The organism is Arthrobacter sp. C152, assembly GCF_054890965.1.
Genome location: NZ_JBTZSU010000007.1, coordinates 57,672 through 110,846, shown reverse-complemented (window position 1 = coordinate 110,846; position 53,175 = coordinate 57,672). Strand labels below are relative to the sequence as shown.

Genomic DNA, 53,175 nt, shown 5'->3' with positions numbered 1-53,175 from the left:
CGGTTCTGCGGGCTTCCTCGACGGCGGCACGGACCCCCACTCGGGTTCCGCCGCGGCCCAGGGCGCCGTAACCTTCCTGCTTGCCGCGCAGCACCCCTTGTGGCTGCTGGCCGCCCGGCAGGATGTACCCGTTGCGCTCCAGGAGCTTCAGGGTCTCCTCCCGGGACAGGCCCTGTGAGTAGATGCCTTCCGGGGTGAGCCGCGGGGGCCTGCCGCGCCCGAAGTTCCCGGCACGCGACGTGCCTTCCTTAGTGACCAGGCCGCCGGGCTGCAGCCCGCGCCGGGAGTTGACGACCTGGAAGACGTCGGCGCCGTCGCGGATCGCGTTGGCGCCGGCCTTGGTGAAGATCCGGTCCTGGTCCTCGCCGGACAGGCTGCGGAAGTACTCGTAGGGGTCGGTGGTATGGTCCCCGGCGGTGTTCTCCCTCGAGGGGATGTGCCGGCAGTCGCAGCGTGGATGGCGTTGGAAGCCGGTGTTCCAGCGGAAGAACTTCCCCGCCAGCACCACGCAGCGGGCGCAGGACGGCGGCGTGAGCATCCGGACGTACCCGATGCGCGGCCGCGCGACGATGTCCACGGAAGCAGCTGCCCGGCCGGTGTCGGCGACCATGGTCTGGACGTTGCGGTCCAGCACGGCACGGCCAACAGCCAGGGCCCGTGCCGGCGGGTGGCCGGCACCCAGTGCTGACTTGACCTGCGTGACCGGGGAGTACAGCAGCCCAGACAGCGACCTGCCGTCGGGCGCCGAGCCAACGAACCCTACAGGGTTCAGGAAGGACTTCGGCGCCTCGTACAGGCCCTGCTCAGCCAGCGTGGAAGCGCCATAATCGCCGCCGAGTACGGCAGCCTGGAACTGGATCTGCTCCATGGCCGGCTGCAGCCCCGCGAGGGAACGCACCCAGGACCCGGACAGGTCCGCCGGGTTCAGCTTCCGCCAGAACCGGCGTCCAATGCCAAGGGCGAGGACTTCGAGCTCGCGCATTGCCTGGTCATAGGCTGCGACTGCTTCAGGTGGTGATGTCACCGCTTCCGCCGATCTTGGCTGCCAGCGCGTTCACGCCAGCGTCAGCCTTCTCTATGTCGCTGTCGGAGTTCTCCACCCAGGACTGCACCTTCGGCGGCGTCGCCCCCGGCAGCATCGACCAAGCATCCTGCCGGGCCATGCCCGATGCGATGAGCTTCTGCGCCGCGTCGACAATCTGCGCGAAGGACCGGATCTCCGGGTCCGCCCAGATCACTTCGGAGGCAACATCCGCGTTCGCGTCGCCGCGGGCCCGGTTCGCGAGCCGCATCACGGACTCGATGGACTCGCCTGCCGCCATCTGCAGATCCTTGATGAGCGACTGGAAGGTCGACTCAGCGCCGGCCATGGCATCACCGGAGGTGTTGGCCATCTTGGTCAGCGCATACTGCGGCGGGATCTGCCCTGTGGAGAAGAACGTGTTCAGGAACGTGTCGTAGACCTTGATGTAGTTGTCCAGGTTCGACTCCGGCAGGTCAAAGACCTTCGTGTCGATTCCTGGGAACACCAAGGCCCGGTCCACGCCGATCCTGCCCGGAGTGTTGAGCACCGGCATCGGCTGGCCGTTGAGGTCCAGCAGCGGCTTACCGTTGGAGTCCGTGCGGACGATGATCTCGCCCTTCGCGTTCCTGGCGACGGGGTCGAAGCCGGTGAACACGCGTTGCCGGAAGGCCGAGAACTGCATGGCCAGCAGCGTGTTGAACCGGATCGTGTTGATCGCGTCCTGCTGCGCCATGAGCTTCTCAATCGGCGCGTGCGGGACACCGTCCGCGTCGACGTTGAAGTCGAACGTGACGAACGGCAGGCCGCCGAGGTTGTGCCGGCCCACGGCCGTCATGCCCCAGTCCTTCTCGCCCTTCGCCTGGGTGAACTGCACCCACTCGGTATCGGTGTAGACGTACGCGTTGAGTGTGCCGTCCACCTGGGCGATGCTCTTGACCGCGAACAGACCCTCGAATGGATCATTGGGGTTCGGTTCGATCCAGACCCGCTTGCCGTTCTCCGGCCGGATCTTCGGTGTCTTCGGGGTTGCCTTCACCGGTGACACGGACATGATGCCGCGCCCGTGCACGTGCATCTGCTGGTAGACGATCTTCTGCCGGGAATCCAGCTTGTTCGGTTGCCAAATCTCGTTCCACGTGGTCAGGTCCGCCCCGCCGTCGCGGCCCGTCCGGAAACCGTCAGCCTGCATCCGCTGGACCGGAGCTCCCATGGCCAGACCGAGGAAGTTCGCGATCGCCTGCTCCTGCAGCGCCGTGTACTCCGTGTTCACACCCTCCGGAGCGAACGGCAGATCCTGCTTCCCTTCGAAGTAGGCCTGCCGGCGGTCCCAGCTTTGCGCCTGCGCGGAAAGCCCGGTCAGGCCACGTTCCAGGTAGTTACGTGCAAGCTTGGCGTCCACGCCACCACCCCTTCAGATGCTGTCTAGTTGAAGCCGTAAACGGCGTTGGAAATACGTGTGTTTGGCTGGTACCCGGCGGTCCATCCCTCGGTAAGGGCGTCCGCCCGGGCCTCGTACGCCAGGGCGGCGCCGATGATGGAGTCGATCTTCCGGTCGGACTTGTCGTGCTCCTTGCGGACCAGCCGGTGGATGCCGCGCTTCCGGACGTAGCCGTTGGAGAAGTGCTCCATCATTTCCTTGTCCCCGGAGTGGAACAGGACGCCGGTCCGCTTCCCCGTTTCGTCCTCCGGGTCCTCGCCGCCGCTGATCAGGTCCGTGCGGAGCCTGTCCAGCGCTGCGCCCATGGCCACATCCCGCGACGTCGCCCAGGGGAACACGCGCTCGCCGAACTTCTCCGCGAGATCGTCGATGTCGGTCCGCCACTCGTGCGGGTCGGCATAGAGCCGGGTCACGTCGTAATCCTCGAACGCGAGCTCGATGGCCTTGATGACGTCGCGGCGGGGCACTTCCCAGAAGTTCCCGGCCGGCCCCATCGGCTTGGACCAGATGCCCAGCGGCTGAATGAAGCCATCAGACATGCGGGACGCGAACAGCACGGTCGAGTCGTCGTTCAGTGAGCCGTCGAAGCCGAGCGCGACCGCTTCGCCCTTGGCGATGTAGTCGTCCGGGCGGGCCTGCCGCTTCACGACGTCGTCCGGGATCCACGCATCCTTCGACGACATGGGCCGGTTCAGGAAGTAGCGGGCCGCGGTCTCGTCGTCGGCGCAGATCCGAGGGTCGCGCATGTCCCGGTACTTCCGGTCCAGGTCGATCCACTCGGCGGCCGGCCCGTACACTTCGCGCAGCTGGCGTTTGGTGCGTTCTTTGTCGTCGAGGTCGATCTTGCCTGTGGCCTCGCGGTGGTTCATGAACACCGATTCGGGCAGCAGGCCCTTCCGCCACATCGTCAGGGTCGTCTCGAACACCGAGTTCTCACCCGGCCGGTACGCCGTGGAGGTCTGGTGCAACCAGGCGTCGGCGTCGTACCGCTTGCCGAGGTTACGCGAGATCGTGCCGTACATGTTCCGCAGCTCGGGCAGCACGTACAGGTGGGTTTCGTCGGCGACGACGTGGGTTTCCAGGCCGCCGTCCTTCGACGCCGCACCGGAGGTCGAGGCGCGGATCTCGCCGCCCTTCGGCAGGTAGATCGCGGAAGCGGACTGGTACCGGCGGACGCCGCCGGCGCCGCCGTAGATCTCGGGGTACTCGTCCTGGCCCCACTCGCCGGCGATGAAGGCGATGTTCGCGAACGTGTTGCCGGCCTGCCCTTCCTCGGTGGCAAGGCACTTGATCAGCGGGGACCGGACAGCCTTCCCTGCTGGCTGGCCGTGCGCGTCCCAGCCGTCGAAGCGGACGACGTCGGCGAAGGCTTCAGCGGTGGCGATGATGCCGGCAATTTCGGACTTCGCGCGGCCCTTGGGCCGGGACAGCACCGCTTCGTTGAACACGCGCCGCCCGGTGAGCGGGTCGAGCTCGTAGCAGCGGATGACGTGCTCGCGGATCTCGTCGTCCAGGTCGTACTGGCCCACGAACCGCTCGCCCTGGATGTCGCCGATGCCGTGGCAGGTGTACTCGGTGATCCAGTCGAGGACGGCGTACCCCAAGGAGCAAATGTGACCTTCGAACAGCGGCCCAGCCCAGCGGGAGTGCCTGGCCATCATGCCCCGTTTCTGGCGGCCCTTGCCCTGTCAAGGGACGAGACCTTGGAGGTCTTCTTCGGTGTCGCCGAGTAGGATCCACGGGCCCCGCCCCGCGCCTGCGGCTTCTTGCCTTCAGCATCGGGGATTCGGAGCGATGCGTGGAGCTGCTTGAAGATGTTCGCCTGCTGCCGGGACTCGGAGAGGACCCCGTCCACGGTCATGGTGACGCTGCGCTCGTCGGAATCGTCGGCGTCGACCAGGGAGCGGAAGTGCATGAGCTCGAGGACGCCCTTCCCGGCGATGATGTCGTTGAGCTGGTCCAGCCGGTCCTTGATCCGGCACATTTCCTCGACAGTGACCCGCTCAGCCGGCCCGAAGTCCTGCAGCTTGTTCAGCTCGTTCCACAGCTTCTTGCCGGCGGCGCCGAGGCCGAGTGGTGCGCGGGGGATCGCCATGGCTGCCTCCTGCGGATTCGCAACATTTCAGCTGCTCTGGACTGCGAGTCACCTCACCGGCGGTGGTTTGGCCGGCCCCCTTGGAGGGGGTACCCCCCACCCCTCGGGGCGGTGCATCGACTCTCTCGTCTCACTATGTGGTTACTGGTGGGCGGCGCGACCACCTGCTGCACGGTTGCACCGGCCGGCGTGCTCGGGCCCGTTGTACTGGGTGCGGTCGTTGTCTTGGTGGCCGAGGTCCCAGCGTTCGCCGGGTTGGATGGGTTCGCCGCAGCGGGCGCAGTGCACGGATCCGGTCGCGACTTTGGGTGCCCATTGTTTGCGGAGCTGGCGGTGTGCGTGGCCGTAGCCTCGTTGCTCGCGGCTGCCGCGTCTGGCTTCTGCTTCTGCGCGGTGGGTGGGGCATAGGCTGTCGTGTGTTGGGGTGGGGCAGCCTGGTTTGCCGCAGATGCGTTTAGCCCGGGGCAAGGGACAGTGCTTCGTACTCGATGTAGAAGTGTGTGCCGAAGTCCAGGGTGTTGGCGCAGTGGCCGCACACGTAGAGGATGCCGTTGCTTGGGAGGGTGACCTTGGCTTGTGCTAGGGCGCTGGGGTGCCGGTCGCAGGTCTGCCCGTCCATTACTCTTCGCCTTCCAGCATCTCCAGTCCGCGGTACAGCAGGCCGAGCCTGCTGTGGTACGGGGAGTTGGTGCCGACGTTGAAGTACAGGGTGGTGCCGGTGTCGCGGGCTGCGGCTGCGGTCAGCTGCCAGTCGGTGAGGTAGACGGTGTCGCCGTCGGCTTCGTCGGCGATGTGCGCGGCGATGGCTTCGTGCACCGCTTGGAGTGTGGTCGCGCTCATGGCTGCCTCCGTGAGATGTCTGCACTGTTCTGGCAAACACTGAAGCCCACGCCATATGGGGGTTTGGCGTGGGCTTCAGTGAATGTCTATTCAGTTGTCGTCGGTCCGGGCAGGAGTCCCGGCGTCCCTGTTTTTGGCAAGGCTCGACGTGCTTCCAGCGTACCACCTGTGGATAACTTTGGTGGACGACACGCGGGCCGGTCAGCTTGCTTCGGCGAGCTGCTGGTTGGCGCGTCGTTCGTCTGCTGCTCGGATGCTGGCGGCGAGCCATTCCCATTCGTGCTGTGGCCAGACGGGCATGGACCGGTGCCAGGCTCCGCAGCCTTCCTGGTCTGGTTCGCAGATGCCTGATTCGCAGCGGATGACGGGGTGGGGGTTGTCTTCGGGTCCGATGGTGCGGACGTGCAGGCTTCGCTGGTCGCACCAGGGGCAGTCTGCTTTGAGGTGCTGGCCGTCTACTACTTCGCTGAAGTGGTGGGCGAGGCTGGCCCTGATGCGGCTGGCCTCCTCGTCGATGTCCATGACTATGTCCGGGTCCGTGTCGTCGAGGTGCTGGCGGATGTAGTTGATGAGCAGGAGCGGGTCGTCGTACTTGTGGGTGGCGGTGCGGATGAGCAGTGCCTGGTGCTTGCGGTCGGTGGCGACGCGGCGGGCGAGCTTGGCCATGGAGGTGGTGAGTTCGACGGTCTTGTCGAGGGTGTCGAGGTGGATGGGTGCGGGTGATTCACCGAGGGTGAAGGCGCCGCGCTCCAGCTTCTCGAGGCGGGCCTCGGCGTCCAGGCGGCCGCGTTGTTCGGGGGTGAGGGTGGGTTCGCGCCAGGGGCGGGCGGTGCCGCGTTGGAGTGCGGCGCGGAGGTCGGACCAGCGGGCGTAGATCCAGTCCAGGTTCTCTTCAACGGTGATCATCTGGGCTTCCTTCCGTTGCGAATGAGTGGCTTCTTGTGGGGGACGTAGTTCTTGTTCCGACCCCAGTAGTAGACGTAGCCGCGGCCAACAATCTCGCCATTGGCGTAGACGAACCCGTAGGCACCTAAGCCCTTTTGGGGCTTGACCCTGATCTTGGGAACAGTGGGAATCAGCTCTGTGACGTCGGCGCTCATGCTGCTTGCTCCTTGGTGGTTTCGTAGTGGTCGCGGGTGCCGGTGAGGAGGGCGACGAGTTCGCCGAGGGTGAGGGTGACCCATTGGTCTTCGGGCCGGCCTTTGCCGACGCGTTTGTGGACGATGATGCCGGCGAGGGCGTCGTCGTTCCCGCGCTCGGTCTCGGCTTCGTTGGCCCAGCCGCCGAGGGCGATCTTGGCGGTGTTCTTGCATTCGATGACGACTCGGTGGCCCATGTGGCGGAGGCCGGCGATGTCGCCGCGGTCTTTGGTGCCGTTCTTCACGCGGCGATCGATGCGGTCGTCGATGTGGGTGGCGAGGTAGTCGGCGATGAGGCGTTCGAAGCTGGATCCGGCTTTCTTGGCGCTGGCCCTGGTGCGGGTCACTTCGTGGTCTCCTTTGCGTCGTGGCAGGTACAGGGGCAGGGCATTGGTTCGTCGTGGCGCCAGTCCCATCCGTCTCCGGAGCAGGAGGCGTGTTTGCCGTCTCGGCAGTCCGGGTTCATTTGGCCACCTTCGTCCCACAGAGAGCGCAATAGCCGGCCTTGATCATCCGCTCATGATGACGCTTCGCACAGGCCCGGCGGTCCGCCCTGCTGGCCAGCGGCGGCGGCCAAACTGACCATTCCACGGGGGCTTGGTCGAGCTGTTCAGAAGTCTGGTTCATTGGTGGTCTCCTGGTTGTTTGGTCGTGGGATGAAGCCTGGGAAGCGGGCTCCGCATTGGTGGGCGGGGACGATGGTCTTGGATCCGTGGTCGGGTGGTCTTGGTCCGTAGAGGTAGGCGCCGCTTCGGTCGGAGAGCTCGTAGCCTTTCTCGCGGGGTTTGAGGACGTAGGTGTCGCGTCCGACGATGAAGCAGGCGAGCTCTTGGAGCGGGGACAGTGGGGTGGGGTCGACGGTGGCCATGCCGGCCGCGATGTCGGCGTCCATGCCGTGGAGGGTGATCTGGTCGCAGGTGGGGCAGCGTTGCCATCGGGCGGCTCGGAAACCACCTGTTTTGGTCTCCAGCAGCTGCTTGAGCCAGTCGTCCTGCCCTGGCTTTTTGGGGGCCTTTTTCGGGGCTTTGAAGAGTGCTGGTTGGGTCATGGCCGGGGCCTCTGGACACAAGGGTCACAACATTCGTTTGGTTCCACCGCGTGTGCGTGTGCGCGCACGAATATTTGATAATTCAAAAGTTGTGACCCTTGTGACCCTAAACGGGGGAAAATCGTTGAGTTTCCGGGGTTTTTGGCAGGGTCACAACTTTTCATGGTTTGGTGAAGTTGTGACCCTGACCGGGTGCGGGCAGCCCAAATGGGCATGCAGGTGTGCGTGTTGTTACCAGCCGCCACGGTCGCCTCCGTGGTCGTCGCGGGAGTCCTCGACGGCGCGCAGACCGACGCCGGCGTAGTAGCGGATGCCGTTGATCTTGGGTGCGTCGCGGCCTGCCTTGATGCCGTGTCGTGAGAGCTGTGTGGGGAAGGCGCGTCCCTGGACGGCTTTCTCGCCGTTGGCGCCGCACCACTTGTCGTAGGCGGTGCGGAGGTCGGCGATCTTGACGCGCATGTGGTCGGCGTCGGGGCCGATGATGCATTCCTCGTCGAGGAACCTGCCGACGGTGTCGACGCTGGCGGCGTACTCCTTGGTGGCTTCCTTGACGTCCTCTGGCTCCCGCAGACCGCCTTGGGCGTAGTCGGCCGCGCCCCTCGCGATCCATGCCAGGACGGCCGGGCCGTGGTCCCTGGCGAGGATCCCTTGGAGGTCCTCGACGCGTTTCTCGGGCGGGACGGTGTGGAGGAAGGGGATGGATCTGAAGCGGCGCCAGAAGCCGTCCCCGCCGGATTCGACCGCGGGCCGGAAGTTCCCGGCCAGCCAGAGGTGGTGGGTGGGGGTGAAGGTGAAGTCGTCCTGCCTCATGAACCGGGCGGTGAGGGTGTCGCCGCCGGTGAGGAGTTTGACCTTGGCTTCGTCGAACCGGTCGGTTTCGTTGACTTCGGAGCAGAGGACCATGCGGGCCCCACTGAGCCGGGCGATTTCCTGGGTGTGTTGGGCGTAGGAGGAGGCCATGAGGAAGCCGTTGCCGGCGGCTGTGGCGTAGTCGCCGAGGACGGCGCGGACGGTTTCGAGGAACACGCCTTTGCCGTTGCCGCCGGACCCGAACGCGAACGGGAGGATGTGTTCGCGGACGTGGCCGATGGAGGAGTAGCCGACGAGGCGTTGCATGTAGGAGGTGAGTTCGGGGTTGCCGGGGAAGGTGTCGGCGAGGAACCGTTCCCACATGGAGGTGTCGGCGTCGAAGTCGGGGGCGCAGGAGGTCATGCGGGTGTGCAGGTGGGTGGGGTCTGGTGGGAGGAGGACGCCGGTGCGGAGGTCGATGATCCCGTTGGGGGTGTTGAGTTCCCAGCCGTTGGCGTCGAGGGCGTCGATGGGTACCCGGACGTGGGGGTCGGTCTGGGCCATGGCGAGCATGTTGGACGTGCCCAGGGCGGACAGGGTTTTGCGTTTGTGGTTCAGCGCCTGGGTGTCGGTTTCGGGCAGGGCCCGGCCGATGCGTTTGGCGTACTCGCGGGCGCGGCCGCCGTCCTTGTCCTGCCACTGCCAGCGGTGCCCGTCCCAGGCGAGCCACCGGCCGCGTTCGGGGTTGAAGCGGAGCACGTCGCCGTACTGGTCGATGAGGGCCGCGGCGTTGCCGTCCTCGGAGCGGAGCAGGGTCCCGTCGGCGTCGCGGTGGTCGTCGAGCTGGTGCACGACGGCGAGCGCTGACGTCCCGGCCGTTTCGGTGGCCGGCGTTGCGGGTGGTACGGAGTGCAGCTGCCGCGGCGCGCTGCTGGTGCCGGTGGCTTGGGACCAGGCGGCTGGTAGTTCGGTGACGGGCCGTTTGGGTTCGGCGCCGTGCCCTGCCTTCCGGAGGGCGGAGGCGGCGGCTGCGTGGTCCCCGCCGTGGTGCAGGACCGCGTAGGCGCCGAACTTCGTGTACGGGGTTTCCTGCTCGAACTCGGTCGAGCTGGTGAAGACGTAGAGCCGGTCGCGGTCTTCGGCGTTGCCGGTGGTCGCGGACAGGCCGAGGTTCTTCCCTGGGCGGCGCCAGTACCGGGTGCGGCCGTGCGCGTAGACGAGGGTCCAGCCGGTGAGGATGTCGGCCCAGTCGGTCTTGTTTTCGTAGTCGTCGCCGGGGGTGATGCCCTCGAGGGGGTCGCGCTCGGTGGTGACGTTGAAGGCTTGCTGGGTGGTTTCGGGGGTGTATTCGTTGAGGGTGGCGAGGAGGGAGTGGAAGGCTTCGCGTTCGTCGGGGGTGATGGTGGGGATGGTGGCGGGGCCGCCGGCGACGCGAACCCATCCTTTGCCGGTGGGGTGGACGGGCCCGGCGGAGGGTGCGACGACGACGAATCCGCCCTGGGAGCGGGTCTCGGCGAGGGTTTCTTTGTTCGCGGCTTTGGCGAGTTTGGTGTTGCCGGGGAACTTGTACCCTTCGGGGTAGTCGATCTTGTAGAACCAGTGCCAGCCGCCGGAGGGGGACTGTTCGAGCCAGCCGGAGCACAGCCTCGCCCAGAGGTCGCCCATGCCGGAGTCGGCGGCGAGCTGGGCGATTTCGGGGAGCCGGTCCGCGCCCCGGCCCTCGACTTCGGCCATCTCGATGTTGCCGCTGATGGTGCCGGTGATGATGCCGACGCCGAGGTTGCCGGTGCCGAACCATTCGGCGAGCTTGGTGCGGCTGGCCCGGATGGTCTGGTATTCCTTCCACTGCCCCGATGGGCGTTTCGTCCCGTCGGTCATGACGGGGACCACGCTCAGCCCGGCAGCTTCGAATTCGAGGGCTGCGTCCAGGGTCGTCATCATGCTGCTTGTGTCCTTCAGGTAGCTGTGGGTGGTGTTTCTTGGTGGGTGCATCCGCATTTGCGGATGCCTGGGCCGGGGTCGGAGTATTTGACGGCTCCGCAGGGCGGCCACTGGTCGTCTGGTTCGCCGTGGTGGTGGCCGCATTGGTAGCAGTAGAACCTCGTCATCGAGGGCTCCTTGGGGTCGTTGGCTTCGGGGAGGTTGATGGGTCGGGTGGCGGTGCGGACGGTCATCATGGGATGGGTCCGGTGAGGGCGGTGATGACGGCGCGGGCTTGTTCGCGGTATTGGTCTTTGACCCATTCGGGGAGGATGGTCCACCATTCGGGTTTGGCCAGGGCGGCGGCGGCCCGGTCTATGGCCTCGTCGTCGGTGCGGATCTGGACGGTCGCGGGGAGCGGGCGCCTGTAGTCGGGGTCGCGTACTGAACGGCTCATGCTGCCTCGATTGGCTGGTCGGTGATGGGGTCGCGTTCGGTGATCGCGGTGTACAGGGCCGGGTCGCTGCTACGGAGTGCGGCGATCTTCGCGGTGAGGACCGGGTGCGGGTCCGTATCGTCGGTCATGCCGCCGCCCCCGCCGCGAGGATGAGCAGGTGTTTGTCGAAGGCCTTGCGGATCGCTTCCTGCGTGGCTGGCTGGTCCAGGGGCGTGTAGGTCTCGACGGTCCAGGTGCAGCCGGTGCAGGTGTGCTTGGCCGGCGTCGCGTACTGCGGGTCGATCACGAGCTGGTGGTTGTGCTCGTGCTCGGGGACCTCGGCCAGGGGCGCGTCGGTTTCGAAGGCCCGGCCGCAGGGGCAGCCGGTCAGGTAGCGGCGGAGGTTCCCGGTGCTGATCTCGATGCTCATGCGGCCAGCGCCTTCCGGACGGCTTCTGCCTTATCAGGATCGGCGGGCGGAACTTTGGCGATAAGGTCGTGTCGTCCACGCCGATACAGGGCGCGGGCGATTGTCTCCCACGGCAAACCGATGCGTTCCGAGATCTCATCCCGGCCAGCCCCGGTACCTGCCAGGAACTCAACATCCTCGACGACGGTCTCGCCATTGGCGTGCTTCTTCTTGGTCTCATGTTCCCGCTTCTGCGTCTGGCAGCAGGACTGGCAGAGGTCGTCGCGCTGCCGGAGCGTGGTTCCTGGGTAGTCTGCTGCCTTGGAACCGGCCGGGCGCATGGGCCGCCCGCACGGCTTGCAGATGCCGTAGTCTTTCGTGGCGCGAGGCTTCGGTGCAGGCTTGGGTGGCAGGACCTCGGCGGGGACAGCACGGACCGGTGCCGGGGCGGCGGGTGTGGTGGCCGGCACGGGGATGCCGAGCTTTACGTGGGCGGCGCGGTGTGCCCAGGCGATGCTGGCGTAGGTCGCGGCGACGCGCTTGGGCTTGGCGGTTTCGCGCTGGATGAGGTCGATCACCCATCCGTCGAGGGTGGCGTGCCGGCTGACCTTGGCCCGCGGGAACTTCTTGACGAACGTGCTCATGCTGCTTTCCCTTCTGGTGTCTTTTCGTCTTTGCTGGCAGCGTCTTTCCATGAGTCGCCGCAGCTGCAGCCGTGGAACTTGAGTCCGGCTGCAAGGTGCCAGCTCGCGCTGGTGCAGATGCATAGGTGTCCGGTGTCTGATGGGTTGCCGGTTGCTCCGCAGAGCTTCACCTTCACTGCTGCAGTCATGCCGGGATACCCGTCTGGAACTGGATCTCGGAGAGGTGGCCGGCGTAGATGCGGATGTACCGGTTGGATTTGACGACGACGTCGGACTGGAGCTTGACCAGCTGGGTGGGCTTGGCGTGCCGCTTGATCTGGTCGGCGAGGGTGGCGGCCGCGGCGGCGGCTTCGGCGCGTGCTTCGAGGACGGCGCCCAGGGTGTGCTTGACGGCCTGGGCTTCGATGTTGCGGGCTTCGTCGGCAGTGGCCCAGCGGTTGGTGTAGCCGTCGCCGCCGACCTTGGACAGGTGGAGGGTGCCGTCTGCCTGGACGCGGATGATTTCCCAGCGGGTCTTGCCGGTGCCGACGGTGCAGGTTGCTCCCTGGACGGGTGCGGGGGTGGTGGTTTCGGTGGTCATTGGTTACTCCTGGTCGATCAGTGCTTGCGCGGTTTCATCGAGGATGTCGGCGATCATGTTGCGGACTCCGGAACCGCCGGCCTCGTAGCCGTGCCGGAGTTTGTCGGCGGCCCTCAGCAGGTACTCGTATTCCTTGCTGCCCTCTGCCTTGGTAGGGAGTGTGGGCGCCGAGATGGTGACAGTCTTTGGCCGAGGAGCAGGCGCCGGGATGGCCGCGAGCCCAACGCGCTGCAGCACCTCCTGCTGGATCTCCGCGCACTTTTCGATGGTCAGGCCTACCCCTTTGCCATCGGGCATGACGACGGGTTGCATGAGCGCGATGAGGTTGGCGGTGCGCTGCTCGTAAGCGAGCGCCAGGCTGGCCTGCGCGACGACGAACGCTTCTGCTTCGACTTCGGCGTAGTTGGCGTCCCGGTGGTGCGGGTTGCCGGGGAGTGGAAGGGCCATTGCTGTGGCTTCCTTTCGGTCGGTGAGGTTTGGTTTTGCTTTCGCGGGGGACTGCCCGGATTCGAACCGGGCCCCGGTGCCTACTTCCGCAGGGGGAAATTGGTTTCAGCGGTGGGTTGCCTACCAGTCCCAGGTGCTGCCGCGTCCCCCAGGCGCAAAAGGCCAGGTGACGAGGGCGCGGCAGTCAGGGGTGCGCTAGCTGATAGCGCGGATAGCAGCGACCGCCGCGGCGGGGGCACCGGTCGTCTGCTGGATCGTGGCGTCGTCCATGCCCTGGGCGATCAGCGCCTGGATCTGGACCGCGTCCACGCCGCCCTGCTGCGGCGCGGCAGCCGGGGCCGGGGCCTGCTGGGCGGCGATCTCACCGGTGGTGGTGTTGACCTGCACCGGCGGCTGGTAGGCCTGTGCCTGCTGCTGCGCGGGGGCCTGAGCCCACGACGGCGGCGCTGCCTGCTGCTGGGCAGGGGGCGCAGGGTTCCACTCGTTGTACTGCTGCGCCGCCGGCTGCTGTACGGCCGGCGCCTGCTGGGCCTGTGCCTGGAACGCGCCGCCGCCCGGGGCCGGGGCCTGGTACTTCGCCGCGTACAGCTTGCGGGGGTTCTGCGGGTTCTTCGACTCCGGGTCGAACTGGGTGAAGGTCAGGGCGAGGAACCCGCCCGGCAGTGGCGACTCCACACCAGCCTGCTCGCACGCGTCGATGATGGCCGCCAGCGGGCCGCCGGCCTTCTGGTTCACCGTGACCACGATGGTCCGTTGGCCGGTGTCCTCGGGGTCCTGCGGGTCCCGGTCCTGCGTCTGCACGGTGATCCAGACCTCCATGACGGGGTCGCCGGAGGGCCAGAAGTCCAGTTCCCTGGGGGCCTTGGGGTCCGGGTTCCACTTGGTGGCCTGCTTCTGGTCGCTGATCTCGGTGATCGTGCCGGCCACGGTCGCGCCGGGGGTAGCGAACTTGGCGAACTTGCCGCTGCTGCGCTTCTTGAATACTGAGGTGTCCATGCTGTTCTCCTGTTACTTGATGGGTGTTAGCGCCGAGCGAATGCGTTCGACTGTTGTGCTTCGGCGACTTTGTTTGCCGGGGCGCACCACGGGCAAAACCGGTCGTCGCATGCTGGGTACAGGCTGAGTGCCTGTTCAAGCCCGATGGCCTGCAGGAGGCCGTCGAGCTGGTTCATGCGCGCCAGGGCGTTCAGCGCGATGTTCTCGTTGTACGGCTCGGACCAGACGTAGGAGTCGGTGAGTTCGCCGTCGCGGGGGATGAAGAAGATCATGACGAGGTCCACGGGCCAGCCCTCCATGGCCCAGCCGCGCCCGTAGAGGTGCGCCTGGGTGCGGTACTGCGCGGACGGGCCTTTGGACCGGTAGTGCTTCAGCCGGGACGGGCCGACGAACTTCCAGTCGCCGACGGCGTGGCCCCAGGCGTCGAAGAGGTCGGTGGATCCGGTGTGGTCCTCGCCGCCGATCTGCCCGACTACGACGGACTGTTCGCACAGCCACCGGTTCTCCTCGGACGAGCCTGCGGCGGCGGCCTTGGTGAACCAGCGTTCCTGCTGGTCGTGCAGGGCTGTGCCGACCTGGGGTTTCCATGCGGGCCCGCGGTCCGGTTCGGGGATGCGGGCGAGCTTGTGGAGGATCCGGCGGTTGCATTCGATGCCCATCTCGGACGGGCCGATGCGCTTCTGCAGGGAGCGGGGCTGGTTGACCATGGCCTCGATCATGATGTCGAACGCCTGGTCGGCGATGCCCTTGGCCCGGTCCTTCAGGTCGTGCTCGGCGTCGAGGTAGTAGGAGTGCTTGTGCCGCACCCCTTCGGAATTAACGAGGGTCATGCCTTGCTCCTGCCAGCTGCCCACAGCTCGTAAAGGCGGTGACCCAGGCCGAGGATCTGCCAGGCCGCCATGAACCGCATGTAACCGGCCCACCCGGGCTGCCGGTTGGCCTGCCGCAGCTGGATGACGAAGGCGACCAGAGGGAGCACGACCCACATGGCCACGCGCACCGCGCCCAGGACGCGGCTGTCCTGCTGCTTGTCTTTCGCTTCGGCCGCGCTCACTTGACGGTGACCTTCGGGTCGCCGGTGCCGGCCGCCATGAACTGGTCCTTCAGCTTCGGCGGCAGCGCCGCGGTGTCGATAACGGCCTTGTACAGGGCGGGGTTCATCTCGACCGGATACGAGGCCATGAATGCCTTGGAGTCGAAGGACCGGGCCGGGTTGCTGATGGTGACCTTGATGTTCCCGAAGGTGTGCGTGCCGACGGGAAGGAGCTGGCGGACCTTGGCCTTGAGAGAGTCGATCTCCGCGGCATGCTTCTTGGCCTCCGCTGCCAGCGCCGCCATGTCAGCTTCGTGGCCGGCGATCAACGAGGCAATCCAGGTGACCTGTTCTTCGACCGTGCCCGCGGGGATCTCGGGGAGGATGTTGACTTCGATGACGTTCTCGGTGCTCATGCGGTGATGGTCCTGTTCTGGTTCGTGGTGATGCGGGCTTCGATGGTTTTGCTGAGGTTGACCAGGGCCGTCTCGGCTGCCTGCTGCGCGGCGGCGACGCGGTCCCATTCGGCCTGGAAGGCGTTCACCGGAGGATCTCGGCGAACCGTGGGGCCTTGGTGATGTTGTCCCGGTAGAAGGCCCGGCCTTCGGGGCTGAGGACGTTCCACTCGGCGAGGGTGAGTTCCCAGGCGTAGATGGTGTCGGCCTCCATGGTGGGGAGGTCCGGCCCGGGTTCGGGCTGTGGTTCCTCGCCGGGCCCGTAGGTGATGGCCAGGGCTGCTGCTGCGGCGAAGAGGACGAGGGCGCCGGCGGCCTGGAAGAAGCCGGGGACTTCCCAGAATGCGGTGATCACTTGCGGGCCTTCTTTCCGGGGAGCGGGTCGCGGTGCGCCCGGTGCTTCGCGAAGCCCTTGCGGAGGCGGTTGCGTTCGATGGCTTCCTGCGAGCGCCAGTACCGTTCGGCCCAGGTCTCCATGTAGGGGGTGCCGGTCTCGGCGTGCCGGCCCTGCTTCGTGCTGCTGGTGTCGGCGCGGAAAGCCTCCAGCGCTTCCCTGCCGATCTCGCGCAGCTCGGTGATGGACATGACAGGCGGGCTGCTGGCCAGTGCGTTGCTGATCAAGGTAAACTCCTGGGTGAGGTTGGTTTTATCTCGGTCCCTCGCCTAGTTGCTGCTAGGCGGGGGATTTTTTATTTGAAGGGGTCTGGCTGTTCTTCCTGGGCGGCGTCCGCTTTGTTCCGGTCGCGGACCCAGGCGACGAGCTTGGCGATGTCGTCGTCGTGGAGCATGATGCGGTTCTTGCTGAGTCGGGTGCAGATCCCGGAGGCCCGGACGTACCGGCGAAGTTCTGTGGGTTTCATCCCGAGTTCGGGGGCCACCTGCTCCGGGGTTCGGAATACTTGGGTGGTCATTGTTCAGGCCGCGTCCCGGGCGATGAGTTCGGCGGGGAGGATGTCGGCCAGCTGGAGATCCAACGCTTCGGCTATCTTGCCGAGTTCACTGAGTGTGAAGTCTCCGGTGTTGTTGATCTTGCGGTTGAAGGTGCTGATCGGGATGCCGGCCTTGGTGGCTGTGGCGTTTTTGGAAGTTCCTTTAGAAAGGATCCCCAGCAGGATGTTCCGGTTTGTCGCTGTAGTAACAGCGGTGTAGTTCGTTGCCATGTGAACAAGTTACATCCCATATGGGAAGGATGCAAGTAGTTCGGGATGGGAAATGCGAGTACAGGTACGTAGTCGGATGCGTTGTCATTCGGGTACAAACGTGCAAGATTGGCGCAGGATTTCCCATACTGACTTGTTAAGTGCCCAAACGGCACATAAAGTTGCCGTTATGGGAAATTATGGATCGGATATCCAGGCGGCCATCGCCACACAGATCAAAGCCGAGATGGCAGCCAAGGACTGGAAGCAAGCGGACCTGTCCAAGGCCACGGGAATAGTCGGCAGCACGCTCTCGCGCTACCTGGCCGGCGGCCGCGACATCCCGCTTCCCGTATTCGCTGAGATCGCCCAGGCGCTGGGCCTGTCGATGATCGAGCTGGCCCAGCGCGCAGAGCGCCGGCTAAAGGCGAAGGACGTCCTCTAGCTTCAGTCCATGCAGCTCCGCCAGGGACCCCGCTTCACGAATCGTGAGCGGGGTCCCTGCATTTTTCCTGGCGTCCACGTCCTCGGGAGCCAGCTGCCACGCATCACAAAGCGTGGCGGTTGGCGTAGCGGAGGCGAGCTGAATGACGCGCTGAAAGTGCATGTGTGTATCCCCAGTTATTCGAATAGATATTCTAATGACGACACCATAAAGCATGATGGCGACAACATGGGGGCGAGGCCGGCTGCGTGAACTTCCCCCTGGTCCAATTATGACCCATATGGGTCACTACTCTCGGGTAGCTACTAGTCAGCGGCTCATGGGCCGAGTAGGTTTGAATCGCGGCAGTAGTGACCCATATGGGTCACCGTCCCATATGGGTCGGTGCCGCGCCGTTCAGCACGTTCGCAGCCTACGGACGGATAGCATCATGAGCATGCCCTCAGGTAAACAGCCGGCCCCCGGCCCTCTCGCGCGCGCCTTTTCCGCGCACGTACGGGAGGTTATGGAGGACGCCCGGGTCACCACCCAGGCGCTGGCGAAGGAGTCGGGCCTGTCCCGGACCTACCTAGGCAAGCGGCTCCGCGACGAAGTCCCGTTCACGCTCAATGACGTGGAGGCGATCTGCCGGGCGCTGCGGATCGACGTCCCGAAGCTCTGACCGGCCATCAAATTTCCCTGACATAGGGGCCCCTGACGATAAGGTCTAGGGGCCTTTTTCATGCCCCCGAAATTGTTGGCGCGGCCAACAAGGGACCGCACAGGTCCGCTATGGGTCGTGCAACTTCCGCATGATTCCGGGGATTACAGAAAGAACAGGCCCGAAAAAATGGCCTGTAGGGGTTTTCAATTCCCCCCATCTCCACATTTGTGGTGAGTCGGGACATCCTTCACGGATGAGTCGAGTCATCGGTAACACCCCGGTCTTTGGACCGGGGTGTTTTTCTTTGCCGCGCGCCCTGCAGGCCTAAGTGCCCTGGAAATGCCCCTTCGGACTGCTGTAGCTTCGACGCCATGCACAACGATCCGCCGCAAACGCCCACCGAAGTACTCGATGCCCCGGCGTGCTGGGACCTCCTCCGCGGCGTCCCGGTGGGCCACCTCGCAGTGCTCGTCGACGGGTACCCCGAGGTCTTCCCGGTCAACTACAAGGTGGATCACGAATCCGTGGTCTTGCGCACGGGCGAAGGAACAAAGCTTCGCGCCGCGGCCGGCCCGCTGGCCGTCGCGCTTGAGGCGGACGGCCTGGACGACGCCACCCATAAAGCCTGGAGCGTCCTCATCAAAGGCAAGGCCACCATCCTGGAACCAACAGAGCAGCTCCTGGCCGGCGTCGGCCTCACCCTTTTTCCCTGGCAGGCGGGAGACAAGGACTACTTCGTGCGCGTTGTCCCCACCTCCGTTACGGGACGGCGCTTCACGGTGACGTCGCCGCTGACGTGGTGGAACCACGTACGGCAGGCAGGCCCTTAAAGGACAGGGTGCCGGACGGCGGCAAGGCGGGCAGGCCCTACGGCCCTGTCCAAAACCCCTGCCGTGCTGGTAGCACTGACCTATGATCGGGTCGCCCACCGCAGTTGCCGCCAGGCCGCCATTCGATGCCGTGATTTTCGACCTGGACGGAGTGGTCACCAACACTGCGCTGGTCCACCAGGCCGCATGGAAGGATGCCTTCGACCGGATCCTGCAGGACCCGCGGGTACCGGCCGGCGCCAACCGCGCACCGCTCACCAGGGACGACTACCTCACCTTCATCGATGGTCTGCCGCGCGAGCAAGGGGTGGTGAATTTCCTCGCTGCCAGGGGAGTGCAGGTGGAACGGGGCTCGGAGCAGGATGAACCCGGGGCATGGACCGGGTTTGGCCTGGGCGCCCTGAAGAACGAGCTCTTCCTCAAGCACCTGAAGCAGGACGGCGTCCAGACCTACCCGGGGACGCTGCGGCTGCTCGAGCGGCTGTCAGCGGCAGGCGTCCCCACAGCGGTGGTGACGTCGAGCCGGAACGCCGGACGTGTCCTGGACGCCGCGGGAGTCACGCAGCTCTTCACGGACGTGGTGGACGGTACGACGGCGGCCGGGCTGGGTTTGCAGGGCAAACCGGCACCGGATGTGTTCCTCGCGGCAGCGTCACGGCTGGGTGTGCCACCGGCGCACACCGTGGTGATCGAGGACTCCGCCGCCGGTGTCGAGGCCGGACGGCGCGGGGGCTTCGGCCTCGTCGTTGGAATCGACCGCAGCGGCAGCCGCCGCCAGTTGGAGGCCGCCGGGGCCGGGACCGTACTGAACGATGTGGGCGAGCTCGACCTCGGGCTGGTCATCGGCAATGCCTGGCACCTCGTCTATGAAGGGTTCGATGCCGGGCACGAAGGCCACCGGGAAGCGCTGACGACGCTGGGCAACGGCTACATGGCCGTCAGGGGAGCCGCCCCGGAAGGGGGTTCGTTCAGCTACGCGGGAATGTACCTGGCCGGCGTCTACAACCGGGTCACGGTGCAGGCGGCCGGCGAGATCCTGATGGAAGAACACATGGTCAACGCCCCGGACTGCCTGTCCCTGGATGTGCGTCTGGCCGGCCAGCCATGGTGGTCCGAGGGTGGCCTGACTGCGGTGCGGGAGCGGCGCGTCCTCGACCTGAAGAAGGCCGTCCTGGAGCGGCGCCTGCTGCTGGAAAGCGCGGACCGGCGGCGCATGGAAGTGGTGCAGACCAGATTTGTGTCCATGGCCGAAGCACACCTGCTGGCCTTGGAAACCACCGTCACAGCCCGCGGCTGGAGCGGCACCCTTGAGGTCCGCAGCGGCATCAATGCCGGTGTCCGCAACGCGAACCTGCCCGAGCGGGCGCGGGGCTCGGACGTCCATCTGGCTGACAGGACCCCCGACGGTCCGGGGCACGGACATGATGCCACGTTCGTCGTCGAGGCGGAAACCACCCAAAGCCTGATCCGCATCGCGGCGGCATCACGCACCTGTATTTCCACGGAACCGGGCCCCGGGGAGGGCGGGAGGAAGAAGGCGCTCCATTTCCAGTCCTTCAGGATTCCGCTCACCGACGGGGCGCCGGTGCGGATCACCAAGACGGTAGCTGTCGTGACGTCGCGCGACCGTGCCATCTCGTCCCCGGAATCAGCGTCGCGGGCTGTCCTGGCCCGCACGGGGGACGACTTCGACAACCTCCTTTCCGCCCACCACGAGGCATGGCGGCGGGAACTGGAACCCTTCCTGGTGGACATCGACGCACCGGTCCAGGTACGCCTGGTGCTGAACCTGCACATCTTCCACCTCCTGCAGACCCTGACGCGCCACACGGCTGAACTTGACGCCGGGGTCACAGCCCGCGGCCTTCACGGCGAGGGCTACCGCGGCCACGTCTTCTGGGATGAACTGTTCGTGCTGCCGTTGCTGACTTCCCGGACCCCCGGCGTCGCCCGCTCGCTGATCGAGTACCGGTGGCGCAGGCTCCCCGCGGCCCGCTACGCCGCCGCGCAACGGGGGCATGCCGGAGCCATGTTTCCCTGGCAAAGCGGCAGCGACGGCACCGAGGAAACACCGAAATGGCTGTATAACGAGCGGTCCGGACGTTGGGTGAAGGACCACTCGCACCTCCAGGTGCACTCCGGCCTGGCAGTTGCCTTCAACGCCTGGCAGTACTTCCAGGCCACCGGAGACAAGATCTGGCTCCTGCAAAAAGGTGCTGAACTGGTGATCGACGTGGCCCGGTTCTTCGTTTCCCTCGCAGAATACGATCCCCAGGCCGACCGGTACCACGTGCGCGGCGTTGTGGGACCGGACGAATACCACACAGGCTATCCAGGCAGCGACACGCCTGGCCTGGACGACAACGCCTACACGAACGTCATGTCCGCCTGGGCATGTGACCAGGCGTCAGGCATCATGTCCTTCTTCAACGGAAGCGAGCGTGCCGGGCTCATGGAGCGGCTGGGCGTGACCGAAGCAGAGGTGGTCGGGTGGGACCGCATGGGCGCCAGGATGTACGTCCCCATCCATGCCGACGGGGTCATCAGCCAGTTCGACGGCTACGAGCAGCTGCGGGAACTCGATTGGGAACGCTACCGCAATACCTACGACAGCATTGAACGGCTGGACCTGATCCTGGAAGCCGAGGGGGACGGGACCAACAGCTATAAGCTCGCCAAACAGGCCGATGTCCTGATGCTTCCCTACCTGCTGGGCCACGAAGGCCTGGTCGGCATCATGCAGCGGCTCGGTTACGCGTTCTCGCAGGAACAGCTCAACCGGACCATCGAGTACTACCTGGCGCGCACGGCGCACGGTTCCACCCTGAGCCGGGTTGCGCACGCTTCCGTCCTCGCCGCGCTGGACGCCGACCGGGCGTGGGACAGCTTCCGCGAAGCGCTCGACGCCGACCTCGACGACACCCAGCACGGCACCACACGGGCGGGGATCCATCTGGGCGCAATGGCCGGCACCATCGACGTGGTGCAGCGCAGCTTCGCGGGCCTGCGCTTCAGCGGGGACACGATCCTGTTCGCACCCAACCTGCCCACCGGTCTGCGCGCCGTCGGATTTGAAGTCCTGTACCGGGGACACAGGCTGAAGATCCATCTGACGGAGGGGCGTGTGAGCATTGCGTCTGCGCCGGGCAACGCCGGCCCCATCACTGTGCGCGTGCACGGCAGCAGCCTGGTCCTGCCCCCGGGCCAGGCCCGGCACGTCGCGCTGAACGCCCGGGCGCCGGGGGCGGCGGCGTCATGAGGCAGCTGGGAATCCTGACCAGCGGAGGCGACTGCCCGGGCGTGAACGCGGTGATCCGCGGCGCCGTCCTGGGCGGAGCAGTGGCGCACGGATACGGGTTCGTGGGTTTCCTCGACGGATGGCGGGGCGTCCTGGAGCAGGACGTCGTCCCCCTGCCCAGGACCGCCGTCCGCGGCATCTCACGCCTTGGCGGCACCATCCTGGGGACGTCGCGGACCAACCCCCTGGCCGGGGACGGGGCCGGCGCGGTCCGTGCGGGCCTCCGCCGCAACCAGCTCGAGGGCCTGATTGCCATCGGCGGTGAAGGGACCCTCGCAGCCGCCCGGGAGCTGAACAACCAGGGCATCAACGTCGTGGGGGTTCCCAAGACCATCGATAACGACCTGGGCGCCACGGACTACACCTTCGGCTTCGACTCGGCGGTGCAAACCGCCACGGAGGCCATCGACCGGCTGCGGACCACCGGGGAGTCGCACCACCGGTGCATGATCGCCGAGGTCATGGGCCGGAACGCCGGCTGGATAGCGCTGCACGCCGGCATGGCTTCCGGGGCGCACGCCATCCTGATCCCGGAACATCCCGTCTCCCTGGACCAGGTCTGCGGCTGGGTATTGTCGGCGCGTGACCGCGGACGGGCACCGATGGTAGTGGTGGCTGAAGCGTTCGCACCCGTGGGCCACGACGCACCCTACGCACCGCGCGGGCTCGATACCTTCGGCAGGCCACGCCTCGGCGGCATTGGCCTCTTCCTGGAGGAGGAGCTGCAGAAACGGACGGGGATCGAAACGCGGGCCACCATCCTGGGCCATATCCAGCGCGGCGGTGAGCCCACTGCCTTCGACCGGGTCCTCGCCACCAGGCTGGGCCTGGCCGCTGTCGAAGCAGCAGCAGCGGGCAAGTGGGGCACCATGGTGGCACTCCGCGGCACCGACATCGTCAACGTCGGGCTGGAAGAGGCGCTCGGAGCCTTGAAGACGGTGCCGGAGTCCCGGTACCAGGAAGCCGCCGTCCTTTTTGGGTGAGAAGCCCGTCGGGTGGGCTGGTTCAGCGGTCCCGGTGTTACCGGGGTTGCTGGGCCGGACGGACCCGCAGCACCGCCGATCCGGTGATCCGGTCCGCTGCCAGGTCCTCCAGCGCCGTGTCCGCGGCGTCGAAAGGGTAAACGGTGGTGGTCAGGGAAACGGGAATCCGCGCGGCGAGTTCCAGGAATTCGTGCCCGTCGGCCCGCGTATTGGCCGTCACGCTCCGCACCTGGCGTTCGAAGAAGAGCTCGGAGGCGTAGTCCAGCGCCGGGATGGCACTGAGGTGGATCCCGGCGATGGCCAACGTGCCGCCCCGGTCGAGGGCGCGCAAGGCAACCGGCACAAGGTCACCTGCCGGAGCGAACAGGATGGCCGAGTCCAGCGGGGCCGGCGGAACGTCGTAGGCGTCGCCGACGTACGTTGCGCCCAGTGCCCGGGCCAGCGAACGTGCCTTCTCGGAGCGGGTCATGACAAAGACCGAAGCGCCTTGGTGGATCGCCAGCTGCGCGGTGATGTGCGCCGAACTGCCAAAGCCGTAGACACCCAGCCGCCCGCCCGCCGGCAATGCGGCGCGCTTCAGGGCGCGGTAGCCGATGATGCCTGAGCACAGCAACGGGGCGGCTTGCTCATCTGTGAAGGACGGGGGCACCGGGTAGGCGAAATCCTCCAGGACCGTGAGCTGCTCGGCGTAGCCGCCGTCCCGGTCCCAGCCGGTGAAGACCGGCAGGGAACAGAGGTTCTCATCGCCGCGGCGGCAGTATTCGCACCGGCCGCAGACTCCGCCGAGCCAGGCCACGCCCACCCTGTCACCGGGACGGAAACGGCTGCAGTCCGCCCCCATGCCGATGACGACGCCTACCGCTTCATGTCCGGGTACCACGTGCGGGTGATGCGGTGCCAGGTCCCCTTCCGCCAGATGCAGGTCGGTGCGGCAGATACCGCAGACACTCACTTCCACCAGCAGCTCGCGGGGACCCGGTTCCGGAGTGCCGCGCTGCCCCCGCACCAGTGGACGGCCGGCTACCGGGCCGGGTTCGCCTACCCACCAGGCAAGCACGCCGCCACCCGCGTGGGTTATTCGAAGCCTGCGCGGGTGGCATCATCCAGGGATGAGCGCCACAGCAGGGGGGCATTCATGGTGAAGCGCCTCCCGGTGATGGACTCCGGAACGATCCGGATGAAGTGCTCCTGCCCCACGCCCTGCCACGGAAACATCGCTCGGCGGATGGTGTCCAGGTCGGGGCCGGTGGGCGTTGTTTCGGCGGCTTTGCCCTTGACCACGACGCTCCAGGCAAGGCCAAACTCCGAGCTGACGGCGTCTGCCTCCAGAGCCACGGTCGCATCAGACCGGATGGCCTGTTCCTTGGTGCCGCCGCCCGTCCGGAAAACCAGGCTCTGCCCGTCAACCTTGTAGTTCACCGGAAACACGTCGGGATGGCCGTCCACCATGACAGCCAGCCGCCCCACTCCGGTTTGGGAGAGGAGCGTCCAGCACTCTTCGGGATCGAGGATCTCTGGCTCGGGAATGTTGTTCGTGTCGCTCATAGGCCACAGCGTAGGCGGACCGCATCCGGGCAGGAAGGGCATAAAGGCCCGGCCCTTGCATCCGGGCCGTGATGGTTACAGCCAGTCAGCGGAGAAATCGACCGGCGGCCACCACCTGGTGCGTGGCTTTACCGCGAACCTTCGGCCGCTGATCTCGGTGGGGGTGATGGTGACGAGGTGTTCCTTGTTCCCTGGCGCCCAGGGTTCGCGGTCGGCGTCGGAGGCCGGAAGCTGCATCCGGGTTTCATCAAAGGGCTCCGGCCTGCCCTTGGCCACCACGCTCCAGGCCTCCGTGGCGTAGGGATTGAGCCCGTCAACCTCAAAGGCGGCCACCGCCCCGGTGAGCAGCGCACGCAGCTTGGTGCCCGGGGCCGTGCGGAACAGCAGCATCCGGCCGGCAACCATGAAATTCACGGGGAAGATCTCCGGCACGCTGCCGTTGATGACCGCCAGCCGACCGACGTAGGAGGACTGAAGGTACCGCCAGCATTGTTCGGCGTCCAGGACTTCCGTCGGCGGCCCGGTGTGGGAATCACTCATGCTACCGATCCTAGGGGCTGGGCAACCGGCGCGCACCGGACCTTCGGCGTTCACCCATGGCGTAGCGGCATCGGGACTTGTCCGCCCGCTTCCGGCGTTCTTTTGCTTAAGGACCCGGTCCGGGCAGGAAGCCCGGCTCCGGGAGCGGCAGAAAGCTGGAGGTGCGCCATGGAGCAGGCGCGGGAACCCATCCCCGGAAATGATGAAGTCCTCGACGCGTACTCGCAGACGGTAATGCGGGTCGCTGCGGCCGTGACGCCGCACGTGGCAGCCATCGAAATGACCGCGGGCCGGCGCAACGGCCGGATGCGGGTGGGAGCCGGTTCGGCGGTGCTCTTCACCGAGGACGGCTACCTGCTCACGAACTCCCACGTTGTGGCAGGAACCAGGGAGGGGCACGCGGTCTTTGCCGACGGCAGCAGGATGGAACTTGAGCTCGTGGGCGCCGACCCCTTGTCGGATCTCGCGGTGGTCCACGGCTCGCGGCCCAAGGTTGCGCCGGCCGAATTCGGCGCGGCGGAGACCCTGCGTGTCGGCCAGCTGGTGGTCGCCGTCGGAAACCCGCTCGGCCTGGCCGGGTCCGTGACCGCGGGCGTGGTGAGCGGGCTGGGCCGCGCCATTCCCGTCTGGTCAGGCGGCAACCGGCGCGTCATTGAAGACGTGATCCAGACGGACGCTGCGTTGAACCCGGGGAACTCCGGCGGAGCGCTGGCGGACACCCATGCCAGGATCGTAGGCATCAACACGGCCGTGGCCGGTGCCGGGCTGGGACTGGCCATCCCGATCAATGCCACCACCCGCAGGATCATCTCGGCGTTGCTGTCCGATGGCAGGGTCCGCCGGGCCTACCTGGGCCTGGTCAGCACGCCCATGCAGCTCAATGCCAGCGCCGTGGTGCGCACCGGACACCGGGAAGGCCTGCGGGTGGTGGAAGTGCTGCCCGGTTCGCCGGCCGGCAAGGCGGGCCTGTCCCCGGGGGATATCCTGCTGGCAGCCGGAGGCCAGTCCGTCAGCAACGCCGAGAGCCTGCAGCGGCTGCTGTTCGCCGATGCCATCGGACGCCCGCTCGATATCGCCATCCTGCGCGACGGTGCAGAGATCCACTTGACCGCGGTTCCGGAGGAAATGACCGGCAACGGGGGATGAGCGCAGGGGGCGCGGAACACCACGCGGCGGCAGACGCCGGACTCAGGAGGCGGGCGCCTCAACGTCCGCGATGCCCACGAAACGCGTGCCCACGCCGTCGTACTCGCTGCGGACGAAACCGGGGCGGACGGGCGGAACCTCGGAGGGGGAGTGGTGCGAGCAGACTACGTAGGTGAAGTCCGGCCACCACTTCTTGGGGCGCGCTGCCTCCTCGTACCCGCAGACCGCGCATTCGAGATGCACCCACACCGGCCGCTTCCCCGTCCGGTTGGCCCGGGACTGCACCAGCCACGGCGGGGGATCGTCCAGGATGCCGCGCAGCTCCGCTTCGGTCATCCACTTCGGCAGGCCATGGCGCTGTGCCATCTCCAGGGGAACGTCCAGGGCTATTGCGGCGTCACGTCTGCTGATCATCAGAGTCCACGATACGGGAGCCGGCCAAATCAACCGTCCCGTACCCCGGGATCAGGGGGTGCCCAGGACGCAGCCGGGATGCGGGGTGCTGCTGGAAACCCACAGGGCCGCGGCGATCTCGTCCGCGAGGTCAAAGTCCCGGGCACCGCCGGGCCCGCCGATCCGCACCACCAGCGCTCCGCCGAACGGCCTGCGCCCCACGACCTCCACGTCCGCGTCGAGGTCGATGTCCTCCGCGGCAAGGTAGCGCAGCAGTTCCGGGTTGTCGTCGCTGATCCGGATGATACGTCCCGTATGGCCCTCGTCCAGTTCCGCCAGCAGGTGGGCGCGAGGCATCAGGACCTGCCCGTCCGCGCTGGGGATGGGGTCCCCGTGCGGATCCCGGCTGGGGTTCCCAAGTTTGGCCGCGACGCGTTCGATGAACGTATCCGAGACGGCGTGCTCCAGCAGCTCGGCCTCGTCGTGGACCTCGTCCCAGCTGTAGCCCAGCTGCTGGACGAGGTAGGTTTCGATCAGCCGGTGGCGGCGCACCATGGCCAGGGCGAGGCGCAGTCCGGGCGCGGTGAGCGTGACGGCGCTGTACGGCTTGTGGTCCACCAGGCCCTGGTCCTTGAGTTTGCGGACCATCTCGGACACCGAGGAGTTGGCCACGCCCAGCCGCTGCGCCAGCTGGGAGGACGTGATGGGCTTGTCCTGCCATTCGGTGAATGAGTAGATGACCTTGACGTAGTCCTCGATCGAGGAGGAGGGCGCACTGGTCTTCACAGGTCCAAGCCTACCGGCTTCCGGCGAAGGGGCGTGGCCCGGCGGCCACCGGTGACGATCCGCTCACGCCTTGATGGCCCGCCATGCGAGGGTGAGGTAGGGGAGTTCGAGTTCCTGGGCTTCGGCGTGGCCGAGATGCTCATGCAGGTACCAGTCCAGGTTCGCCAGGACCTTGGCCCGGGTGGCTTCGCCGGCCCGCAGGTAGTAGCTGCGCGATTTGGTGAGCTCCATCAGGTCCGTCGTGGTCACGGTGTCGCGCCAGTGCGTCACGTGCCCTTCGAGCCGGTGGAATTCCGGTCCGACCACAGGCTTGTGGCCGGGGCGGTACACATCCCCGGCGTGCATGATGCGGGACAGTCGGTGGACCCAGGGTACCGAGGTGTCCAGCTGGTTCCAGACCAGGCCGAGTGTCCCCTGCGGGCGCAGGACCCGGGCGAGTTCGGTGCTCGCGGCCAGCGGGTCGCACCAGTGCCAGGCCTGGGCAACGGTGACGACGTCGAAGGCCGCCGCGGGCAGGCCGGTCGCCTCGGCAGTCCCCACCACGGCCGTGGCGGCGGGGCAGTGGGCCTTCAGTTGGGCGAGCATGTCCGCGGAAGGGTCGAGGGCCGTTACCTCCAGCCCCATGGCCAGCAGCAAGGCGGTGAACTTTCCGGTGCCCGCGCCTGCGTCCAGGGCCTGGCGGGCGGTGGCGGGCACCAGCCATTCGGCTGATTCGGCAGGGTATCCCGGCCGGACCCGCTGGTAGTGCCTGCCGCCGTCCTGGAAGCTCTGCCCGAGCTCCTGCCGCCGCCCGTGATCGAGTTTGGGACCACCCCGGACCACGCGTGGCCTCCTTCACCTGCTGCCAGTGGATACATTTCGAATCTACCGCATGGCGGGCAAGGGCGTGGGGCCACCCCCAACCGGGCTTAGTCCTCGGTGCAGGGTGCGGCGCCGGCCGTGCCGGGAGTGTTGGGTGCCCAGTGCGGGTAGGTGCGGAAGTCGTTGGCCGGAACCCAGCGGCCCGCATCCACCACGTAGTCCCAGCCCAGCCCCGTGCTGCGCAGGGTGCGGATGCCGGCGAGGAGGCGCTCGGCGTCCTCCAGCCGTGACCCGACGCCGAAGCTGGCGCGCAGGGAGCCGGACGGCAGCCCCAGCCGCTTCAGCAGTGGGTGCGCGCAGAAGCGCCCGTCGCGCAGGCCCACGCCGTGTTCGGCCGAGAGGTAGGCGGCGACGAGGCCGGCGTCGTAGCCCTCCACGGAGAAGTTGACCACGCCGATGGTGTCCGTGTCCGGGTTGGTGTCCTTGAAGATCTGGTGGACCGTGACGCCCTCGATGTCCTGCAGGCCCTCCACCAGGAAGGACCGGATGGCGGATTCGTGGGCGTGCCAGCGGTCCTGGTCCAGTCCGGCGATGACCCGGGTGGCGCGGGCAAGGGTGGCGGCACCGAGCACGTTCGGTGAGCCCCCCTCGTGGCGGGCCGGGCCGGTGGCCCAGCTGACGCCGTCGAGCCTTGCTTCCTTGACCGCACCGCCGCCGGCGAGGTGCGGGGTGCCGGCGTCGAGCCAGTCGGGGCGTCCCACCAGGACACCGGCGCCGAAGGGCGCGTACAGCTTGTGGCCGGAGAAGGCGAGGTAGTCGATGTCGTCGGCGCTGATGTCGACCCGGCGGTGCGGGGCGAGCTGGGCCGCGTCCACCACGATCCGTGCGCCGTGCTCGTGGGCCAGCGCGGCCAGGGCCCTGATGGGCAGGATTTCGCCGGTGACGTTGGAGGCGCCGGTGACCGCCAGGAGGCTGACGCCGCCCTGTTCAAGCTCGGCGCGTACGGCCTCGACGGTGCCCGCGATGGTGTCGGCGGCGACGATACTGCGGTGCGGCACGCCCTGCCACGGCAGCAGGTTCGCGTGGTGCTCGATGTCCAGGTAGAGAACCTCACCTGCGGGACGGCCGTCGGTGACGGGCAGGCAGCCTGCCAGCAGGTTGAGGGAATCGGTGGTGTTGCGGGTGAAGATGACGGAGTCGCCGGGGCGGCCGCCCACAAAGTCGCGGACGATGCTGCGTGCGTTCTCGTACACCGACGTGCTGATCTGGGAGGCGTAGCCGGCCCCGCGGTGGACGCTCGCGTAGTAGGGCAGGACTTCGTTCAGGTACGCGGAGACCAGGGACAGGGCCGGGGCGGATGCGCCGTAGTCGAGGTTGGCGTACCTGACATGCCCGCCGGTAATCAGGGGAGCCTGGATTTCGGCGCCGGTGACCGCGGCGAGCGGGTGGCCGGCAGCGGCCTGGCGGGCATCGAAGGCGGCCGCAGTGTCGGCGGTGGCAGTGCTGGGGGAGACGGTGGCAGTTGTCACAGAGACCTCACTTGAATCAGGACCCTGACATCACAGGAATCCGCGCTTGCCGCATCCGCTCCGGACCGGCCTGGTCGTCACCCGGGGCACCCCACCGCGAATGGAGGGTTGCCGGCCAGCAAACCGGGGTTTTGCGCTGGCACTCGTGACCTGGATAAAAGCGTAGAACATCGGGCGGCCCGGACTGAAGCCGGGGCAATTGTTAAGGCTTTTGTTACGCAAGCCGAAGAAAACGATGCCGGCCGCCCCAAAAGGAGGCGCCCGGCGTCGTAATCTTCGGCCGCGCTGCGTGCGCGGGCTTTGTCAGAGGAGGTCGTCCAGGCCCGGGTTCAGCCGCCGCAGGACTTCGGAATGCAGGATGGAGTTCGTGGCCAGGGCGTTGCCGCCGAACGGGCCGTCCTCCCCTTCCAGGGAGGTGAAACGGCCGCCCGCCTCCACGACGATGGGCACCAGCGCCGCCATGTCGTAAAGGTTCAGCTCCGGTTCGCAGGCAATGTCCACGGAGCCTTCGGCCACCATGCAGTAGGACCAGAAGTCGCCGTAGGCGCGGGTGCGCCACACGTCCTCGGTCAGGCCGAGGAAGTCATCGAGGTTTCCCCGTTCCTTCCAGCCGCTGAGGCTGGAATAGGACAGCGAAGCGTCAGCGAGGCGGGACACGTCGGAGACACGCAGCCGGGTGGCGGCCGCCAGGGAGCGGCCCATGTAGGCCCCCATTCCCTTCGCAGCCCACCAGCGCTTGCCGAGTGCCGGCGCGCTGACCACGCCTACCACCGGTTCGCCCTCGTCCACCAGCGCAATGAGGGTGGCCCACACCGGGACGCCGCGGACAAAGTTCTTGGTTCCATCGATGGGGTCGATGATCCACCGCCGCGAGCCGTGGCCGGTGCTGCCGAACTCCTCGCCGAGGACGGCGTCGCGCGGGCGTGAACGGGACAGCTGGCCGCGGATGGCTTCCTCTGCGGCCTTGTCCGCGTCGGTGACCGGCGTCAGGTCCGGCTTGGTCTCGACGTGGAGGTCCAGGGCCTTGAAGCGGCTCATGGTCTGGTCGTCCACGGAGTCGGCCAGGACGTGGGCCAGGCGCAGGTCGTCGTTGTAGGTGGAGGCGGGTTGGATCATGGTTCCAAACTACCGTCTGTCCCGGCATCTGCCGGGACCTTCGGCTGCGTCAGTTGACGCTGCCGAGTTCCTTGGTTTCCTGTGCTTCCATTCTCGGGTCCGTGCCGAGCAGCCGGCGCAGGGACGCCAGCCGTGCGGGGCCGGTGGGGCCGGCGTGGCCGCCGCCCACCCATTCATCCAATCCGCAGTCCACGGCCGTGGCGGTGTGCTTGCAGCCGCGCTCGCAGTTTTCAATGCCGGGGGAGAGGTCCGGAAAGGACCGCAGGATCCGGTCCGGGTCCACGTGCGCCAGGCCGAAGGAGCGGATGCCTGGGGTGTCGATGATCCAGCTGCCGGCCGGGGCGTCGGCCAGCCGGAGGGCCAGGGCGGACGACGACGTGTGCCGCCCGCGTCCGGTGACGGCGTTGACACCGCCGGTGGCCCGTTCGGCTCCGGTCAGTGCGTTCACCATGGTGGACTTGCCGACGCCGGAGTGCCCCAGCATGACGGTGACCCTGCCGTCGAGGTGGGCCCGCAGCTCCGCCACCGCGGTGCGGTCCAGCCGGGCCGAGAGGCCGTCGTCGGAGCGGGCGTCGATGCCGGAGGCCTGCGCGTCCGCGGTGCGGCTGATGATTACCGGGAGGTCCAGGTGCGTGTAGTTGGAAAGCAGCTCCGCGGGGTCGCGGACGTCCGCCTTGGTCACGAGCAGGATTGGCTCGATCCCGGCGTCGTAGGCTGCCACCAGGGCCCGGTCGATGAATCCGGTGCGGGGCTCCGGGTTGGCGGCCGCCACCACGATGACCAGTTGGTCCGCGTTGGCTACCACGGCCCGCTCCACGGGGTCGGTGTCATCGGCGCTCCGGCGCAGGAGGGTGCGCCGGTCCTGGATCTTCACCAGCCGGGCCAGGGTGTCGGGGGCGCCTGAAACGTCCCCCACGAGCGAGACGAAGTCGCCGGCCACCACGGGGGAGCGCCGAAGCTCACGTGCCCGCGCGGCGATGACCACGCGTTCGTTGTCCGAATCCTCGCCCACCACGGCCGTGTACCTGCCCCGGTCCACGGTGATGATGCGGCCGGTGACGGCGTCGTCATGGCTGGGCCGGTCTTTGGTGCGTGGCCGGGAGCCCTTTTTATTGGGCCGGATCCGGACGTCGGATTCGTCCCAGGAATCAGTGCGCCGGGCCACCGCTGGGCTCCTCCGGTCCGGCGGTGTCCTGGGCAAGCATCGCCGCCCAGAGCTGCGGGAAGTCCGGCATGGTCTTCGACGTGGTGGCGATGTCCTCCACCTGGACGCCCTCCACGGCCAGGCCCAGGATCGCCCCGGCGGTGGCCATGCGGTGGTCCGCGTAGCTGCGGACGACGCCGGCGTGCAGCCGGGCGGGCCGGATCACCAGGCCGTCGCTGGTTTCCTCGGCGTCGCCGCCGAGCCTGTTGATTTCAGCCACCAGTGCTGCGAGCCGGTCCGTTTCGTGGCCCCGCAGGTGCGCAATGCCGCTCAGCCGGGAGGGTCCGGCCGCCAAGGCGCACAGCGCCGCCACGGTGGGGGCAAGTTCGCTGGTATCGGCGAAGTCGCCGCCCTTGATTTCCGGGCCGCCGGTGACGGTCAGGACTCCGTCCGCGAGGGTGACGGTGGCTCCCATCGTGGCCAGGATGCTGCGCCACAAATCTCCCACCTGCTGGGTTTCCTGCGGCCAGTTCGGGATCCGGACCGTGCCACGGGACGCCAGGGCTGCGGCGAGGAAGGGGCCCGCATTGGACAGGTCCTGTTCGATCCGCTGGTCGAAGGCGCGGATGGGCCCGGGCGCCACCACCCAGTGGTTGGGGACGGAATCGTCAACGGAGACGCCGGCGCCCCGGAGGACGGCGACTGTCATGGTGATGTGGTCCAGGCTCGGCACGGGCTTGCCAACATGCTCAAGGTGCAGGCCCTCTTCGAAGCGGGCACCCACCAGGAGGAGCGCCGAGACGAACTGGGAGGAAGCGCTGGCATCGATCACCAAGTGGCCGCCGCGCACCGTGCCGGTGCCCTCCACGACGAACGGCAGCGACGCCGGCGTGCTGCCGTCCTCGGCGGAGACGCCGACACCGAGGGCCTTGAGCGCTTCGATGATGGTTCCCATGGGACGCTTGCGGGCGTGCGGGTCGCCGTCGAACACGCTGGCGCCGCTGCGGAGCGCCGCCAGCGGCGGCACGAACCGCATTACCGTTCCCGCGAGCCCGCAGTCGATCCGGGCCAGTGATTCTTCCGCTGCCGCAGGCAGCGGGACAACCTCCAGGTCCGGGCCGAACGCGCCATCGCCGGGCACCTCCGTGATGGTGGCACCCAACCGCCGGAGCGCGTCGATCATCAGGGCCGAGTCCCTGGAGTGCAGGGGCGCGCGGAGGCGCGAGGGGCCGTCGGCCAAGGCGGCCAGCACCAGGTATCTGTTGGTCAGGGACTTGGACCCGGGCACCGTCACGGTGGCATTAACCGGGCGGGACGCAAACGGGGCGGGCCAGTGCTCAGCGGGCATGGCGGATCCGGCCGTGTCGGCAGCTGCTGCGGTCATTCGTCCTTATGCTCCCGTAGCGTGCTCGACGGCGCGGCGCACGGCTTTGTCTGCCTTGTGCAGCTTCTTGTTGGTGGTCCGGCGGGCGTCGGCGGCCAGGTGCGAGGCGTTCCGGCGGGCGTCGGCGGCGAGGTGTTCGGCGCGCCAGGCCAGGCCCGGCTTGCCGGCGGTGTCAACGGACGCGAGCAGGGCGCCCCCGCTCAGCGACAGGTTCTTGAGCAGTTGGTTCCGGCGGGTCTCGCGGGCTTCCTTGCTGCTGATGTCGGCGCTGCGCCATTCGACGAAGGTGTTCAGGAGCGAAACCACGGTCAGCAGGGTGGCTGAGAACCGGGAGAACTTGCCGAGGCCGAACAGGACGCCGGCTCCCACCTGGGTTCCGCCGATGACGCGGGCAAGGGTTTTTTCGTCCGCCTGGAAGGGCAGGGCCGCAGCAGCCTTGCGCAGCAGGGGTGAGAGCTGCTGCGCGGTGTCGTCTGAGTTCTTGAGCTTATCCAGTCCGGCAAGGACAAAACTTGAGGCCAGCATGGGCCGTGCGAGCGTGCGGACAAAGGACATGGCTTTCCTCCCGGATGGACGAACCGCATCAGGCGGCGGAGTCCGTCCTAGTCTTGCACTTTTGGGGAATATTTGCCTGCGGAACGGGGTTATGGAGACTGGGTCCAAGCATTGGGGGCCCAACATTATTCACCGGAAACAGAGCGGAGTTGGGCCTTGGGGCAGGTGTTGGACGGAACGGTTTTTGACCGGACCCGGCGGTCAGGCCCGGTGGCCGCGGCGGCCCTCGCCGGCGAGCCCCCGGAGTACGGCACGCCCCCGGCCCGAAGCCTGACAGTAGACTTGAAGGCAATGAGCACCCTGGATCCGGCCGTTGCGGCCATGTATGAGGCTTCCTCCGGCGAAGTGAAGGGCGCGGCAGACGCCGTGCCGGAGCAGGCCGCGCAGGCTGGTTCCGGTTCCCCGCAGGCTGAACCCGGAACCGAAGACGCCGCAGTCGATGTGTCGGCCGAAACCGTGGAGCAGCGCCGCCAGCGCTTTGAACGCGACGCCATGCAGTACGTGGACCAGCTCTATTCGGCCGCCATGCGCATGGCGCGGAACCCGTCCGACGCCGAGGACCTGGTGCAGGAGGCCTACACCAAGGCCTTTTCGGCTTTCCACCAGTACAAGCCTGGAACCAACCTCAAGGCCTGGCTCTACCGGATCCTGACCAACACCTACATCAACCTGTACCGCAAGCGGCAGCGCGAACCACTGCAGTCAAACTCGGACAGCATCGAGGACTGGCAGCTGGCGCGGGCCGAGTCCCACACATCGAGCGGTCTGCGTTCCGCGGAAGCCGAGGCGCTGGACCACCTGCCGGATTCGGACGTCAAGCGGGCCCTGCAGGACATTCCTGAAGAGTTCCGCCTGGCCGTCTACTTCGCCGACGTCGAGGGCTTTGCCTACAAGGAAATCTCGGACATCATGAACACGCCGATCGGCACCGTAATGTCACGGCTCCACCGCGGCCGGAGGATGTTGCGGGACATGCTGGCGGAGTATGCCGCCGAGCGGGGATTCAAAACGGCCGCAGATGCACCGGAAGCGGCGGCAAGCAAACCACAGGAGAACAGGAAATGAGCGACTGCCAGGGATTGGGCGATTGCGATGACACCCGGATGCAACGCATTTACGAATACCTCGACGGTGCGCTGACCCGGGAGGACCTCTCGGAAATCAAGAGCCACCTCGACGACTGCCCCGAGTGCACGCAGCAGTACGACCTTGAGTGCGTCATCCGCAACATGGTCAAGCGTTCCTGCACCGAGTCCGCCCCGGACAACCTCAAGAACGCGATCCTCGACCGGATCCACACCATCCGGCCGGTGGAAGCGTAAGGGGAAGCCCGGAGCGCCTGCCCGCAGCGGCATCGACGGCAGTTAACAGCGAAGGACCCCGGAAGCCGAATGGCTTCCGGGGTCCTTCGCTTGAACCGCAGTCCCTGGCATGTGCCTAGGTGTTGGGGCGCTTCCCGTGGTTCGCGCCGCCACGCTTACGGTCACGACGCTTGCGTGCACGCTTGCTCATAGCTGGCCTCCTTACTGTTGGTACTCAAAAGAGCTGCCCTCCAGTCTCCCACATGATCTGACGGCCCGCGAACCGGGAAGCGCCCGTGACCTGCGCCTGGTCCGACCGGGTCCGGCCAGGTCAGGGCTGGAGCGTGCTGCGGACGGCCGCCCGCGCCTGCTCCAGCACCGTCCGGAGGGTCTCCAGGGTGACGGCGCTGATCGGCTGCGCCCGGGACTCGTGGCGCAGATCTGAGCGGACGTCGTCGCGGAAGGCCTGGAGCATCATCTCCGCCTCCCTGAGCTGCCGGTAGCCGGCGGGGGAGGGGCGGGTGCCCGGAAGGCCGGGGTCGCCGGATGCAGCCGCGGAACGGGCCGCTTCAGCCGTCGCCGCGAGGTCGGCCCGCAGGCCCCGCATGCTGCTGCGGATATCGTCCCTGAGGGTGTCGGCCAGGCGCTGGACCGACGCGGAGATGTCCTTCTCCACGCCGGCGAGGTCGTCCCGGCGGCGGTTGAGCTCGGCCAGGCCGGCGGCAGTGATGCGGTAGTTCGTCCGGCGCCCCGCCGACTCGGTGGCTACCAGGCCCTCTTCTTCAAGCTTGCCCAGGCGCGGATAGATGGTGCCGGCGCTGGGCGAGTAGGTCCCGCCGAAGCGGTCCTTGAGCGCCTTGATGAGTTCATAGCCGTGCTTGGGACCTTTCTCAAGCAGAGCCAGGAGATAGAGGCGCAGGGCCCCGTGCGCGAAGACCGGAGGCATCAGCGCTCCGCTTTCCCGCCGTCGGGAGAAGGGGAGTGGACGATGGAGGTCCGGCCGGACACGGAATTGGTCCTGACCAGCATCAGTTGGCGGTCGGGTCCAGCGATGGTTTCCACTTTGCCGTTCGCCAGGAAGCAGTGCTGTTCGTCGATGACCACCGCCCCGTTGGCGGATTTGGCGACAATGTCGACGCCGACGTCGTGCGGCAGCCTGATGGTGAGGTCGCCGGAGACGGAGTTGGAGCCAAAATCATGGGTATAGCCGAGCAGGTCGAAGCTGAGGTCGCCGCTGACCGTGTTGGTGCGCACGTTGGTCAAATGGCCGGACGCAGTGACTTCGCCCGACACGCTCTTCGCGGTGAGGACGCCGGTGTGGTCCCGCACACTGACCTCGCCGCTGACGGTGTTGACCTGCAATTCCCCCGACGTCCCGTCAGCCATGACGGAACCGGACACGGTGTTCAGGCGGATGTGGCCGGAAACGCCCGCGACGAGTCCGTCGCCGCTGACAGTTCCTGCTTCCACGTCGACCCCCGCGGGAAGGGCGATGCTGATGACCGCCAAGTTGTCGCTGTTGTGGTTCACGGTTTCCATCAGGTTCTTGAACCAGCCATGGGCACCGTGCAGCTGGTGCCTGATTTCCAGCCTGCCGCCGCTGACGGACACCGCCACCGGATCGCCGTGGACAGCCGATATTTCCACCCGGGCGCCGGGCCCGGCGTGGCTGACCACGTCGAACCTGCCCTGGACAATGCCCACCTTCAGTGACGTCACGCCGTCCAGGTCGATGGTCTGCGGACCCGTGACACTCCAGGTTGCATCAGGCATGGTACCTCCAAGAGACGATATATCGTGTGATCCCCAAAGTACCGCCGCACGCTCCGCCGGTCAAGATATATCGCGTTTTGGCCTTACTGGGGCGCGTCCATTCCCAGCCACTGGAACCAGCCGCGGTGGAGCACCAGCCAGGCCATGAGGCCATAGCCGGCCTGACCGGGCGTGCCTCCGTTTGCCGCGAGATCCTGCCGCCATTGTTCGTGGTTCAGCAGCGGCGAGAACGTATCGACATACAGATGCTTGCGGCGCGTGGTGACGTCTGCGAAGGCGGTGTTCAGCTCGTCCAGCCGGCGGTTCTGCGCGGGGTCGAGGGTGGGCGGCGGACCGACGACGAAGACTTCGATCCGGTTCTGGGACGCCGAGTCGAGGATGTTGGCCAGGTTCAGCCTGCTTCGCGCGGTTGACACGCCGAACTCGATGTCGCGTCCGGACAGGCCGATGACCAGCCGGTTCTCGGCATGGTCGCTGAAACGCCGCCCCGCTTCGTCCAGCCAGCGCGCAGCCAGCCCCTCGGTGCCTTCCTGCGGGCAGGGGAGGGAATAGCTCTCCAGGACCAGGCCGTCCTGGGGAGTGCGGGCCAGGACACGGCCCAGCCAGCCCAGCGCGCGGGGATCACCCAGTCCGGCCAGCAGTTCATCTCCCACAGCTGCGATCCGCAGCTTCCTGTCTTCCACGCGTTCCTCTTTACTTCGGTCCGGGTTGCTTCGGTACGCGCCCTGCCGCCGTGGCCGCTGCTGCGGGATACGGGGCGGCGCTGTCCATTCATTAAACAGAACTGCCCGGCCGGAGTCTGGTATTTCGACGTCCGGCCGGGCAGCCTTGCTGGTTACTTCCGTGCAAACGCCTGCTTCAGCAGGACGTCCTGCTCCGCGGCGTGCCGCTTCATGGAACCGGCGGCCGTGGAGGCCGACGCCGGGCGCGAGACCAGGCGGACGCGGCGGTCCAGGGCCTCGGGCAGGTGCAGGCCGATGAACGGCCACGGGCCCTGGTTGGCGGGCTCATCCTGGGCCCACACGACCTCGGCGTTCGGGTATTTGGCAAGCTCCGCCGCGATCTCTGCGTGCGGCAGCGGGTACAGCTGCTCTACGCGGACGATGGCTGTGGTCTTGTTGCCGGTCTTCTGCCGGGTGGACAGCAGGTCGTAGTACAGGCGGCCGGAGACCAGCAGCACGCGCTCGACGGCGTTCGCGTCCAGCTGCTCATGCTCGCTGATGACCGGACGGAATGCGCCGCTGGTGAAGTCCTCCACGGACGAAGCGGCAGCCTTCAGGCGCAGCAGCTGCTTCGGGGTGAAGATGATCAGCGGCTTGCGCGGACGGCTGTACGCCTGGCGGCGCAGCAGGTGGAAGTGCGAAGCCGCGGTGGTCGGGTTGGCAACGATCATGTTGTCTTCCGCGCACAGCTGCAGGAACCGCTCGATCCTCGCGGAGGAGTGGTCCGGCCCCTGCCCTTCGTAGCCGTGCGGAAGCATCAGGACCAGCGAGGACCGCTGTCCCCACTTCTGCTCTGCGGAGGAGATGAATTCGTCGATGATGGTCTGTGCGCCGTTGACGAAGTCACCGAACTGGGCCTCCCAGAGGACGAGGGCGTCCGGGCGTTCCACCGAGTAGCCGTATTCGAAGCCCATGGCCGCGTATTCGGACAGCAGTGAGTCGTAGATCCACAGCTTGGCCTGGTCATCGGAGAGGTTGCCCAGCGGCAGCCATTCCTTGCCGTTGGCGCGGTCGTGGAACACGGCGTGGCGCTGGACGAACGTGCCGCGGCGGGAGTCCTGGCCGGCCAGGCGCACGGGGACGCCCTCCATGATGAGCGAGCCGAAGGCTGCAATCTCGCCAAAGCCCCAGTCGATGCCGCCTTCGCGGGACATCTGCTCACGCTTCTCCAGCAGTTGCTTGAGCTTCGCGTGGACGGTGAAGCCCTCGGGGACCTCAACATGGGCCTTGCCGATCCGGGCCAGCGTGTCGGCGCTGATGGCGGTGGATACGGGGGCGTTGACGCCGGAGTCGGACTGCTGGGCCATGGGCCGCTCGATGTCGGAGACGGCGGCCGAATCCGCGGTGACAATCGGAATCGGCGAGGTCTGCGCTGCGTGGGTCTCGGCGAAGACGCGCTCCAGCCGCTCCTGGTAGTCGCGCAGCAGCTGCTCGGCTTCTTCCTCGGTGATGTCGCCGCGGCCGATCAGCGACTCGGTGTACAGCTTGCGGACGGAGCGCTTGGCTTCGATCAGGTTGTACATCAGCGGCTGCGTCATCGACGGGTCGTCGCCCTCGTTGTGGCCACGGCGGCGGTAGCACACCATGTCGATCACAACGTCCTTGTGGAACCGCTGGCGGAACTCGTAGGCGAGCTGGCCGATGCGGACCACGGCTTCGGGGTCGTCGCCGTTCACGTGGAAGACCGGCGCCTGGATCATCTTGGCGACGTCGGTGGAGTACGTGGAGGAACGCGAGGACGAGGGGGCCGTGGTGAAGCCCACCTGGTTGTTCACCACGATGTGGATGGTGCCACCGGTGCGGTAGCCGCGCAGCTGGGACAGGTTGAGGGTTTCGGCCACGACGCCCTGGCCGGCGAAAGCGGCGTCACCGTGGACCATGATGGGCAGCACGGGGAAGGTTTCGCCCTGGTCCAGGCGGTCCTGCTTGGCGCGCACGATGCCCTCGAGGACGGAGTCCACGGCTTCAAGGTGGGACGGGTTCGCGGCGAGGTAGACCTTGGTCTCCTTGCCGGTGTCCGAGGTGAAGGTACCTTCGGTGCCCAGGTGGTACTTGACGTCGCCGGAGCCCTGGACGGACCGCGGGTCCTGGGTGCCTTCGAATTCGCGGAACACCTGCGCGTAGGTCTTGCCAGCGATGTTGGTCAGGACGTTCAGGCGGCCACGGTGGGCCATGCCGATGGCAACCTCGTCCAGCCCGTCGTCGGCTGCATCGGACATGATGGCGTCCAGCAGCGGGATCAGCGATTCGCCGCCTTCGAGCGAGAAGCGCTTCTGGCCCACGAACTTGGTCTGCAGGAAGGTTTCGAAAGCTTCCGCGGCGTTCAGCTTGGAGACGATCCGCAGCTGCTCTTCGCGGCTGGGCTTGGAGTAGGGGTGCTCCAGCTGGTCCTGGAACCACTTGCGCTCGGCGGGCTCCTGGATGTGCATGTATTCGATGCCGGTGGTGCGGCAGTAGGCGTCGCGCAGGACGCCGAGGATGTCGCGGAACTTCAGCATCGGCTTGCCGCCGAAGCCACCGGTGGGCCACTCGCGGTCCAGGTCCCACAGGGTCAGGCCGTAGGTCAGGACATCGAGGTCCGGGTGCTTGCGCTGGACGTATTCGAGCGGATCGGTGTCCGCCATCAGGTGCCCGCGGACGCGGTAGGAGTGGATCAGCTGCTGGATCCGGGCCACCTTGTTGATCTCGTCGGCCGGGTCCACCTGCTTGTCGGCGCTCCAGCGGACCGGCTCGTAGGGGATGCGCAGGGCTTCGAAGATCTCGTCGTAGAAATTCTGCGCACCCAGCAGGAGCGAGTGGACGAGCTTCAGGAACTCACCGCTGCCGGCGCCCTGGATGACGCGGTGGTCGTACGTGGAGGTGAGGGTGAGGACCTTGCTGATGGCGTTCTGCGCGATGATCTTCTCGCTCGCGCCCTGGAATTCGGCAGGGTAGTCAAGGGCGCCCACGCCGATGATGGCGGCCTGGCCCTTGGAGAGGCGCGGCACCGAGTGGACGGTGCCGATGCCGCCGGGGTTGGTCAGCGAAACGGTGGTGCCCTGGTGGTCCTCGGCGGTGAGCTTGCCGTTGCGGGCGCGCTTGATGAGGTCTTCGTAGGTGTGCCAGAACTCGGCGAAGTTGAGGGTCTCGGCCTTCTTGATGTTCGGAACCATCAGCAGGCGGGTGCCGTCGGGCTTGGGCATGTCGATGGCGATGCCGAAGTTGACGTGCGCAGGCTGGACGGCGACGGGCTTGCCGTCCACTTCGTCGTAGTACACGTTCATGGACGGGAACTGGGAGAGGGCGCGGATGACGGCGTAGCCGATGAGGTGCGTGAAGGAGACCTTGCCGCCCCGTGCGCGGGCGAGGTTGGAGTTGATGACCACGCGGTTGTCGATGAGCAGCTTTGCGGGAATGGCCCGCACGCTGGTGGCCGTGGGCACCTCGAGGCTGGTGACCATGTTGGTGGCGATGGCCTTGGCAGGTCCGCGCAGGACCGAGACGACGTCCTCTTCGGGAGCCGTGGGGGCCTTGACGTTCTTGGGCAGCTGGGCAGGGATGGGCTGTGAGCCGGTGCCGGCTTCGGTCTTCTTGCCGCCGTCACGGGCCACGGTTGCCGGGGCCTTCTTGACAGGCGCGGGTGCCGCTGCGGGGGCGGGCGCCTGGGCAGCGGGAGCCGCCGGGGCAGTGGCGGGGGCTGCGGCCGGCGACGGTGCCGGGGCAGCGGGTGCAGCTTTCACCACAGGGAGCTCGCGGGTGGGCGGGTGCGCGGTGTTTCCGTTGGAAGAAGAACCGTTACCCGAGTCGAAAGATTCAAACAGCGGCCACCACTTCGCATCCACGGCGTTCTTGTCCTGCTGGTACTGCTCGTACAGTTCGTCAACGAGCCACTCGTTTCCGCCAAATTCCTCTGGTAGACGGTGGCTTGGCTGCTCTGGCAATGAAATACGCCTCTTCCATGAGTTTGATTTCTCTTTGGCCCCCCGGTGCTTCAGCACTACGTTCGAACCAGTCTCTGCGTCCCCTGAACCCAGACCTTTGCAAGTCTAGTGAGCATTTTGTGTTAACTGCCAATAAGGGTGACCCAAATCATGAAGTGACAAACGCGGCCCTGTTTGTGGCGGCGCCGCATGTTCCGGACGCAGCCCGCCGGAGGGCGCCGGAGGGCCGTGTTCGGGCCCCGCCGGGGAGGCACGGGCCGCCGGGCAGGGGCTGCTCCTGTAGACTGAAATTCTTATGGACAGTAAATCTAGGTGCCGGCCTGGGCGCTGTCAGCGGAGCTTGCAACGAGCCGCCGCGCAGTCCGCCCGCAGTGCCGGCAAACCCCGACAACGCGCCCATCACAAGACCACGGCCCAGCTGGCCGCGACCGGATCGGACCGGGCGTCGGTATCCGCCGACCAACCTCCGCCGGATCGACGCAGCAGCTCGCCTTTTTCCTTAACTCCACGCCATGGCGCCGCCGTCCGGGCGGGATGCTGAATGGAATGGCTTCTCCTCGCAGCAGGACTGCTGCTGATCGCCGGCACTGGCTTCTTCGTCGCCGTCGAGTTCTCCCTTATTGCACTGGACCAGTCCACCGTCCAGCGGGCCATTGACGACGGCGACACGGGCTCAGTGCCCCTGCTCACCTGCCTCAAATCCCTCTCCACCCAGCTCTCCAGCTGCCAGCTCGGCATCACGCTCACCACGCTCCTCACGGGGTATGTGATGGAACCGTCGCTGGGCCACCTCCTCGAGGCCCCGCTCTCCGCCATCGGACTGGCGGGCGTTGCCATGGATTCCATCTCCCTGGTCCTGGCGATGGTGGTGGCCACGCTTCTTTCGATGCTCCTGGGCGAACTCGTGCCGAAGAACATGGCGATCGCCCTGGCCTTCCCGGTGGGCCGGGCGCTGGCAAGGCCCCAACTGGTGTTCACTGCCATCTTCAAGCCCGCCATCGTGCTGCTCAACGGCTTTTCCAACAAGGTGCTGCACGTCTTCGGGCTCGAAGCCAAGGAGGAAATTTCGGGTGCCCGCACACCGGCCGAGCTTGCGTCGCTGGTCCGCCGGTCGGCGGCCATGGGAACGCTCGACGCCGGCACGGCCAACTTCATCGCCCGGACGCTGAACTTCTCCAGCCGGACGGCGGCGGACGTGATGACCCCGCGGATCCGGCTCGAGACGATCGACGCCGACCAGCCCGTCTCGGACGTCGTGGACGCCGCCCGCAGGACCGGATACTCCCGGTTCCCTGTCATCGGTGACTCGGCCGACGACATCCGTGGCCTGGTCCACGTCAAGAAAGCCGTCGCCGTTCCCTGGGAACGGCGGGCAAACCTGGAGGCCGGAGCCATCATGACCGAAGTGCTCCGGGTTCCGGAGACCATCCACCTCGATGCCCTCCTGGCTGAACTGCGTGAAGGCAACCTGCAGTTGGCGGTGGTGCTCGATGAATACGGCGGCACCGCCGGCATCGCCACCCTCGAGGACCTCGTGGAGGAAATCGTGGGCGAAGTTGCGGACGAACACGACAAGGTCAGGCCCGGGCTCCTGCAGAGCGCTTCCGGCGACTGGTATTTCCCGGGGCTCCTGCGCCCGGACGAACTGTCCGAGCAGATTCCCGGTTTGACCGTCCCTGATGAAGCGGCCTACGAGACGGTGGGCGGCTACGTCATGAGCAAGCTTGGCCGCATCGCGGCTGTCGGCGACACCGTGCCCGTGGGCGGCGGCACGCTCAGCGTGACCCGGATGGACGGCCGCCGGATCGACCGGATCTGCTTCCGGCCCGCGCGTGAGCCCGCACCGCACGGGAACGGCAACGGGGGCAAGCCATGAGCGACTGGGCTGGAATTCTGTGGCTGGGCGTCCTGCTGCTCGGCAACGCCTTCTTCGTGGCGGCGGAGTTTGCCATCATGTCGGCCCGGCGCAGCCAGGTGGAACCGCTGGCCGACGCCGGATCGAAACGCGCCCAGACAACCCTGCGCGCCATGGAGAACGTATCGCTGATGCTCGCCTGCGCGCAGCTGGGGATTACGGTCTGTTCGCTGTTGATCCTGCTGGTCGCCGAGCCTGCGATCCACCATCTGCTGGCCGTACCGATCGAATCGGTGGGCCTGCCGGCGGAGGCCGCCGGCGTTGCAGCCTTCGCCGTGGCCCTGGCGCTGGTGACCTTCCTGCACGTCACCTTCGGCGAGATGGTGCCGAAAAACATCTCGGTGTCCGTGGCCGACAAGGCTGCCCTGCTCCTTGCCCCGCCGCTGCTGTTTATCTCCAGGCTGGTCCATCCGGTGATTTCGGTCCTGAACTGGTCGGCCAACCACATCCTCAAGCTGATGCGGATTGAGCCGAAGGATGAGGTGACATCCTCCTTCACCCTGGAGGAGGTCCAGTCGATCGTGCAGGAGTCCACCCGCCACGGACTGGTTGACGACGACGCAGGCCTGATTACCGGTGCACTGGAGTTTTCCGAGCACACGGCGGGGGACATCATGGTCCCGCTGGACGACCTGGTGATGCTGCGGGCGTCCACCACCCCGGTGGACTTCGAGAAGACGGTCAGCCGAACCGGGTTCTCCCGCTTCCCGATGCTGGACGATGAGGACATGCTCTACGGCTATCTCCACGTCAAGGACGTCCTGCAGATTCCCGAGGCGGCCTACGAACTTCCCATCGCCGAAAGCCGCATCCGGTCCCTCGCCAACCTTGCACTGGATGACGAGATCGAAAAGGCAATGTCGGTCATGCAGCGCACCGGCTCGCACCTGGCCCGCGTGATCGGTCCCGACGGCAAAACCCGGGGTGTCCTCTTCCTGGAGGACGTCATCGAGCAGCTGGTCGGGGAGATCCGGGACGCCACGCAGGCCACCGGTATCAGGCGTTTGGGCCAGCCCAACGGCAGCTGACCTGCCGGCCCCCGCGGAGGGGGCCGGCAGGCTCACGGTCTTTTCTAAATAGGAATCATTCCTATTTAGGTATATGGTGGGAGGGTTGATCCCGCTCCCCAGATCTGAGGTCCTTCCGTGCGCCGTCGAACTGCTTTCCCCTCGTTGTCCGCAGCCCTTGCCGTACTTGGCCTGCTCGTGAGCGGGTGCAGCACCGAGCCCGCGAAGGGGCCGGACGCTGCCGGGGGAATCAACGTCGTGGCATCCACCAACGTTTACGGTGACATCGCCAAGGCCATCGGCGGGGACAAGGTGCAGGTGAGCTCCATCATCAACAAGACGAGCCAGGACCCGCACTCCTACGAGGCAACCGCCCAGGACCGGCTGGCCGTCTCCAAAGCCAACCTGGTCATCGGCAACGGCGGTGGCTACGACGATTTCCTGAATACCCTGGTGGGCAGCGGCAAGCTTGATGCAGGGGCCGTCCTGACCGCCGTCGAAGTTTCCGGCCTTCCCCATGCCGGGGAAACAGCCCACACGGACGAAACCGCTGGTGCGGCAAGCGCTGCAGCTGAACAACACGACCACGGCGGCTTCAACGAGCACGTCTGGTACAGCCTTCCGGCCATGGAGCGGGTGGCCGACGGTATTGCAGCCAAACTCGGGTCGCTGGATCCCGCGTCGGCTGCTACGTTCACGTCCAATGCGGAGGCCTTCAAATCCTCCCTGGAGGGCCTGCACGGCCAGCTCGACGCGCTGAAGGCCCGCGCGGCGGGCGGCCCCGTGGCCGTCACCGAGCCGGTCCCGCTCTACCTGCTCGAGGACGCCGGGCTGGTGAACGCCACTCCCGCGGAATACACTGCTGCCGTCGAGGAAGGGGCCGATGTACCGCCCGCCGTGCTGAAGCAGGCCACAGACCTCGTGGCATCGCGGTCGGTGCGCCTGCTGGCGTACAACGGGCAGACCGAGGGCCCGCAGACCGAAGCGCTGAAGAAGGCCGCCGAAACTGCCGGCGTTCCGGTGGTGGACTTCAATGAGACCCTGCCCGAGGGCAAGACCTATGTGCAGTGGATGACGGACAATGTGAACAACATCAGCAAGGTTCTGGAGACAAGCAGGTGAAATCCGTGGTCAGCCTCACCGGGGCATCCCTCTCGTTCGGCCGGCGGACGCTCTGGGAAGACCTGGACCTGGACATCAGGCCCGGCGAGTTCTTTGCCGTGCTGGGCCCGAACGGCAGCGGCAAGACCAGCTTCCTGAAAGTCCTGCTCGGGCTGCAGAAACTCCGGTCGGGACAGGCAGCCCTGGGTGGCCGGCCGGTGGAGCGTGGCAGCCGCCTGATCGGCTACATCCCGCAGCAGAAGTCCTTCCCCGCGGACACGCCGATGCGCGCCCGTGACATCGTGGGCCTCGGCGTGGACGGCCACCGCTGGGGGGTGCGGATGTCGCCCAAAAAGACGAACCGCAGGATCGACGAGCTGCTGGAAGTGGTGGGCGCCACCGAGTACGCGAAGGTGCCCGTGGGGCAGCTTTCCGGTGGTGAGCAGCAGCGGCTCCGCGTGGCCCAGGCGCTGGCGGCGGATCCGCAGGTCCTGCTGTGCGATGAACCCCTGCTCTCACTCGACCTGCACCACCAGCAGGCGGTCAGCGCCCTGATCAACAGGCAGTGCCGTGAGCACAACAGTGCCGTGGTCTTCGTGACGCACGAAATCAACCCGATCATCGACTATGTGGACCGGGTCCTCTACCTGGCTGGCGGCCGGTTCAAGGTGGGCACCCCGGAGGACGTCATGACCACTGAGGTCCTCTCCGATTTGTACGAAAGCAACGTGGAGGTAATCCGGGCCAACGGCCGGATCGTGGTGGTGGGACTTCCGGACGCCACCACGCACCACCACACCCACGACCACGAGCTGGCGCGGGAAGTGGCGTAATGGACCTGGACAGCATCCTGGGCGCGATCTTCAGTTTCGACAACTACGGCGAACTGCTGGTCCTGGTCCGGAATTCGATCTGGGCCGGTGCCATCCTGGGCCTCCTCGGCGGCCTGGTGGGCACCTTCGTGATGAAGCGCGACCTCGCCTTCGCCGTCCACGGCATTTCAGAACTTTCCTTTGCGGGCGCAGCCTTTGCCCTGCTGGTGGGCGCGGACGTGGTGTTCGGTTCGCTCGTCGGTTCGGTGGCCGCCGCCCTGCTGCTGGGCCTGATGGGCGTCCGCGCCCGGGACAAGAATTCGATCATTGGTGTGATCATGCCGTTCGGACTGGGTCTCGGGATCCTGTTCCTGTCCCTCTACCAGGGCCGCGCCGCCAACAAGTTCGGCCTGCTCACCGGCCAGATCGTCTCCGTAGACACCGTCCAGCTGCAGGCCCTTGCCGGTACCGCCGTCGCCGTGATCGCCGTCCTGGTGGCCATCTGGCGCCCGCTGAACTTCGCCAGCCTGGATCCCGAGGTTGCCGAGGCGCGCGGGATTCCAGTGCGGACCCTGGGCCTGGTCTTCATGGTCCTGCTGGGCGTCAGCGTGGCCCTGTCCATCCAGGTGGTCGGCGCGCTGCTCGTGCTGGCCCTGCTGATCACTCCCGCGGCGGCGGCCATGCGCGTCACGTCGTCCCCCGTGGCCACCGTGATACTCAGCGTAGTCTTCGCCGTCACGGCCACCGTGGGCGGAATCCTGCTGGCGCTCGGGGGCCGGATCCCCATCAGCCCCTACGTCACCACGTTGTCGTTCCTGATCTACGTGGTGTGCCGGGTTATCGGCTCCGTCCGGCTGCGGCAGGGCGCCAACGGCAGGGTCCTTAAAGCTTCCCTGCAGCCTTAAGCGCGGTGCAGTCGGGGCACAACCCGAAAATTTCCACGGTGTGCGCCACCTCGGTGAACCCGTGGTCGGCTGCGGTGCGGGCGGCCCAGGTTTCCACGGCCGGCGCCTCGACCTCCACGGCCTTCCCGCAGTTGCGGCACAGCAGGTGGTGGTGGTGGCCGGTGACGGCGCAGCGCCGGTAGACCGCCTCCCCATCACCGTTGCGCAGCACATCCACCAGGCCCTCGTCGGCCAGGGACTGCAGGATGCGGTAGGCGGTGGCCAGCGATACGGACACCCCCTGGTTTTGCAGGATCCGGTAAAGCTCCTGGGTGCTGACGAAGTCGTCCAGCTCATCCAGCGCGGCGCTGACGGCCCGGCGCTGCTTGGTGACCCGCTGTTCCTTGCCGCCGGCCGCCGGTGATGGCGGAGGGGAACCAGCTTTGGCGCTGACCGGCATGGACAAACTCACTTCCGTGGGGGCGGGTGCAAACATACAGATTACCAGCCGGAGCCCCGTGGACAGTTTTCGGGGACGCACCCTAGGCTGGCGAAATGAAGCTGACCAAATACACCCATGCCTGTGTCCGGCTCGAAAAAGATGGCGGCGCCCTGGTCCTTGATCCCGGCACGTTCTCCGAGTCCGGCGAGGCGCTGGCGGGGGCACGCGCGGTGCTGGTAACGCACGAGCATCCGGACCACCTGGACACGGCGGCCGTGGTGGAAGCCCTCGAAGGCAACCAGGACCTGGAGCTGTACGCACCGGATGGGGTGGCCGGCCAGCTCCGCGGCGAAGCCCCGGGCGCCGCCGCCCGCATCCACGCTGTGGAACCGGGCTCAACGTTCCAGGCTGCGGGATTCAGCATCCAAAGCTTCGGCGGCCAGCACGCCCTGATCCATCCCCAGATTCCCCTGGTGGCCAACATCGGCTACCTGGTGGATGGCAACGTCTACCATCCCGGGGACTCGTTCATCGTCCCGGACGGCATCACGGTCCAGACGCTGCTGGTGCCGCTGCACGCACCCTGGAGCAAGTCGGCGGAAGTGGTGGATTTCGTCATCGGGGTCCGGGCGCCAAAGGCTTTCCAGGTCCATGACGGGCTGCTGAACGACAACGGCCTGGGGATCGTCGAAGGGCACGTGAAGCGGATCGGCGCTAAGTACGGGACGGAGTACAGGCACCTGGCAGCGCGGGAGTCGGTGGAGGTTTAGGCCTTCAGGCGAGGGGCCCGGTCCACTGCCCGGTATCGAGGAAGCGCGTGATCACCGCTTCATGCGGCTCCGGGTCCAGCCCCTGGGCCGCCACCCAGTCCGGGTTCCAATAGTTGCCCGCATAGCGTTCGCCGCCGTCGCACATCAGCGAGACCACGCTGCCCTGCCGGCCCTCGGACAGCATCTGCGCCACCGTCTGCCACACGCCCCAGAGGTTGGTGCCGGTGGATGGCCCCGCATGCAGGCCGGCAAAGCGGTGAAGGTGGCGCATCGCCGCCACGGAGGCGGCGTCCGGCACGCGGACCATGTGGTCAATCACCGACGGGATGAAGCTCGGCTCCATCCGGGCGCGGCCAATTCCCTCGATCCGGGACGGCAGCGCCGCCCGCGGCTGCGGTGTTTCGGTGCCGACGCCAATTGCACTGCCCGGGCCGACGGCCTCGAGCCAGCCGGGGTAGAACGCTGAGTTTTCGGGGTCCACCACCAGCAGCCGGGTGGGGTGGCTGTGGTAGCGCAGGTACCGGCCGATCGTGGCGCTGGTCCCGCCCGTGCCGGCGCCCACCACGATCCAGTCCGGCACGGGGTGCTCCTCCATGCCCAGCTGCCCGAAGATCGATTCGGCGATGTTGTTATTGCCCCGCCAGTCGGTAGCCCGCTCCGCGTAGGTGAACTGGTCCATGTAGTGTCCGTTGCAGGTGGCGGCCACTTCCTCCGCCGCCGCGTACACGTCCGAGGCATTGTCCACCAGCAGGCAGGACCCGCCGAACTGTTCGATCAGGGCGATCTTTTCCTGGCTGGTGGTGCGGGCCATGACCGCCACGAAAGGGAGCCCCAGCAGCTGGGCGAAGTAAGCCTCGGAGACGGCGGTGCTGCCGCTGGAGGCCTCAACGATAGTGGTGTCCGCCCGGATCCAGCCGTTCACGAGGCCGAAGAGGAACAGCGAGCGGGCCAGCCGGTGCTTCAGGCTGCCGGAACGGTGCGTTGACTCGTCCTTGAGGTAGAGCTGGATGCCCCAATGCTCAGGCAGCGGCACCGCATAGAGGTGGGTGTCCGCCGAGCGGTTGTTTTCCGCCCTGATGGTGCGGATGGCGTTGTCTGCCCAGGCCCGCCCTGCCGCAGACGGGTTTCCACCGCCGTTTCCGTTGCCTTCAATGATCACCGGACCAGCCTACCGGCGGCGGCGGCCGCTGCCCCTCTAGAGTGGATTCCATTGCCCGTTCCGCCGCACAAGGAGCCCGATGAATCCGCTGATGGACGTTCCTGCCCTCAAGGCCCGCCTGGCCGCCGGCCGCCGCACCGTCCTGCTGGATGTGCGCTGGGCGCTGGGTGATCCCCACGGGCACCACCACTACCTGCAGGAACACCTGCCCGGCGCTGTCTTCGTCGACCTGGCCACGGAGCTTGCGGATCCGGCGGTTCCGGAGCGCGGACGGCACCCGCTCCCCGCGGCGGACCGGTTCCAGGAAACCGCGCGCCGCTGGGGCGTCCGGAACGGCGACGTCGTGGTGGCCTACGATGACAGCGCCAACATGGCTGCAGCCCGGGCCTGGTGGATGCTGCGCAACGCCGGGGTCGCCGAGGTCTACCTGCTCGACGGCGGCCTGGCGGCATGGCGCGCCGCCGGCCTGCCGCTCGAGCAGGGCCCGGTTGAACCGCCGCGGGGGGACGTGGAACTGGGTGACGGGCAGATGCCCGCGCTCGACGCCGACGCTGCCGCCGCCTGGCCCGGGCAGGGCACCTTGCTCGACGCGAGGGCGGGGGAGCGGTACCGGGGCGAAATCGAGCCCGTCGACCCGCGTTCGGGCCACATCCCGGGGGCCGTCAGCGCCCCGACGACCGAAAACGTTGACGACGGCGGCAGGTTCCTTCCACCCGCCCAGCTGCGCCGGAGATTCGAGGCCCTTGGCGTGCAGGAGGGCCGGCACGTGGCCGTCTATTGCGGCTCCGGTGTCACGGCCGCCCACGAGGTTGCGGCCCTGGAAATTGCGGGGTTCGCCGCTGCGCTGTATCCGGGCTCATTTTCGGAGTGGTCCAACCACCCGGAGCGGCCGGTAGTTACGGGGCCGGAACCCGGGGATGGGCCAGGACCCGGGGGCAGCCCCGCCCCGGCTGGAAACTTCGCGGGCGGCAAGGGTAGCGTCGCACTATGACTCCAGGACGTCCCGTACCGCCGCCCCTTGCCAAACCCATCACCCCCGCCGCTGACGGCCGGTCCGCCGGGACCGGAACGGTTGATGCCGGAGTGCTGGCCGCGGCCCGCGGCGCGGTATCCGGCGACAGCGGCCTGGTGCCGCTTACGGTGGCGCGCCGGGCCCCCGCGCCGGACGACGTCGAGATCGCCATCGAATTCTGCGGGCTGTGCCACTCGGACGTGCACGCAACCCGCGGGGAGTGGGGCGGCCAGACCTACCCGCTGGTGCCCGGCCATGAAATCGTGGGAACGGTCAGCCGGACCGGGGCGGCCGTCAGCGGCTTCGCCGTCGGCGACCGTGTGGGCGTCGGCTGCATGGTGGACTCCTGCCGCGAGTGCGACAGTTGCCTCGACGGCCTGGAACAGTACTGCGAAAACGGGATGACCGGCACCTACGGTGCCAAGGACCGGCGCCACGGCGGCACCACCCAGGGCGGCTATTCCACGTCCATCGTCGTGGACCGGCGCTACGTCCTCCGTATCCCCGCAGCGTTGGATCCCGCCGCGGCCGCGCCCCTCCTGTGCGCCGGTGTCACCACCTTCTCGCCGCTGCGGCACTTCGACGTCGGAGAAGGCGATGTGGTGGGCGTCGTGGGCCTCGGCGGGCTGGGGCACATGGCCGTCAAGCTCGCCAAGGCCATGGGCGCCACGGTGGTGGTGTTCACCACCTCAGCGTCCAAGGCCGCGGCCGCGTTTGAACTGGGAGCAGACCAAGTGGTCCTGTCGCGCGACGAGGCCGCCATGGCTGCCGCGAACCGGACCATCGACGTGATCATCGACACGGTGGCAGCCCCGCACGACCTGAACCCCTACTTCCGCACGTTGCGGGTCGACGGAGCCCTGTTCCAGCTGGGCCTGCCGTCCGAGGCCATGCCACCGGTCAACCCCGGGGCCCTGATCCGGCGCAGGATCGCCTACGCCGGCTCGCTGATCGGCGGGATCGCCGAAACGCAGGAAATGCTGGACTTTTGTGCCGAACACGGGGTGGTGGCCGACATCGAGATGGTGGGCGCCGGCCAACTTAATGATGCCTACGACCGCATGGTTGCAGGAGACGTAAAATACCGGTTCGTGCTGGACGCCAGCACGCTGCAGGCAGCAGCCCAGGAGGCAGACGCATGAGCACGCTTTTCACCAAAATCCTGAACGGCGAGATTCCTGGCCGGTTCGTGTGGCGCGAAGACGACGTCTCCGCGTTCCTCACCACCGGTCCGCTGGCCGACGGCCACACGCTGGTGGTCCCCACCGAGGAAGTGGACCGCTGGACTGACGCAGCGCCGGAGACCCTCGCCCGGGTCATGGAGGTTGCGCGGCGCATCGGTGCAGTCCAGGTGGACATTTTCGGCGCCCGGCGGGCCGGCCTCATCGTGGCCGGCTACGAGATCAACCACCTGCACGTGCACGTGTGGCCCTCGCGCAGCATGGCCGACTTCGATTTCGGCTCTGCAGACCAGAGCCCGGACCCGGACGTCCTGGACGCCAATGCTGAAAAGCTGCGCGACGGCCTCCGGGCAGCCGGGTACGGCAAGTTCGTCCCGGTGTCCTGACCCCGGGAGGCTCAGCCCCTGCGGGGCGTCATCGCCACCATTCCGGCATACGTGAAGCCGCCGCCGAAGCCGAACAGCAGAGCCGGAACGTCCGCGGGGATCTGTCCGCTGTGCCACCACTTGCTCAGCCCCAGCGGAACGCTTGCCGCGGACGTGTTCCCCGACTCCGTGACGTCGGTAATGACGACGCGGTCCGACATGCCCAGGGCGTCCGCCAGGGGTTCGATGATGCGAAGGTTGGCCTGGTGCGCGGCCAGGACCTGGATGTCGTCCAGTTCAAGCCCGGCACGGGCCACCACTTCGCGGGCCCGGTCCGGTGCCTTGGTGAGGGCCCACCGGAGCACTTCACGGCCGTTCTGGAAAAACCTGCCCGACGGCGGTGAGATCCGGACGGCGTCGGCCATGCCGGCCTCGGATCCCCACACCACCGGCCCAATCCGCGGGCTGTCGGATGGGCGTACGACGGCGGCGCCGGCACCATCGGCGGTGAGCACCGCCGTCGCGCGGTCCGTCCAGTCGGTGACGGTGGAGAGCGTCTCCGCCCCGACGACGATGGCGTGGGTGGCGCTGCCGGTGCGGATGGCCTGGTCGGCGACGCCGAGCGCGTATTCAAAGCCCGAGCAGGCGGTATTGACGTCCATGATCCCGGGGCCCCGGCCGTCCCGGCCGAGCCCAAGCGCGTCGGCCACGCGTCCGGCAGTGTTGGGTGAGCGCTCGGCGGCGGTGGTCGTTGCGACCACCACGAGGTCGATGTCCGTTGCAGCCACCCCGGAATCTGCCAGGGCCATCCGGGCGGCCGGGACCGCGAGGTCCACCACGGTTTCGCCGTCCGCGACGATGTGCCGGGTGACGATGCCCGTGCGCTGGCGGATCCATTCGTCGCTGGTGTCCATCATGGCTTCGAGCTCATGGTTGTCCATGATCCTCGCCGGCTGGGCGTGGCCGAGGCCGGCGATCTCTGTCCCTGCCGGGCCGTGGGCAAGCGTGAGCTTCATGGGATTCCTCTCGTAAAGGCGGACCGCCGTCAGGCGGGGGCCAGGGCTTTGTTCAGCACGGTGCGGATGCGCTTTTCCGATACCGAGTAGGCAGTTCCGAGTTCGACGGCGAAAAGGCTCACCCTGAGCTCCTCGATCATCCAGCGCACCTGGGTTAATTCCCGTCCGGCCCGCCGCCCCGGCAGCAGGGCCGAGACCGCGTCGTCGTAGTCGTCCTCCAAACGC

General features: G+C 67.1%; 63 protein-coding genes and 1 riboswitch (2 of these 64 running past the window's edge). Of the genes, 17 read left to right on the top strand and 46 right to left on the bottom strand.

All coding sequences use genetic code 11. The annotated features are described in order from the left end of the window. The 26 genes from ACYSM9_RS07365 to ACYSM9_RS07240 all read right to left on the bottom strand — a co-directional run. On the bottom strand, window positions 1–1,024 hold the 5' portion of the coding sequence (locus ACYSM9_RS07365; RefSeq protein ID WP_461856327.1) for a hypothetical protein. The gene continues 236 nt to the left of window position 1, outside the view; only the first 1,024 of its 1,260 coding nucleotides appear in the window; the start codon lies at window positions 1,022–1,024; the stop codon falls past the left edge of the window. Continuing rightward, window positions 1,008–2,423, bottom strand: coding sequence for a phage portal protein (locus ACYSM9_RS07360; RefSeq protein ID WP_461856326.1), 1,416 nt, complete (start codon window positions 2,421–2,423; stop codon window positions 1,008–1,010). The genes ACYSM9_RS07365 and ACYSM9_RS07360 overlap by 17 nt, the downstream gene beginning before the upstream one ends. A gap of 23 nt (window positions 2,424–2,446) precedes the next feature. Continuing rightward, window positions 2,447–4,123: a hypothetical protein gene (locus ACYSM9_RS07355; RefSeq protein WP_461856325.1), complete on the bottom strand. Its 1,677-nt coding sequence runs from the start codon at window positions 4,121–4,123 to the stop codon at window positions 2,447–2,449. Continuing rightward, the gene (locus ACYSM9_RS07350; RefSeq protein WP_461856324.1) at window positions 4,120–4,557 is read right to left on the bottom strand and encodes a hypothetical protein; all 438 of its coding nucleotides are present in this window, start codon (window positions 4,555–4,557) and stop codon (window positions 4,120–4,122) included. The genes ACYSM9_RS07355 and ACYSM9_RS07350 overlap by 4 nt, the downstream gene beginning before the upstream one ends. 454 nt (window positions 4,558–5,011) lie before the next feature. Next, on the bottom strand, window positions 5,012–5,176 hold the full coding sequence (locus ACYSM9_RS07345; protein WP_461856323.1) for a hypothetical protein: 165 nt from the start codon (window positions 5,174–5,176) through the stop codon (window positions 5,012–5,014). Then, the gene (locus ACYSM9_RS07340; protein ID WP_461856322.1) at window positions 5,176–5,397 is read right to left on the bottom strand and encodes a hypothetical protein; all 222 of its coding nucleotides are present in this window, start codon (window positions 5,395–5,397) and stop codon (window positions 5,176–5,178) included. The genes ACYSM9_RS07345 and ACYSM9_RS07340 overlap by 1 nt, the downstream gene beginning before the upstream one ends. Before the next feature lie 201 nt (window positions 5,398–5,598). After that, window positions 5,599–6,303 (bottom strand): hypothetical protein, encoded by a 705-nt coding sequence (locus ACYSM9_RS07335; protein WP_461856321.1) that lies wholly within the window; start codon window positions 6,301–6,303, stop codon window positions 5,599–5,601. Further along, window positions 6,300–6,497 carry a hypothetical protein gene (locus ACYSM9_RS07330; protein WP_461856320.1) on the bottom strand — a complete coding sequence of 66 codons (198 nt, stop codon included), beginning with the start codon at window positions 6,495–6,497 and terminating at the stop codon, window positions 6,300–6,302. The genes ACYSM9_RS07335 and ACYSM9_RS07330 overlap by 4 nt, the downstream gene beginning before the upstream one ends. Next, window positions 6,494–6,883, bottom strand: a complete 390-nt coding sequence (locus ACYSM9_RS07325; protein WP_461856319.1) for a hypothetical protein — start codon at window positions 6,881–6,883, stop codon at window positions 6,494–6,496. The genes ACYSM9_RS07330 and ACYSM9_RS07325 overlap by 4 nt, the downstream gene beginning before the upstream one ends. Window positions 6,884–7,146: 263 nt before the next feature. Further along, the gene (locus ACYSM9_RS07320; RefSeq protein ID WP_461856318.1) at window positions 7,147–7,584 is read right to left on the bottom strand and encodes a hypothetical protein; all 438 of its coding nucleotides are present in this window, start codon (window positions 7,582–7,584) and stop codon (window positions 7,147–7,149) included. Window positions 7,585–7,815: 231 nt separating this feature from the next. Further along, window positions 7,816–10,314: a phage/plasmid primase, P4 family gene (locus ACYSM9_RS07315; RefSeq protein WP_461856317.1), complete on the bottom strand. Its 2,499-nt coding sequence runs from the start codon at window positions 10,312–10,314 to the stop codon at window positions 7,816–7,818. Window positions 10,315–10,546: 232 nt separating this feature from the next. Further along, entirely contained in the window at window positions 10,547–10,750 is a 204-nt protein-coding gene (locus ACYSM9_RS07310; RefSeq protein WP_461856316.1) for a hypothetical protein, read from the bottom strand. Further along, complete coding sequence (locus ACYSM9_RS07305; RefSeq protein ID WP_461856315.1) at window positions 10,747–10,878, bottom strand: hypothetical protein; 132 nt, start codon at window positions 10,876–10,878, stop codon at window positions 10,747–10,749. The genes ACYSM9_RS07310 and ACYSM9_RS07305 overlap by 4 nt, the downstream gene beginning before the upstream one ends. Further along, a complete protein-coding gene (locus ACYSM9_RS07300; RefSeq protein ID WP_461856314.1) occupies window positions 10,875–11,159 on the bottom strand; it encodes a hypothetical protein in 285 nt (94 codons plus the stop codon). Before ACYSM9_RS07300 ends, ACYSM9_RS07305 begins: the two co-directional genes overlap by 4 nt. Next, a complete protein-coding gene (locus ACYSM9_RS07295; RefSeq protein WP_461856313.1) occupies window positions 11,156–11,782 on the bottom strand; it encodes a hypothetical protein in 627 nt (208 codons plus the stop codon). The genes ACYSM9_RS07300 and ACYSM9_RS07295 overlap by 4 nt, the downstream gene beginning before the upstream one ends. A 184-nt stretch (window positions 11,783–11,966) precedes the next feature. Next, complete coding sequence (locus ACYSM9_RS07290; protein WP_461856312.1) at window positions 11,967–12,362, bottom strand: hypothetical protein; 396 nt, start codon at window positions 12,360–12,362, stop codon at window positions 11,967–11,969. Window positions 12,363–12,365: 3 nt separating this feature from the next. Continuing rightward, window positions 12,366–12,809 carry a hypothetical protein gene (locus tag ACYSM9_RS07285; RefSeq protein ID WP_461856311.1) on the bottom strand — a complete coding sequence of 148 codons (444 nt, stop codon included), beginning with the start codon at window positions 12,807–12,809 and terminating at the stop codon, window positions 12,366–12,368. Window positions 12,810–13,004: 195 nt separating this feature from the next. Further along, complete coding sequence (locus ACYSM9_RS07280) at window positions 13,005–13,805, bottom strand: hypothetical protein (protein WP_461856310.1); 801 nt, start codon at window positions 13,803–13,805, stop codon at window positions 13,005–13,007. A 26-nt stretch (window positions 13,806–13,831) separates the two neighbouring features. Beyond that, entirely contained in the window at window positions 13,832–14,635 is an 804-nt protein-coding gene (locus ACYSM9_RS07275; protein WP_461856309.1) for a hypothetical protein, read from the bottom strand. Then, entirely contained in the window at window positions 14,632–14,859 is a 228-nt protein-coding gene (locus ACYSM9_RS07270) for a hypothetical protein (RefSeq protein WP_461856308.1), read from the bottom strand. Before ACYSM9_RS07270 ends, ACYSM9_RS07275 begins: the two co-directional genes overlap by 4 nt. Beyond that, window positions 14,856–15,254: a hypothetical protein gene (locus tag ACYSM9_RS07265; protein ID WP_461856307.1), complete on the bottom strand. Its 399-nt coding sequence runs from the start codon at window positions 15,252–15,254 to the stop codon at window positions 14,856–14,858. Before ACYSM9_RS07265 ends, ACYSM9_RS07270 begins: the two co-directional genes overlap by 4 nt. Continuing rightward, on the bottom strand, window positions 15,251–15,382 hold the full coding sequence (locus ACYSM9_RS07260; protein ID WP_461856306.1) for a hypothetical protein: 132 nt from the start codon (window positions 15,380–15,382) through the stop codon (window positions 15,251–15,253). The genes ACYSM9_RS07265 and ACYSM9_RS07260 overlap by 4 nt, the downstream gene beginning before the upstream one ends. Beyond that, a complete protein-coding gene (locus ACYSM9_RS07255) occupies window positions 15,379–15,648 on the bottom strand; it encodes a hypothetical protein (protein WP_461856305.1) in 270 nt (89 codons plus the stop codon). The genes ACYSM9_RS07260 and ACYSM9_RS07255 overlap by 4 nt, the downstream gene beginning before the upstream one ends. Further along, complete coding sequence (locus ACYSM9_RS07250) at window positions 15,645–15,914, bottom strand: hypothetical protein (RefSeq protein ID WP_461856304.1); 270 nt, start codon at window positions 15,912–15,914, stop codon at window positions 15,645–15,647. Before ACYSM9_RS07250 ends, ACYSM9_RS07255 begins: the two co-directional genes overlap by 4 nt. Window positions 15,915–15,982: 68 nt before the next feature. Continuing rightward, window positions 15,983–16,204, bottom strand: a complete 222-nt coding sequence (locus ACYSM9_RS07245; RefSeq protein WP_461856303.1) for a hypothetical protein — start codon at window positions 16,202–16,204, stop codon at window positions 15,983–15,985. A 3-nt stretch (window positions 16,205–16,207) separates the two neighbouring features. Further along, window positions 16,208–16,453 carry a helix-turn-helix domain-containing protein gene (locus tag ACYSM9_RS07240; RefSeq protein WP_461856302.1) on the bottom strand — a complete coding sequence of 82 codons (246 nt, stop codon included), beginning with the start codon at window positions 16,451–16,453 and terminating at the stop codon, window positions 16,208–16,210. Window positions 16,454–16,622: 169 nt separating this feature from the next. Between ACYSM9_RS07240 and ACYSM9_RS07235 the strand changes: the two genes are divergently transcribed. From ACYSM9_RS07235 to ACYSM9_RS07215, 5 genes are all read left to right on the top strand, one after another. Next, on the top strand, window positions 16,623–16,877 hold the full coding sequence (locus ACYSM9_RS07235; RefSeq protein ID WP_461856301.1) for a helix-turn-helix domain-containing protein: 255 nt from the start codon (window positions 16,623–16,625) through the stop codon (window positions 16,875–16,877). Window positions 16,878–17,307: 430 nt separating this feature from the next. Further along, the gene (locus ACYSM9_RS07230) at window positions 17,308–17,538 is read left to right on the top strand and encodes a helix-turn-helix domain-containing protein (protein WP_461856300.1); all 231 of its coding nucleotides are present in this window, start codon (window positions 17,308–17,310) and stop codon (window positions 17,536–17,538) included. Window positions 17,539–17,891: 353 nt separating this feature from the next. Beyond that, a complete protein-coding gene (locus tag ACYSM9_RS07225; RefSeq protein WP_461856299.1) occupies window positions 17,892–18,350 on the top strand; it encodes a pyridoxamine 5'-phosphate oxidase family protein in 459 nt (152 codons plus the stop codon). Window positions 18,351–18,432: 82 nt separating this feature from the next. Then, complete coding sequence (locus ACYSM9_RS07220) at window positions 18,433–21,609, top strand: HAD-IA family hydrolase (protein WP_461856298.1); 3,177 nt, start codon at window positions 18,433–18,435, stop codon at window positions 21,607–21,609. Further along, window positions 21,606–22,631, top strand: coding sequence for an ATP-dependent 6-phosphofructokinase (locus ACYSM9_RS07215; RefSeq protein ID WP_461856297.1), 1,026 nt, complete (start codon window positions 21,606–21,608; stop codon window positions 22,629–22,631). Before ACYSM9_RS07220 ends, ACYSM9_RS07215 begins: the two co-directional genes overlap by 4 nt. Before the next feature lie 37 nt (window positions 22,632–22,668). On the opposite strand, the gene ACYSM9_RS07210 is transcribed toward ACYSM9_RS07215, so the two are convergent. From ACYSM9_RS07210 to ACYSM9_RS07200, 3 genes are all read right to left on the bottom strand, one after another. Further along, window positions 22,669–23,688 (bottom strand): zinc-dependent alcohol dehydrogenase family protein, encoded by a 1,020-nt coding sequence (locus tag ACYSM9_RS07210; RefSeq protein ID WP_461856296.1) that lies wholly within the window; start codon window positions 23,686–23,688, stop codon window positions 22,669–22,671. 17 nt (window positions 23,689–23,705) lie between these two features. Continuing rightward, on the bottom strand, window positions 23,706–24,176 hold the full coding sequence (locus ACYSM9_RS07205; RefSeq protein ID WP_461856295.1) for a pyridoxamine 5'-phosphate oxidase family protein: 471 nt from the start codon (window positions 24,174–24,176) through the stop codon (window positions 23,706–23,708). Window positions 24,177–24,251: 75 nt separating this feature from the next. Then, complete coding sequence (locus ACYSM9_RS07200; RefSeq protein ID WP_461856294.1) at window positions 24,252–24,716, bottom strand: pyridoxamine 5'-phosphate oxidase family protein; 465 nt, start codon at window positions 24,714–24,716, stop codon at window positions 24,252–24,254. A 168-nt stretch (window positions 24,717–24,884) separates the two neighbouring features. On the opposite strand from ACYSM9_RS07200, the gene ACYSM9_RS07195 reads away from it, so the two are divergent. Beyond that, window positions 24,885–25,862 carry a S1C family serine protease gene (locus tag ACYSM9_RS07195; RefSeq protein WP_461856293.1) on the top strand — a complete coding sequence of 326 codons (978 nt, stop codon included), beginning with the start codon at window positions 24,885–24,887 and terminating at the stop codon, window positions 25,860–25,862. A 42-nt stretch (window positions 25,863–25,904) separates the two neighbouring features. Here ACYSM9_RS07195 and ACYSM9_RS07190 read toward each other — a convergent pair whose 3' ends face one another. The 8 genes from ACYSM9_RS07190 to ACYSM9_RS07155 all read right to left on the bottom strand — a co-directional run bounded on the left by ACYSM9_RS07190 (window position 25,905) and on the right by ACYSM9_RS07155 (window position 33,570). Continuing rightward, on the bottom strand, window positions 25,905–26,276 hold the full coding sequence (locus ACYSM9_RS07190; RefSeq protein ID WP_461856292.1) for a hypothetical protein: 372 nt from the start codon (window positions 26,274–26,276) through the stop codon (window positions 25,905–25,907). A 51-nt stretch (window positions 26,277–26,327) separates the two neighbouring features. After that, a complete protein-coding gene (locus ACYSM9_RS07185) occupies window positions 26,328–27,041 on the bottom strand; it encodes a metal-dependent transcriptional regulator (protein ID WP_461856291.1) in 714 nt (237 codons plus the stop codon). Window positions 27,042–27,104: 63 nt separating this feature from the next. Then, entirely contained in the window at window positions 27,105–27,863 is a 759-nt protein-coding gene (locus tag ACYSM9_RS07180) for a class I SAM-dependent methyltransferase (RefSeq protein ID WP_461856290.1), read from the bottom strand. An 86-nt stretch (window positions 27,864–27,949) separates the two neighbouring features. Beyond that, window positions 27,950–29,371 (bottom strand): aminotransferase class V-fold PLP-dependent enzyme, encoded by a 1,422-nt coding sequence (locus tag ACYSM9_RS07175; protein ID WP_461856289.1) that lies wholly within the window; start codon window positions 29,369–29,371, stop codon window positions 27,950–27,952. A gap of 37 nt (window positions 29,372–29,408) precedes the next feature. Continuing rightward, window positions 29,409–29,522: riboswitch (SAM riboswitch) on the bottom strand. Window positions 29,523–29,674: 152 nt separating this feature from the next. Further along, on the bottom strand, window positions 29,675–30,487 hold the full coding sequence (gene hisN / locus ACYSM9_RS07170) for a histidinol-phosphatase (RefSeq protein WP_461856288.1): 813 nt from the start codon (window positions 30,485–30,487) through the stop codon (window positions 29,675–29,677). 49 nt (window positions 30,488–30,536) lie between these two features. Next, window positions 30,537–31,652, bottom strand: a complete 1,116-nt coding sequence (rsgA, locus tag ACYSM9_RS07165) for a ribosome small subunit-dependent GTPase A (RefSeq protein WP_461856287.1) — start codon at window positions 31,650–31,652, stop codon at window positions 30,537–30,539. Then, a complete protein-coding gene (aroA, locus tag ACYSM9_RS07160) occupies window positions 31,636–33,015 on the bottom strand; it encodes a 3-phosphoshikimate 1-carboxyvinyltransferase (RefSeq protein WP_461856286.1) in 1,380 nt (459 codons plus the stop codon). Before aroA ends, rsgA begins: the two co-directional genes overlap by 17 nt. Before the next feature lie 6 nt (window positions 33,016–33,021). Continuing rightward, complete coding sequence (locus tag ACYSM9_RS07155; RefSeq protein ID WP_461856285.1) at window positions 33,022–33,570, bottom strand: DoxX family protein; 549 nt, start codon at window positions 33,568–33,570, stop codon at window positions 33,022–33,024. Between the two features lie 210 nt (window positions 33,571–33,780). Here ACYSM9_RS07155 and ACYSM9_RS07150 point away from each other — a divergent pair, with 210 nt between their 5' ends. Next, the gene (locus ACYSM9_RS07150; protein WP_461856415.1) at window positions 33,781–34,635 is read left to right on the top strand and encodes a sigma-70 family RNA polymerase sigma factor; all 855 of its coding nucleotides are present in this window, start codon (window positions 33,781–33,783) and stop codon (window positions 34,633–34,635) included. Beyond that, window positions 34,632–34,892, top strand: a complete 261-nt coding sequence (gene rsrA, locus ACYSM9_RS07145) for a mycothiol system anti-sigma-R factor (RefSeq protein WP_221386746.1) — start codon at window positions 34,632–34,634, stop codon at window positions 34,890–34,892. Before ACYSM9_RS07150 ends, rsrA begins: the two co-directional genes overlap by 4 nt. Before the next feature lie 115 nt (window positions 34,893–35,007). On the opposite strand, the gene ACYSM9_RS07140 is transcribed toward rsrA, so the two are convergent. From ACYSM9_RS07140 to ACYSM9_RS07120, 5 genes are all read right to left on the bottom strand, one after another. Beyond that, window positions 35,008–35,082 (bottom strand): 50S ribosomal protein bL37, encoded by a 75-nt coding sequence (locus ACYSM9_RS07140; protein ID WP_369299106.1) that lies wholly within the window; start codon window positions 35,080–35,082, stop codon window positions 35,008–35,010. Window positions 35,083–35,202: 120 nt separating this feature from the next. Beyond that, entirely contained in the window at window positions 35,203–35,817 is a 615-nt protein-coding gene (locus ACYSM9_RS07135; RefSeq protein WP_461856284.1) for a PadR family transcriptional regulator, read from the bottom strand. Beyond that, window positions 35,817–36,644, bottom strand: coding sequence for a DUF4097 family beta strand repeat-containing protein (locus ACYSM9_RS07130; protein WP_461856283.1), 828 nt, complete (start codon window positions 36,642–36,644; stop codon window positions 35,817–35,819). Before ACYSM9_RS07130 ends, ACYSM9_RS07135 begins: the two co-directional genes overlap by 1 nt. 83 nt (window positions 36,645–36,727) lie before the next feature. Further along, the gene (locus ACYSM9_RS07125) at window positions 36,728–37,327 is read right to left on the bottom strand and encodes a GDSL-type esterase/lipase family protein (RefSeq protein WP_461856282.1); all 600 of its coding nucleotides are present in this window, start codon (window positions 37,325–37,327) and stop codon (window positions 36,728–36,730) included. A gap of 152 nt (window positions 37,328–37,479) precedes the next feature. Next, the gene (locus tag ACYSM9_RS07120; RefSeq protein WP_461856281.1) at window positions 37,480–41,286 is read right to left on the bottom strand and encodes a multifunctional oxoglutarate decarboxylase/oxoglutarate dehydrogenase thiamine pyrophosphate-binding subunit/dihydrolipoyllysine-residue succinyltransferase subunit; all 3,807 of its coding nucleotides are present in this window, start codon (window positions 41,284–41,286) and stop codon (window positions 37,480–37,482) included. Between the two features lie 541 nt (window positions 41,287–41,827). Here ACYSM9_RS07120 and ACYSM9_RS07115 point away from each other — a divergent pair. The 5 genes from ACYSM9_RS07115 to ACYSM9_RS07095 all read left to right on the top strand — a co-directional run bounded on the left by ACYSM9_RS07115 (window position 41,828) and on the right by ACYSM9_RS07095 (window position 47,026). Next, window positions 41,828–43,162 (top strand): hemolysin family protein, encoded by a 1,335-nt coding sequence (locus ACYSM9_RS07115; RefSeq protein ID WP_461856280.1) that lies wholly within the window; start codon window positions 41,828–41,830, stop codon window positions 43,160–43,162. After that, window positions 43,159–44,229, top strand: a complete 1,071-nt coding sequence (locus ACYSM9_RS07110; protein ID WP_461856279.1) for a hemolysin family protein — start codon at window positions 43,159–43,161, stop codon at window positions 44,227–44,229. Before ACYSM9_RS07115 ends, ACYSM9_RS07110 begins: the two co-directional genes overlap by 4 nt. A 117-nt stretch (window positions 44,230–44,346) precedes the next feature. Next, window positions 44,347–45,330: a metal ABC transporter solute-binding protein, Zn/Mn family gene (locus ACYSM9_RS07105; RefSeq protein ID WP_461856278.1), complete on the top strand. Its 984-nt coding sequence runs from the start codon at window positions 44,347–44,349 to the stop codon at window positions 45,328–45,330. Then, on the top strand, window positions 45,327–46,142 hold the full coding sequence (locus ACYSM9_RS07100) for a metal ABC transporter ATP-binding protein (protein WP_461856277.1): 816 nt from the start codon (window positions 45,327–45,329) through the stop codon (window positions 46,140–46,142). The genes ACYSM9_RS07105 and ACYSM9_RS07100 overlap by 4 nt, the downstream gene beginning before the upstream one ends. Further along, the gene (locus tag ACYSM9_RS07095; RefSeq protein ID WP_461856276.1) at window positions 46,142–47,026 is read left to right on the top strand and encodes a metal ABC transporter permease; all 885 of its coding nucleotides are present in this window, start codon (window positions 46,142–46,144) and stop codon (window positions 47,024–47,026) included. The genes ACYSM9_RS07100 and ACYSM9_RS07095 overlap by 1 nt, the downstream gene beginning before the upstream one ends. Here ACYSM9_RS07095 and ACYSM9_RS07090 read toward each other — a convergent pair. Further along, complete coding sequence (locus tag ACYSM9_RS07090) at window positions 47,004–47,465, bottom strand: Fur family transcriptional regulator (RefSeq protein ID WP_461856414.1); 462 nt, start codon at window positions 47,463–47,465, stop codon at window positions 47,004–47,006. The two genes, ACYSM9_RS07095 and ACYSM9_RS07090, sit on opposite strands and share 23 nt — an antisense overlap. Before the next feature lie 95 nt (window positions 47,466–47,560). Between ACYSM9_RS07090 and ACYSM9_RS07085 the strand changes: the two genes are divergently transcribed. Then, a complete protein-coding gene (locus tag ACYSM9_RS07085; protein WP_461856275.1) occupies window positions 47,561–48,217 on the top strand; it encodes an MBL fold metallo-hydrolase in 657 nt (218 codons plus the stop codon). A gap of 4 nt (window positions 48,218–48,221) precedes the next feature. Here the strand turns inward: ACYSM9_RS07085 and ACYSM9_RS07080 are convergent, their stop codons facing one another. After that, window positions 48,222–49,376 (bottom strand): PLP-dependent cysteine synthase family protein, encoded by a 1,155-nt coding sequence (locus tag ACYSM9_RS07080; protein ID WP_461856274.1) that lies wholly within the window; start codon window positions 49,374–49,376, stop codon window positions 48,222–48,224. Window positions 49,377–49,455: 79 nt separating this feature from the next. On the opposite strand from ACYSM9_RS07080, the gene ACYSM9_RS07075 reads away from it, so the two are divergent. Genes ACYSM9_RS07075 through ACYSM9_RS07065 form a run of 3 tightly spaced genes read left to right on the top strand, consistent with a single transcriptional unit; the run spans window position 49,456 to window position 51,955 of the window. Next, window positions 49,456–50,367, top strand: coding sequence for a sulfurtransferase (locus ACYSM9_RS07075; RefSeq protein WP_461856273.1), 912 nt, complete (start codon window positions 49,456–49,458; stop codon window positions 50,365–50,367). Continuing rightward, on the top strand, window positions 50,364–51,530 hold the full coding sequence (locus tag ACYSM9_RS07070; protein ID WP_461856272.1) for an NAD(P)-dependent alcohol dehydrogenase: 1,167 nt from the start codon (window positions 50,364–50,366) through the stop codon (window positions 51,528–51,530). Before ACYSM9_RS07075 ends, ACYSM9_RS07070 begins: the two co-directional genes overlap by 4 nt. Continuing rightward, entirely contained in the window at window positions 51,527–51,955 is a 429-nt protein-coding gene (locus ACYSM9_RS07065) for an HIT family protein (RefSeq protein ID WP_461856271.1), read from the top strand. The genes ACYSM9_RS07070 and ACYSM9_RS07065 overlap by 4 nt, the downstream gene beginning before the upstream one ends. An 11-nt stretch (window positions 51,956–51,966) precedes the next feature. On the opposite strand, the gene ACYSM9_RS07060 is transcribed toward ACYSM9_RS07065, so the two are convergent. Further along, window positions 51,967–52,950 (bottom strand): beta-ketoacyl-ACP synthase III, encoded by a 984-nt coding sequence (locus tag ACYSM9_RS07060; RefSeq protein ID WP_461856270.1) that lies wholly within the window; start codon window positions 52,948–52,950, stop codon window positions 51,967–51,969. Between the two features lie 29 nt (window positions 52,951–52,979). Beyond that, window positions 52,980–53,175: the end of an ATP-dependent RNA helicase HrpA gene (gene hrpA, locus ACYSM9_RS07055; protein ID WP_461856269.1), read on the bottom strand. Its footprint extends 3,773 nt past the window's final position; only the last 196 of its 3,969 coding nucleotides appear in the window; the start codon falls outside the window, past its right edge; its stop codon occupies window positions 52,980–52,982.

Bases quoted from the DNA above. Each gene is read 5' to 3' on its own strand.
- ACYSM9_RS07065 (WP_461856271.1), top strand. From the start codon at position 51,527: ATGAGCACGCTTTTCACCAAAATCCTGAACGGCGAGATTCCTGGCCGG.
- ACYSM9_RS07200 (WP_461856294.1), bottom strand. From the start codon at position 24,716: ATGAGTGATTCCCACACCGGGCCGCCGACGGAAGTCCTGGACGCCGAA.
- ACYSM9_RS07310 (WP_461856316.1), bottom strand. From the start codon at position 10,750: ATGAGCCGTTCAGTACGCGACCCCGACTACAGGCGCCCGCTCCCCGCG.
- ACYSM9_RS07245 (WP_461856303.1), bottom strand. From the start codon at position 16,204: ATGACCACCCAAGTATTCCGAACCCCGGAGCAGGTGGCCCCCGAACTC.
- ACYSM9_RS07075 (WP_461856273.1), top strand. From the start codon at position 49,456: ATGAATCCGCTGATGGACGTTCCTGCCCTCAAGGCCCGCCTGGCCGCC.
- ACYSM9_RS07205 (WP_461856295.1), bottom strand. From the start codon at position 24,176: ATGAGCGACACGAACAACATTCCCGAGCCAGAGATCCTCGATCCCGAA.
- ACYSM9_RS07340 (WP_461856322.1), bottom strand. From the start codon at position 5,397: ATGAGCGCGACCACACTCCAAGCGGTGCACGAAGCCATCGCCGCGCAC.
- ACYSM9_RS07195 (WP_461856293.1), top strand. From the start codon at position 24,885: ATGGAGCAGGCGCGGGAACCCATCCCCGGAAATGATGAAGTCCTCGAC.
- ACYSM9_RS07330 (WP_461856320.1), bottom strand. From the start codon at position 6,497: ATGAGCGCCGACGTCACAGAGCTGATTCCCACTGTTCCCAAGATCAGG.
- ACYSM9_RS07320 (WP_461856318.1), bottom strand. From the start codon at position 7,584: ATGACCCAACCAGCACTCTTCAAAGCCCCGAAAAAGGCCCCCAAAAAG.
- ACYSM9_RS07295 (WP_461856313.1), bottom strand. From the start codon at position 11,782: ATGAGCACGTTCGTCAAGAAGTTCCCGCGGGCCAAGGTCAGCCGGCAC.
- ACYSM9_RS07280 (WP_461856310.1), bottom strand. From the start codon at position 13,805: ATGGACACCTCAGTATTCAAGAAGCGCAGCAGCGGCAAGTTCGCCAAG.
- ACYSM9_RS07235 (WP_461856301.1), top strand. From the start codon at position 16,623: ATGGGAAATTATGGATCGGATATCCAGGCGGCCATCGCCACACAGATC.
- ACYSM9_RS07155 (WP_461856285.1), bottom strand. From the start codon at position 33,570: ATGTCCTTTGTCCGCACGCTCGCACGGCCCATGCTGGCCTCAAGTTTT.
- ACYSM9_RS07060 (WP_461856270.1), bottom strand. From the start codon at position 52,950: ATGAAGCTCACGCTTGCCCACGGCCCGGCAGGGACAGAGATCGCCGGC.
- ACYSM9_RS07275 (WP_461856309.1), bottom strand. From the start codon at position 14,635: ATGACCCTCGTTAATTCCGAAGGGGTGCGGCACAAGCACTCCTACTAC.
- ACYSM9_RS07130 (WP_461856283.1), bottom strand. From the start codon at position 36,644: ATGCCTGATGCAACCTGGAGTGTCACGGGTCCGCAGACCATCGACCTG.
- ACYSM9_RS07095 (WP_461856276.1), top strand. From the start codon at position 46,142: ATGGACCTGGACAGCATCCTGGGCGCGATCTTCAGTTTCGACAACTAC.
- ACYSM9_RS07115 (WP_461856280.1), top strand. From the start codon at position 41,828: ATGGAATGGCTTCTCCTCGCAGCAGGACTGCTGCTGATCGCCGGCACT.
- ACYSM9_RS07350 (WP_461856324.1), bottom strand. From the start codon at position 4,557: ATGGCGATCCCCCGCGCACCACTCGGCCTCGGCGCCGCCGGCAAGAAG.
- ACYSM9_RS07265 (WP_461856307.1), bottom strand. From the start codon at position 15,254: ATGAGCACCGAGAACGTCATCGAAGTCAACATCCTCCCCGAGATCCCC.
- ACYSM9_RS07300 (WP_461856314.1), bottom strand. From the start codon at position 11,159: ATGAGCATCGAGATCAGCACCGGGAACCTCCGCCGCTACCTGACCGGC.
- ACYSM9_RS07285 (WP_461856311.1), bottom strand. From the start codon at position 12,809: ATGGCCCTTCCACTCCCCGGCAACCCGCACCACCGGGACGCCAACTAC.
- ACYSM9_RS07305 (WP_461856315.1), bottom strand. From the start codon at position 10,878: ATGACCGACGATACGGACCCGCACCCGGTCCTCACCGCGAAGATCGCC.
- ACYSM9_RS07070 (WP_461856272.1), top strand. From the start codon at position 50,364: ATGACTCCAGGACGTCCCGTACCGCCGCCCCTTGCCAAACCCATCACC.
- ACYSM9_RS07355 (WP_461856325.1), bottom strand. From the start codon at position 4,123: ATGATGGCCAGGCACTCCCGCTGGGCTGGGCCGCTGTTCGAAGGTCAC.
- ACYSM9_RS07110 (WP_461856279.1), top strand. From the start codon at position 43,159: ATGAGCGACTGGGCTGGAATTCTGTGGCTGGGCGTCCTGCTGCTCGGC.
- aroA (WP_461856286.1), bottom strand. From the start codon at position 33,015: ATGACCGCAGCAGCTGCCGACACGGCCGGATCCGCCATGCCCGCTGAG.
- ACYSM9_RS07090 (WP_461856414.1), bottom strand. From the start codon at position 47,465: ATGCCGGTCAGCGCCAAAGCTGGTTCCCCTCCGCCATCACCGGCGGCC.
- ACYSM9_RS07220 (WP_461856298.1), top strand. From the start codon at position 18,433: ATGATCGGGTCGCCCACCGCAGTTGCCGCCAGGCCGCCATTCGATGCC.
- ACYSM9_RS07315 (WP_461856317.1), bottom strand. From the start codon at position 10,314: ATGATGACGACCCTGGACGCAGCCCTCGAATTCGAAGCTGCCGGGCTG.
- ACYSM9_RS07335 (WP_461856321.1), bottom strand. From the start codon at position 6,303: ATGATCACCGTTGAAGAGAACCTGGACTGGATCTACGCCCGCTGGTCC.
- ACYSM9_RS07135 (WP_461856284.1), bottom strand. From the start codon at position 35,817: ATGCCTCCGGTCTTCGCGCACGGGGCCCTGCGCCTCTATCTCCTGGCT.
- rsrA (WP_221386746.1), top strand. From the start codon at position 34,632: ATGAGCGACTGCCAGGGATTGGGCGATTGCGATGACACCCGGATGCAA.
- ACYSM9_RS07345 (WP_461856323.1), bottom strand. From the start codon at position 5,176: ATGGACGGGCAGACCTGCGACCGGCACCCCAGCGCCCTAGCACAAGCC.
- ACYSM9_RS07290 (WP_461856312.1), bottom strand. From the start codon at position 12,362: ATGACCACCGAAACCACCACCCCCGCACCCGTCCAGGGAGCAACCTGC.
- ACYSM9_RS07225 (WP_461856299.1), top strand. From the start codon at position 17,892: ATGCACAACGATCCGCCGCAAACGCCCACCGAAGTACTCGATGCCCCG.
- ACYSM9_RS07085 (WP_461856275.1), top strand. From the start codon at position 47,561: ATGAAGCTGACCAAATACACCCATGCCTGTGTCCGGCTCGAAAAAGAT.
- ACYSM9_RS07230 (WP_461856300.1), top strand. From the start codon at position 17,308: ATGAGCATGCCCTCAGGTAAACAGCCGGCCCCCGGCCCTCTCGCGCGC.
- hisN (WP_461856288.1), bottom strand. From the start codon at position 30,487: ATGATCCAACCCGCCTCCACCTACAACGACGACCTGCGCCTGGCCCAC.
- ACYSM9_RS07240 (WP_461856302.1), bottom strand. From the start codon at position 16,453: ATGGCAACGAACTACACCGCTGTTACTACAGCGACAAACCGGAACATC.
- ACYSM9_RS07215 (WP_461856297.1), top strand. From the start codon at position 21,606: ATGAGGCAGCTGGGAATCCTGACCAGCGGAGGCGACTGCCCGGGCGTG.
- ACYSM9_RS07190 (WP_461856292.1), bottom strand. From the start codon at position 26,276: ATGATCAGCAGACGTGACGCCGCAATAGCCCTGGACGTTCCCCTGGAG.